47 protein-coding genes and 3 pseudogenes (2 of these 50 cut by a window edge) are annotated in these 57,671 nt (G+C 40.0%); 19 read left to right on the top strand and 31 right to left on the bottom strand.

The genetic code is table 11. From position 1 onward, the window contains the following. Positions 1–410, bottom strand: the 5' portion of a protein-coding gene (locus QM450_RS05975; protein WP_000136981.1) for a deoxycytidylate deaminase. It extends 58 nt beyond the left edge of the window; the window shows 410 of its 468 coding nt (coding positions 1–410); it begins with the start codon at positions 408–410; the stop codon falls past the left edge of the window. A gap of 18 nt (positions 411–428) precedes the next feature. Continuing rightward, entirely contained in the window at positions 429–986 is a 558-nt protein-coding gene (locus QM450_RS05980; protein ID WP_414319976.1) for a TetR/AcrR family transcriptional regulator, read from the bottom strand. Positions 987–1,110: 124 nt separating this feature from the next. On the opposite strand from QM450_RS05980, the gene QM450_RS05985 reads away from it, so the two are divergent. Genes QM450_RS05985 through QM450_RS06000 form a run of 4 tightly spaced genes read left to right on the top strand, consistent with a single transcriptional unit; the run spans position 1,111 to position 4,217 of the window. Further along, on the top strand, positions 1,111–1,956 hold the full coding sequence (locus tag QM450_RS05985) for a DegV family protein (protein WP_414319977.1): 846 nt from the start codon (positions 1,111–1,113) through the stop codon (positions 1,954–1,956). 56 nt (positions 1,957–2,012) lie between these two features. Beyond that, positions 2,013–3,179 (top strand): NAD(P)/FAD-dependent oxidoreductase, encoded by a 1,167-nt coding sequence (locus QM450_RS05990; RefSeq protein ID WP_414319978.1) that lies wholly within the window; start codon positions 2,013–2,015, stop codon positions 3,177–3,179. A gap of 50 nt (positions 3,180–3,229) precedes the next feature. Beyond that, the gene (locus QM450_RS05995; RefSeq protein WP_414319979.1) at positions 3,230–3,751 is read left to right on the top strand and encodes a DUF1697 domain-containing protein; all 522 of its coding nucleotides are present in this window, start codon (positions 3,230–3,232) and stop codon (positions 3,749–3,751) included. A gap of 10 nt (positions 3,752–3,761) precedes the next feature. After that, positions 3,762–4,217: an 8-oxo-dGTP diphosphatase gene (locus QM450_RS06000; RefSeq protein ID WP_414319980.1), complete on the top strand. Its 456-nt coding sequence runs from the start codon at positions 3,762–3,764 to the stop codon at positions 4,215–4,217. A gap of 119 nt (positions 4,218–4,336) precedes the next feature. Here QM450_RS06000 and QM450_RS06005 read toward each other — a convergent pair whose 3' ends face one another. Beyond that, on the bottom strand, positions 4,337–5,077 hold the full coding sequence (locus QM450_RS06005) for a MerR family transcriptional regulator (RefSeq protein WP_414319981.1): 741 nt from the start codon (positions 5,075–5,077) through the stop codon (positions 4,337–4,339). Between the two features lie 229 nt (positions 5,078–5,306). On the opposite strand from QM450_RS06005, the gene QM450_RS06010 reads away from it, so the two are divergent. Further along, positions 5,307–6,647, top strand: a complete 1,341-nt coding sequence (locus tag QM450_RS06010; protein WP_414319982.1) for a sodium-dependent transporter — start codon at positions 5,307–5,309, stop codon at positions 6,645–6,647. Positions 6,648–6,689: 42 nt separating this feature from the next. On the opposite strand, the gene manA is transcribed toward QM450_RS06010, so the two are convergent. The 10 genes and pseudogenes from manA to lctO form a co-directional block, all read right to left on the bottom strand. Next, complete coding sequence (manA, locus tag QM450_RS06015; RefSeq protein WP_414319983.1) at positions 6,690–7,634, bottom strand: mannose-6-phosphate isomerase, class I; 945 nt, start codon at positions 7,632–7,634, stop codon at positions 6,690–6,692. 120 nt (positions 7,635–7,754) lie between these two features. Next, positions 7,755–9,193 (bottom strand): annotated as a pseudogene (locus tag QM450_RS06020) (6-phospho-beta-glucosidase). Between the two features lie 166 nt (positions 9,194–9,359). Further along, the gene (locus QM450_RS06025) at positions 9,360–9,938 is read right to left on the bottom strand and encodes a DUF3592 domain-containing protein (protein ID WP_414319984.1); all 579 of its coding nucleotides are present in this window, start codon (positions 9,936–9,938) and stop codon (positions 9,360–9,362) included. A 154-nt stretch (positions 9,939–10,092) separates the two neighbouring features. After that, on the bottom strand, positions 10,093–10,440 hold the full coding sequence (locus QM450_RS06030; protein WP_414319985.1) for a VOC family protein: 348 nt from the start codon (positions 10,438–10,440) through the stop codon (positions 10,093–10,095). 42 nt (positions 10,441–10,482) lie between these two features. Beyond that, positions 10,483–10,650: a hypothetical protein gene (locus QM450_RS06035; protein ID WP_414319986.1), complete on the bottom strand. Its 168-nt coding sequence runs from the start codon at positions 10,648–10,650 to the stop codon at positions 10,483–10,485. Positions 10,651–11,165: 515 nt separating this feature from the next. Beyond that, positions 11,166–12,941 carry a pyruvate oxidase gene (spxB, locus tag QM450_RS06040; protein WP_414319987.1) on the bottom strand — a complete coding sequence of 592 codons (1,776 nt, stop codon included), beginning with the start codon at positions 12,939–12,941 and terminating at the stop codon, positions 11,166–11,168. A gap of 217 nt (positions 12,942–13,158) precedes the next feature. Beyond that, positions 13,159–15,381 (bottom strand): heavy metal translocating P-type ATPase, encoded by a 2,223-nt coding sequence (locus QM450_RS06045; RefSeq protein WP_414319988.1) that lies wholly within the window; start codon positions 15,379–15,381, stop codon positions 13,159–13,161. Between the two features lie 9 nt (positions 15,382–15,390). Further along, a complete protein-coding gene (locus tag QM450_RS06050) occupies positions 15,391–15,762 on the bottom strand; it encodes a cupredoxin domain-containing protein (protein ID WP_004252344.1) in 372 nt (123 codons plus the stop codon). Between the two features lie 10 nt (positions 15,763–15,772). Next, positions 15,773–16,168 (bottom strand): CopY/TcrY family copper transport repressor, encoded by a 396-nt coding sequence (locus QM450_RS06055; RefSeq protein WP_414319989.1) that lies wholly within the window; start codon positions 16,166–16,168, stop codon positions 15,773–15,775. Between the two features lie 168 nt (positions 16,169–16,336). Continuing rightward, positions 16,337–17,473 (bottom strand): L-lactate oxidase, encoded by a 1,137-nt coding sequence (lctO, locus tag QM450_RS06060; RefSeq protein WP_414319990.1) that lies wholly within the window; start codon positions 17,471–17,473, stop codon positions 16,337–16,339. 217 nt (positions 17,474–17,690) lie between these two features. Between lctO and QM450_RS06065 the strand changes: the two genes are divergently transcribed. The 4 genes from QM450_RS06065 to QM450_RS06080 are packed head-to-tail and all read left to right on the top strand — an operon-like array spanning position 17,691 to position 20,652. After that, entirely contained in the window at positions 17,691–18,371 is a 681-nt protein-coding gene (locus QM450_RS06065) for an amino acid ABC transporter permease (protein WP_414319991.1), read from the top strand. After that, positions 18,331–19,008 carry an amino acid ABC transporter permease gene (locus QM450_RS06070; RefSeq protein ID WP_414319992.1) on the top strand — a complete coding sequence of 226 codons (678 nt, stop codon included), beginning with the start codon at positions 18,331–18,333 and terminating at the stop codon, positions 19,006–19,008. Before QM450_RS06065 ends, QM450_RS06070 begins: the two co-directional genes overlap by 41 nt. Then, on the top strand, positions 19,009–19,767 hold the full coding sequence (locus tag QM450_RS06075; protein ID WP_414319993.1) for an amino acid ABC transporter ATP-binding protein: 759 nt from the start codon (positions 19,009–19,011) through the stop codon (positions 19,765–19,767). 18 nt (positions 19,768–19,785) lie between these two features. After that, positions 19,786–20,652, top strand: a complete 867-nt coding sequence (locus tag QM450_RS06080; protein WP_414319994.1) for a cysteine ABC transporter substrate-binding protein — start codon at positions 19,786–19,788, stop codon at positions 20,650–20,652. 67 nt (positions 20,653–20,719) lie between these two features. On the opposite strand, the gene QM450_RS06085 is transcribed toward QM450_RS06080, so the two are convergent. From QM450_RS06085 to QM450_RS06100, 4 genes are all read right to left on the bottom strand, one after another. Then, positions 20,720–21,757 carry a G5 domain-containing protein gene (locus tag QM450_RS06085; protein ID WP_414319995.1) on the bottom strand — a complete coding sequence of 346 codons (1,038 nt, stop codon included), beginning with the start codon at positions 21,755–21,757 and terminating at the stop codon, positions 20,720–20,722. Between the two features lie 90 nt (positions 21,758–21,847). Beyond that, positions 21,848–24,319: a G5 domain-containing protein gene (locus tag QM450_RS06090; protein WP_414319996.1), complete on the bottom strand. Its 2,472-nt coding sequence runs from the start codon at positions 24,317–24,319 to the stop codon at positions 21,848–21,850. Positions 24,320–24,365: 46 nt separating this feature from the next. Next, positions 24,366–24,797, bottom strand: coding sequence for a hypothetical protein (locus tag QM450_RS06095; protein WP_414319997.1), 432 nt, complete (start codon positions 24,795–24,797; stop codon positions 24,366–24,368). Between the two features lie 18 nt (positions 24,798–24,815). After that, the gene (locus QM450_RS06100) at positions 24,816–25,727 is read right to left on the bottom strand and encodes a hypothetical protein (RefSeq protein WP_414319998.1); all 912 of its coding nucleotides are present in this window, start codon (positions 25,725–25,727) and stop codon (positions 24,816–24,818) included. Positions 25,728–25,823: 96 nt separating this feature from the next. On the opposite strand from QM450_RS06100, the gene QM450_RS06105 reads away from it, so the two are divergent. After that, positions 25,824–26,066, top strand: coding sequence for a helix-turn-helix domain-containing protein (locus QM450_RS06105; protein WP_414319999.1), 243 nt, complete (start codon positions 25,824–25,826; stop codon positions 26,064–26,066). Positions 26,067–26,273: 207 nt separating this feature from the next. On the opposite strand, the gene pyrE is transcribed toward QM450_RS06105, so the two are convergent. The 14 genes and pseudogenes from pyrE to QM450_RS06175 form a co-directional block, all read right to left on the bottom strand. Next, positions 26,274–26,906, bottom strand: coding sequence for an orotate phosphoribosyltransferase (gene pyrE, locus QM450_RS06110; protein WP_414320000.1), 633 nt, complete (start codon positions 26,904–26,906; stop codon positions 26,274–26,276). Between the two features lie 38 nt (positions 26,907–26,944). Next, positions 26,945–27,646: an orotidine-5'-phosphate decarboxylase gene (gene pyrF / locus QM450_RS06115; protein ID WP_414320001.1), complete on the bottom strand. Its 702-nt coding sequence runs from the start codon at positions 27,644–27,646 to the stop codon at positions 26,945–26,947. A gap of 256 nt (positions 27,647–27,902) precedes the next feature. Next, a complete protein-coding gene (locus QM450_RS06120; RefSeq protein ID WP_414320002.1) occupies positions 27,903–29,192 on the bottom strand; it encodes an FtsQ-type POTRA domain-containing protein in 1,290 nt (429 codons plus the stop codon). Between the two features lie 9 nt (positions 29,193–29,201). Next, the gene (locus QM450_RS06125; RefSeq protein WP_049549387.1) at positions 29,202–30,260 is read right to left on the bottom strand and encodes a UDP-N-acetylglucosamine--N-acetylmuramyl-(pentapeptide) pyrophosphoryl-undecaprenol N-acetylglucosamine transferase; all 1,059 of its coding nucleotides are present in this window, start codon (positions 30,258–30,260) and stop codon (positions 29,202–29,204) included. A 1-nt stretch (position 30,261) separates the two neighbouring features. Continuing rightward, positions 30,262–31,614: a UDP-N-acetylmuramoyl-L-alanine--D-glutamate ligase gene (gene murD / locus QM450_RS06130; RefSeq protein WP_049549388.1), complete on the bottom strand. Its 1,353-nt coding sequence runs from the start codon at positions 31,612–31,614 to the stop codon at positions 30,262–30,264. Between the two features lie 95 nt (positions 31,615–31,709). Beyond that, positions 31,710–34,415 (bottom strand): FtsX-like permease family protein, encoded by a 2,706-nt coding sequence (locus QM450_RS06135; protein WP_414320003.1) that lies wholly within the window; start codon positions 34,413–34,415, stop codon positions 31,710–31,712. Position 34,416: 1 nt separating this feature from the next. Then, positions 34,417–35,118 (bottom strand): ABC transporter ATP-binding protein, encoded by a 702-nt coding sequence (locus QM450_RS06140; protein WP_000323392.1) that lies wholly within the window; start codon positions 35,116–35,118, stop codon positions 34,417–34,419. A 350-nt stretch (positions 35,119–35,468) separates the two neighbouring features. Then, complete coding sequence (locus tag QM450_RS06145) at positions 35,469–36,320, bottom strand: SIALI-17 repeat-containing surface protein (protein ID WP_414320016.1); 852 nt, start codon at positions 36,318–36,320, stop codon at positions 35,469–35,471. After that, a pseudogene (gene bgaA / locus QM450_RS06150) lies at positions 36,296–42,401 on the bottom strand (LPXTG-anchored adhesin/beta-galactosidase BgaA); the annotation flags it as partial. The pseudogene bgaA and the gene QM450_RS06145, both read right to left, overlap by 25 nt. Positions 42,402–42,620: 219 nt before the next feature. Further along, a pseudogene (locus QM450_RS06155) lies at positions 42,621–42,788 on the bottom strand (YSIRK-type signal peptide-containing protein); the annotation flags it as partial. Positions 42,789–43,349: 561 nt separating this feature from the next. Next, positions 43,350–43,907, bottom strand: coding sequence for an SMI1/KNR4 family protein (locus tag QM450_RS06160; protein WP_414320004.1), 558 nt, complete (start codon positions 43,905–43,907; stop codon positions 43,350–43,352). A 15-nt stretch (positions 43,908–43,922) separates the two neighbouring features. Further along, a complete protein-coding gene (locus QM450_RS06165; RefSeq protein ID WP_414320017.1) occupies positions 43,923–45,671 on the bottom strand; it encodes a glycoside hydrolase family 13 protein in 1,749 nt (582 codons plus the stop codon). A 233-nt stretch (positions 45,672–45,904) separates the two neighbouring features. After that, positions 45,905–46,099 carry a helix-turn-helix transcriptional regulator gene (locus QM450_RS06170; RefSeq protein ID WP_006150191.1) on the bottom strand — a complete coding sequence of 65 codons (195 nt, stop codon included), beginning with the start codon at positions 46,097–46,099 and terminating at the stop codon, positions 45,905–45,907. 6 nt (positions 46,100–46,105) lie between these two features. Beyond that, complete coding sequence (locus QM450_RS06175) at positions 46,106–46,435, bottom strand: hypothetical protein (RefSeq protein ID WP_315639707.1); 330 nt, start codon at positions 46,433–46,435, stop codon at positions 46,106–46,108. Between the two features lie 265 nt (positions 46,436–46,700). Between QM450_RS06175 and QM450_RS06180 the strand changes: the two genes are divergently transcribed. The 9 genes from QM450_RS06180 to QM450_RS06220 form a co-directional block, all read left to right on the top strand. Continuing rightward, a protein-coding gene (locus QM450_RS06180) for an IS630 family transposase (RefSeq protein ID WP_414320005.1) occupies positions 46,701–47,548 on the top strand; the annotation gives its coding sequence in 2 pieces (ribosomal slippage) (positions 46,701–47,019 and positions 47,019–47,548; 849 coding nt in all). A gap of 426 nt (positions 47,549–47,974) precedes the next feature. Further along, entirely contained in the window at positions 47,975–49,324 is a 1,350-nt protein-coding gene (trkA, locus tag QM450_RS06185; RefSeq protein WP_414313444.1) for a Trk system potassium transporter TrkA, read from the top strand. A gap of 3 nt (positions 49,325–49,327) precedes the next feature. Then, entirely contained in the window at positions 49,328–50,767 is a 1,440-nt protein-coding gene (locus QM450_RS06190; RefSeq protein ID WP_248034659.1) for a TrkH family potassium uptake protein, read from the top strand. A 163-nt stretch (positions 50,768–50,930) separates the two neighbouring features. Continuing rightward, the gene (locus QM450_RS06195; RefSeq protein WP_414320006.1) at positions 50,931–51,563 is read left to right on the top strand and encodes a hypothetical protein; all 633 of its coding nucleotides are present in this window, start codon (positions 50,931–50,933) and stop codon (positions 51,561–51,563) included. A 60-nt stretch (positions 51,564–51,623) separates the two neighbouring features. Next, the gene (locus tag QM450_RS06200; protein ID WP_153225068.1) at positions 51,624–52,316 is read left to right on the top strand and encodes a CPBP family intramembrane glutamic endopeptidase; all 693 of its coding nucleotides are present in this window, start codon (positions 51,624–51,626) and stop codon (positions 52,314–52,316) included. 357 nt (positions 52,317–52,673) lie between these two features. Beyond that, complete coding sequence (arcA, locus tag QM450_RS06205; protein WP_371559028.1) at positions 52,674–53,903, top strand: arginine deiminase; 1,230 nt, start codon at positions 52,674–52,676, stop codon at positions 53,901–53,903. A gap of 67 nt (positions 53,904–53,970) precedes the next feature. Beyond that, a complete protein-coding gene (gene argF, locus QM450_RS06210) occupies positions 53,971–54,984 on the top strand; it encodes an ornithine carbamoyltransferase (RefSeq protein WP_315640906.1) in 1,014 nt (337 codons plus the stop codon). 258 nt (positions 54,985–55,242) lie between these two features. Beyond that, a complete protein-coding gene (arcC, locus tag QM450_RS06215; RefSeq protein WP_414320007.1) occupies positions 55,243–56,190 on the top strand; it encodes a carbamate kinase in 948 nt (315 codons plus the stop codon). A 93-nt stretch (positions 56,191–56,283) separates the two neighbouring features. Next, a protein-coding gene (locus tag QM450_RS06220) for a YfcC family protein (RefSeq protein ID WP_414320008.1) crosses the window boundary here: on the top strand, positions 56,284–57,671 show its 5' portion. 121 nt of this gene lie beyond the right edge of the window; 1,388 of the gene's 1,509 nt are visible here — the first part of the coding sequence; the start codon lies at positions 56,284–56,286; its stop codon lies off the right edge, out of view.

Genomic DNA, 57,671 nt, shown 5'->3' on the forward strand with positions numbered 1-57,671 from the left:
AACTCGGTCCCTTTTTCACGATAGAGATACTGGGCGTAGTCGTCCATACGGTACTGGTTAATATAAACGACACGCTCACATCCTACCTGAAGCAATTGCTTGGTGCAGTTGAGACAAGGAAAATGAGTAACGTAAGCTGTAAATCCTTTTGGAACGCCACGTTCGGCTCCTTGTAAAATAGCATTCACCTCTGCATGAAGGGTACGGACACAGTGACCTTCAATCACCAAACAGTCATGGTCAATACAATGCTCTGTTCCTGATACAGAGCCATTATAACCTGTTGAAATAACCTTATTATCCTTGACTAAAACAGCTCCTACCTTGGCGCGTTTACAGGTTGAACGATTGGCAATCAATAGGGCTTGAGCAGCAAAATACTCATCCCAAGCCAGTCTTTTTTCTGTCATAACTTCTCTCCTCCTGATCTATTTTTTGAAAAATGGTAGGCGTAAATCTGCAATTTTTTCAGCAGGAACCTTCATTCCATCCTTGATCCATTTAAGCAAAACTGATACGATGGCAGAACTCCAAAAAGAATGCAGGTAAGAGCTGACTCCTTTTGATTTTCCATAGTATTTTTCTAAAAACTCTTGCATGGCTTGCACAAAGATTTTTTCCAAGTGGTAGTCCAAGGCAAGCTGAATAACCTTGGCTTCTTTTCTGGCTTCACGAAAGAGATGAACCCAAACCAGATAGAGATCCGTTTTGACATCATAATGACTCAGCTGCTCCATGATATTATGGACACTGCGTTTAAAGACGCTTTCTAAAATCTCTTCTTTGGAGTCATAGTTTCGATAAAAGGCTGCACGGGAGACCCCAGCTCGTTTTACTAATTCGGAAATGCTAATCTTTGTCAACTCCTTTTTCTCCAAAAGTTGCAAAAGAGCTGTTTCGATAGCTTCTCTGGTCAGTAAATTGGATTCTTTGTTTGTTTTTCTGAGATTTTCAAGTGAATTTTCAGAAATTCTTCGTTCGGCCATAACACTTCCTTTCTACTTGTGACAACAGAGTGACGAGACTTTTGTTTTAAGATTTTTCATGATATAATTGTAAAAAAAGACAGAACCTTTGTCAATGTATAAGTGATAAAGATGGAGAATTTCTATGACTTGGAAGATTGTAGCTGACTCTGGTTGTGATTATCGTCAACTGGCAAATCCAGCAATTGATACTGAATTCATCAGTGTTCCCTTAACCATTCAAGTGGCTGATCAAGTCTTTATTGACGATGCTAGTCTTGATATTGACAAAATGATGGAAACCATGTATGCAACTTCTGAAGCTTCAAAATCAGCTTGTCCTAGCCCTGATGATTACTTGCGAGCATTTGAAGGGGCAAAACATATTTTTGTAGTGACCATTACCGGAACTCTTTCTGGTAGTTATAATAGTGCACGTCTGGCAAAAAACATTTACCTAGAAGAACATCCTGATACTCAGATTCATGTTATTGACAGCTTGTCTGCTGGTGGGGAAGTTGATCTAATCGTTGAGAAAATCAATGATTTGATTGACCAAGGACTTTCTTTTGAAGAAGTGGTTAATGCTATTACTGCTTACCAAGAAAAAACTAAGTTATTGTTCGTTCTCGCTAAGGTTGATAATCTGGTTAAGAATGGTCGCTTGAGTAAACTGATTGGTACAGTTGTTGGGCTCCTCAATATTCGTATGGTTGGGGAAGCAAGTGAAACTGGAACCTTGGAACTCCTCCAAAAGGCTCGTGGTGCTAAGAAGTCCCTCCAAGCTGCTTATGAAGAGTTAATCAAGGCTGGCTATGCTGGTGGACGTATCGTCATGGCTCACCGCAGTAATGATAAATTCTGCCAACAACTCTCTGAACTCTTACGCGAGAAATTCCCACAAGCTGAAATTAAGATTATCCCAACCTCTGGACTCTGCAGTTTTTATGCAGAAGAAGGTGGACTCCTCATGGGATATGAAATTGACTAATAAATCAAACAAGAGATGACTTATCATCTCTTGTTTTTTTATGGTACAATACTTTTATGAAACATTTTGACACTATTGTAATCGGGGGAGGCCCTGCTGGTATGATGGCTACCATTTCAAGTAGTTTTTATGGGCAGAAAACCCTTCTCATCGAAAAAAATCGAAAACTCGGAAAAAAATTAGCTGGTACTGGTGGTGGTCGCTGCAACGTGACCAACAATGGAACTCTAGATGACCTATTAGCTGGCATCCCTGGGAATGGTCGCTTTCTATACAGTGTCTTTTCCCAGTTTGATAACCATGATATCATCAACTTTTTTACTGAAAATGGCGTAAAACTCAAAGTCGAAGACCATGGTCGCGTCTTTCCAGCCAGCGACAAATCTCGAACCATTATCGAAGCACTGGAAAAGAAAATCATGGAGCTAGGTGGGCAAGTTGCCACTCAAACAGAGATTGTTTCTGTTAAAAAGATTGACGACCAGTTTGTCCTCAAGTCAGCAGACCAAGCCTTTACTTGTGATAAACTCATTGTCACAACTGGTGGAAAATCCTATCCTTCTACTGGCTCTACTGGTTTTGGTCACGAAATCGCCCGCCATTTCAAACACACTATTACCGAACTCGAAGCTGCTGAAAGCCCATTGTTGACTGATTTCCCGCATAAGGCCTTGCAGGGAATTTCCCTAGACGATGTAACCCTAAGCTATGGTAAGCACGTCATCACTCATGATTTGCTCTTTACCCACTTTGGTTTGTCAGGACCTGCTGCACTACGCATGTCTAGCTTTGTCAAGGGTGGGGAAGTCCTTTCACTAGATGTCTTGCCACAACTTTCAGAAGGTGACTTAGTAGACTTTCTAGAAGAAAACCGTGAGAAATCCTTGAAAAATGCCTTAAAAGCCTTGCTCCCTGAACGCTTGGCAGAATTTTTTGTCCAAGGATATCCTGAAAAAGTCAAACAGCTAACTGAAAAGGAACGCGACCAACTTGTCCAGTCCATCAAGGCTCTTAAAATTCCTGTAACTGGCAAAATGTCATTGGCCAAATCCTTTGTAACTAAAGGTGGTGTTAGTCTCAAGGAAATCAATCCCAAAACACTGGAAAGTAAGATAGTACCTGGACTCCACTTTGCTGGCGAAGTACTAGATATCAATGCCCATACGGGGGGCTTTAACATTACTTCTGCCCTCTGTACTGGCTGGGTGGCAGGCTCAAACTAGAACTATAAATGATATTGTATCTAAAGATATTGGATAAGAAAGGAGCTATTTTGGAACATATTATTTTACTGAGAGGTGTTACACCGAATGGACAAAATGCTATCCCTAAAATGTCTTATCTGGTAGATATCTTGGCAGAGTCTGGTTTCCAACACGTTCGAACTTATATTCAAAGTGGAAATATTATTCTTGAAAGCGACTTAGCCATAGAAGAAATACGAGAACAAGTCCATACTCTAATAAAAGAAAAAATCGGAGCCGACTTGAAAATGGTCATTAAAAATAAGAGTGATTTTACAAAAATTGTCCAAGAAAATCCGTTTGGAGAACACTATCTTTATGACCGTATACATATAATTCTTTTCCAGAATGCTATCCAAAGTCTACCATTAGAAAAATTGAATATTGACTATGGTGAAGAAGAAATTTGTATCGGCAACCATTGTCTTTACCTCTATCTCCCTAGAACTGCAAAACGAAAAAAGCTTAATACCAACTATCTCGAAAAGCTGTTCGGCGTTGATCTGACCATGCGAAAGTTAAACGTGGTAGAAAAATTACTAACAAAATAGGAAAAATAAGATGAACAGAAGAGAATCAGTCGAATTTGTCAATATGTGCTTGATTAAAAATGAGGACAAGGTTTTGGTTCAAGATCGAGTTAGTCCTAACTGGCCTGGCATTACTTTTCCTGGCGGCCATGTTGAACGTGGCGAATCCTTTGTCGATGCCGTCATTCGTGAAGTGAAAGAAGAAACTGGTCTGACCATTTCTAAACCCCAACTCTGTGGTATCAAAGATTGGTATGATGATGCAGATTATCGCTATGTTGTCCTCTTTTACAAAACTGAACACTTTACTGGTGAGCTCCAATCTTCAGACGAAGGAAAAGTCTGGTGGGAGGATTTTGAAAATCTATCTCATCTAAAATTAGCTACTGAGGATATGTCTGACATGCTTCGTGTTTTTCTCGAAGAGGACCTAAGTGAATTCTTTTACTACAAGGATGGAGAAGACTGGTCTTACCAACTCAAATAACAGTAAATCGGCAGAGGTCACTCCGCCGATTTTATCTTATCTAATCTTCAAGCTAGGTCTGTGTCCTCCAATTAAAATTCTGTTACTGGCTTTGTCAGTCCTAGCTTAGTCTTTGAGTTTTATCGAGTTTGTGTGCTTACATAGTGGGTAATGACATCTGATGTGTACTGGGCTGTTCCAGATCCAAATTTGTCAATGTTTTCCTTAAACTCTGGATTATAGACATAGCCTTTTCCGATATGACCAAAGACCTCGATAGAACAGTCAAATCCATACCTACGAATGGCTTGTAAGAGCTTGGAGGCTTCTTCTTGGTTTTCAGATGCTGTTATCGGCAGACCAGATTGTAGATTTTGTGCCAAGGCTTGAAAGACTTGATTAAAGGCTGTTGTAGCTTCATCCTCTCGTCCTTTTTGGCGTTCGAGAGCTTGGTCCATCACCTCTTGTCCATATTTCTCTACCGCCTCTTGCTGGTATTTTTGATGGTCTTGATAGCTAAATCCAGTGAATTTTTCCTCAATAGTCATTTTTCTTTCTCCTTTTTGTTCTTGAATGGTTTTTTGTAAAGTTGAAATTAAGGTATCCAGATGTTGCCTCTCCTGGGTTAAATAGTCCAATTGTCTAGTTAAATGTGACAATATATCTGTCGTATCTTCCTTCAATAGCTCTGCTATTTTTTCTAAAGAAAAGCCTAGATACTTGTAATAAAGGATAACCTGAAGTCGTTCTAAATCTTCTTGACTGTAGGTTCGATAGCCATTTTCTGACTTTAATGGAACCAAGAGTCCAATCTTATCATAATGGTAAAGTGTTTTGATAGAAACGCCTGAAAGCTGCGCAGCTTCTTTGATATGGTACATGATTTCCTCCTCACATAATTAGTATATACCCTCCCCTTTGGGGAGAGTCAAGTATTTTTTTAAGAATTATGAAAACGTAAAATTGATTTTCTTGACAGACTTCAAAAATCATGATAGGATAATCAAGTCTATCAATCAAATAAAAAGCTCATAAAGAGCCATTGAGAGAAGGCTATTTGACAACTCAAGTAGCCTTTTCTTATTTTAAAAAATAGATCGGAGTTTAACAATGTCTGAAAAATCGCAATGGGGATCTAAGCTGGGCTTTATCCTTGCATCTGCTGGTTCTGCTATTGGTCTTGGTGCCGTTTGGAAATTCCCTTATATGACCGCTGCCAATGGTGGAGGAGGATTTTTACTGGTCTTTCTCATCTCAACGATTTTAATTGGTTTCCCGCTTTTGCTCGCTGAATTTGCCCTTGGTCGAAGTGCTGGCGTGTCAGCAATCAAAACATTTGGAAAATTGGGCGATAACAAGAACTACAATTTTATTGGTTGGATCGGTGCCTTTGCCCTTTTCATCCTCCTATCTTTTTATAGTGTTATTGGTGGATGGGTTTTAGTCTATCTAGGTATCGCTATTGCTAAAGCCTTCCAAGTTGGGATTAGCAGTGATTATGCCCAGCTCTTCACAGACATTATTTCAAATCCATGGATTGCTCTCGGTTCCCAAGCCCTCTTCATCTTCCTCAACATCTTTATCGTGTCTAAAGGGGTTCAAAAAGGGATTGAAAGAGCTTCTAAGGTCATGATGCCCCTGCTCTTTATCATCTTTGTCATTATCATTGGGCGCTCTCTCAGCTTGCCTAATGCCATGGAAGGTGTGGTTTACTTCCTCAAACCTGACTTTTCAAAACTGACAAGCGCCGGACTCCTCTATGCTCTGGGGCAATCTTTCTTTGCATTATCGCTCGGTGTTACTGCTATGTTGACCTATGCTTCTTACTTAGATAAGAAAACCAATCTGGTCCAATCAGGTATGTCCATCGTTGCCATGAACATCTCTGTATCCATCATGGCAGGATTAGCTATTTTCCCAGCTATGTCAGCCTTTAACATCCAGTCTGAAGGTGGTCCAAGTCTCCTCTTTATTGTCTTGCCTCAGCTCTTTGACAAGATGCCTTTTGGAAGTATTTTCTACATCCTCTTCCTCTTGCTTTTCCTCTTTGCGACAGTCACTTCTTCTGTCGTAATGCTGGAAATCAATGTAGGAAACATCACCAACCAAGACAATCGTAAACGTGCTAAGTGGAGTATGATTTTAGGTGTTTTAACTTTTGTATTTGGTATCCCCTCAGCCCTATCCTACGGTGTCATGGCAGATGTTCAAATCTTTGGGAAGACCTTCTTTGATGCCATGGACTTCTTGGTTTCTAATCTCCTCATGCCCTTTGGTGCCCTCTGCTTGTCTCTCTTCACAGGCTATATCTTCAAAAAAGCATTGGCTATGGAGGAACTCCATATTGATGAAACACCGTGGAAACAAGGACTTTCCCAAGTCTGGCTCTTCCTTCTTCGTTTTATCATCCCAATTATCATCATCGTGGTCTTTATCGCCCAGTTTATGTAACTATAAAAAAGGACTTGAGTAATGAACTCAGGTCCTTTCTTTTTACGGATGACTAACAATTAATTCCAAAGCTTGTCCTTCAAGTGCCCAAGATTCAACATCGCTTGGAAGGATAAAGTGGCTCCCTTTTTGAATTGGATAATCTTTACTGTCCACAGTTAGCTTCCCTTGACCATCTAAGACACTCAACAAGCTGTAGTCAGCTGTCTTTTCGAAGTCAACTTTTCCAGTAATTTCCCACTTGTAGACTGCGAAGAATTCATTGGATACAAGGAGAGTTGAACGCAAATCATCTGCTTTGACGGTTACAGGACGGCTGTTAGCAGGCTCACCAATATTTAGAACATCGATGGATTTTTCAAGATGAAGCTCGCGCAAGTTACCATTATCATCCTTGCGGTCAAAGTCATAGACACGGTAGGTTGTATCACTAGACTGTTGCGTTTCAAGGATCAAGATTCCTGCACCGATAGCGTGCATGGTCCCACTTGGGACATAGAAGAAATCTCCAGCCTTAACAGGCACTTTTGTCAGCAAGGCATCCCAGTTCTTATCTTCGATTTGCTGGCGGAGTTCTTCTTTTGACTTAGCATTGTGGCCATAGATAATCTCTGAACCCTCATCTGCAGCGATGATATACCAGCACTCTGTCTTACCAAGTTCTCCTTCATGCTCTAGTCCATAAGCATCATCTGGGTGAACTTGAACACTGAGCCAGTCATTGGCATCGAGGATTTTAGTCAAGAGTGGAAATACTGGCTCTGGACGATTGCCAAATAACTCACGGTGTTCCGCATACAAAGTAGCTAGGTCTGTTCCCTCAAAACGGCCATTAGCTATCTTAGAAACACCATTTGGGTGAGCTGAAATTGCCCAATATTCTCCGATTTTTTCGCTTGGAATGTCGTATCCAAACTCATCACGTAGCTTAGTCCCACCCCAGATTTTTTCTTGCATTACAGAATTTAAAAATAATGGTTCTGACATCTTGATCTCCTGTCTGATTTTTCTCCCCTCATTATAGCAAAAAGCTAGATCTAATTGAACTCTTTTTTCTATCTTATAAAGAAGGGAGAAGATTTTATAAAAATAGTGAATAAATGTGTTCTACTCAATGCTTGCACCATTGCTGGCAATGACATCCTTGTACCAGTAGAAGGACTTCTTCTTGCTACGTTTGAAACTTCCATGACCTCCATTATCACGATCCACATAAATAAAGCCATAGCGCTTGTTCATTTCGCCTGTTCCAGCTGAAACCAGATCGATACAACCCCAAGTTGTATAACCAAGCAAGTCTACTCCATCTTGGTATATGGCATCTCGCATAGCCTTGATATGAGCCTCTAAGTAATCAATCCGATAGTCATCTGCTACATAACCATTCTCATCCGGTGTATCAATATCACCGAGTCCATTTTCTACGATGAACATGGGCTTTTGATAACGATCCCAGATGGCATTGAGGGTAATACGAAGCCCAAGTGGATCAATCTGCCATCCCCATTCTGAAGATTCAAGATAAGGATTTTTGAGAGAGGCAAAAACATTTCCAGCTGTTAATTCTTTAACTTCTGGATCACCTGAGGCCACTCGACTTGCATAGTAAGAGAAGGAAACAAAGTCAACAGTGTAATTCTTCAACAAGTCTAGATCCTCTGCCGTCATTTCAATCTCAATTCCTTCACGCTCCCACTGCTTCTTGGCGTAGCTTGGGTATTCCCCACGCGCCTGAACATCAATGAAAAAGTAACTCTTTCGGTCTTCTTCCATGGCTGCCCAGTAGTCTCTCGGATGGGCAGTGTTGGGATAATACTGTCCTGCTGCCAACATACATCCCACCTTGTTTTCTGGGTCAATTTCGTGGGCAAGCTTAGTCGCTAGAGCTGAAGCCACCAACTCATGGTGAGCTGCTTGGTATTTGACTTGTTCTTGATTTTCACCTTCTTCGAAACAGAGACCAGCTCCCATAAAGGGTGCATGAAGAATCATATTAATTTCGTTAAATGTTAGCCAGTATTTGACCAAACCCTTGTAACGAGTAAAGAGTGTACGACAGAGATTCTCATAGAAGTCCAACATACAACGATTTCGCCAAGCGCCGTATTTTTCAATCAAGTGCATAGGACAGTCGAAATGCGTGATAGTTACCAGAGGTTGGATTCCATACTTCTGGCATTCCTTAAACAAATCCTCATAAAAAGCTAAACCAGCTTCATTTGGCTCTGCTTCATCTCCTTTGGGAATATTCTTGTCCAAGCAATGGAAAGCCGATAAGTTTTAAAGCCCATTTCTGCGAAAAGCGCAATATCTTCCTTGTAATGATGGTACATATCAATAGCTTGCTTGGCTGGGTAAAAATAGCCCTCCTCAAAAGAAAACATCTTTTTCTGACCTGTGATAATGGCTTCACGGTCCTTACCGATTGGAACAACATCAACATTCGCCAACCCACGACCGTCTAAATTATAAGCACCCTCACATTGATTAGCTGCCGTAGCACCACCCCAGAGGAAACCCTCTGGAAATTGTAATATTTCTGTCATCACTTTACCTCACATGATTTAGTACTACTATTATACTATCAAACATTTAAATAAAGCTGAAATAGCCCCAAAAAATGTTTTAAGAAAAGCATTTTCTTTACAAAAAAGCTTCTACGATGAACATAGAAGCCAAATAAGGTAGTTGAAGTTTGTATACAAAACTGCTTTATTTCATAAGATTTGGAAGAATGAACATGATAAAGAAAGCTAGAGCAACCATAATAAAAACATTGAGATAGATAAAACATTTTGCCAACCATGCATATCGCCCAGGTCTTAGTGGTCTTTCTACATAGGAATGTTTTGGTTTTTTAGGATCATAATAAACAGCAACTTTTCCACCAATTGGAAAGCGTTCCTTAAGTGGAGATTTTGTATAAGACAAAAAACTATTACCCTTAACTTTGTATCTTAAAACTTGTGGAATTTCACCATTTTCAAAATTATCCGTTTTTACATCAGATACGATTGAACCTAAGGGAGTACTGATTGTATTTGAAATCGCAGATAGAAATTTAGGCCCTACGACCCTGTATTGGTTTCCATCAACAGTGTATTCAACAACTGGGAGACTAATCCCATTATAAAGAGCATAGGAATATCGAATAATAACTCCTTCCGTTCTTTCGGTACACCTCTTGGCATTGCTATAATTACTAAATATAAAATAGGAAAACATAAAATAGGTGAAGGCAGCAAAGCCTAACATCATTAAGCCAATTAATAGAAAGAAAGTTGTTGGCATATTTTTCTCCTTAGAACATTGTTATGAAGCTATTTTAACAAATTTAACAGAAAAGACAAGAAAAAAAGACCGGATGGCTCCGATCTTTCAATAGTTCATATTCTCACATTCTTTTTTAAGAATCATTATGGTTAACTTCAAATGACTAAGTGTCCTACTTCATTCGATAAAAATCAATCACTAGACCAGCAGGACCTTTAACTAATAAGGACTCTGTTCCCCAATCGGTTACAGCTGGACCGTTTAAAACCTGGATACCAAGCTCTTTCAACCTTTGGTAGTTCTGGTCTACATTCTCAACCTCAATGTGAAGAATGATTCCTGACTGAAAATCTTCCAAAGGAATCAAATGATTTTGGGACAACATCAGACAGTGACTGCCAATCGTAAACTGAGCAAAACTGTCATCAACATAATCGGACTTTTTATCCAAAATACGCTCCAAGTCAGCACAGACTTGGGGAACATCTGAAACGATAATATCTAATTGATTTAAATTCATTTACTCTCCTCTATAAAAATATTAGAAAACGAATACTCCTTATCAATGAATCGATTGATTGATAGATTGATTGATTATCATCAAGCCGTAGTTAATTATGTCAGCAACAACTTCAAGACCATGAAAAATAAAACTTCCGATAATCAATCCTAGAATAATTGAACAGATAATCATGGTAATACAGATTAGATAAATATCCTTTTTTTCCATATCTTTCCTCCTAATATCTACTCATTGAGATAGTTTTAATCTCAAGTTTCATTGACCATTATGTGACTATTATGAGGTTTCTCAGAGCTATAAAGAAGAGTAATGAACTGAATGTTATAATCATCCTTTATTTTTAATGAAATAAGAAAGCCCACTTACTACAACTATTTAAAAAATAATTCTCCTTTCCGTATCTGTCACACTTTCTATCATTACATTTTTATTATAAGATTTTCAGAAAACGCTGTCAAATATTTATATGCAACTTTTAAAACAAAAAGACCTGATTACTCCGATCTTTTCAAGTTTCTCTCTATGAAAATCAAAGAATAAACTAGGTGAAACCAAGTTTGATGGCAAATCTTTGCTCATCAAACTACGAAAAATCCTTTGGGACTTTTTCTAGGCTCCACACTAGATTCCATCATTGAAATTTATGGTTTCAATGATGGAATCGTCGGCAGTATGCTAATAAAGAAGTCTATAAATTTATCTTTGATTTTCGACGAGAGGAATTATTTAATTGCGCGTGATTGCAATCCTTCTTCTTCCAAGAAGAGGCGGAATGGTACGAGTTCTTCTGCTTCGTATTTTTCCTTGAAGGCTTTGATTGCTTCTTCTGAGTGAAGTTTTGGATCCAATTCAAGTACTTCTACTGGAAGTGGACGGTGTTGTGTGATGCGAGCATCGATAACAATTGTTTTACCTTCTTTGTTGAGCTTAACAGCTTCAGCAACAACTGAGTCGATATCTTCGATACGGTTTACTGTAAATCCAACTGCACCTTGTGCTTCAGCGATTTTCGCGTAGTCAGCATTTGTGAAGTCTACACCAAACAAGTGTTTGTTTGTGTCTTCGTATTTGTTTTTGATGAAGGCATATTCATCATTTGAGAAGACAACGTTGATTACTGGAAGGTTGTATTGAACGTTAGTGATCACGTCTGGGTAGCACATGTTGAATGCACCATCACCCATGATGTTCCATACTTGGCGATCTGGATTGTCCTTCTTCACAGCGATACCACCAGGAAGGGCGATACCCATTGTTGCAAAGAGTGGAGATGTACGCCACATGTTCTTAGGTGTCATGTGAAGGTGACGAGTTGATGTTTGAGTAGAGTTACCGACATCAATTGAGTAGATAGCGTCTTGATCAGCATATTTGTTGATAGCATTGTAGACTTGGTACAATTGCAATTCACCCTCAGTTTTACCTTCGAGTTTGTTCATGTAATCGCGCCAGTTTTGGTTGTTCTTCACGTTTGCACGCCACCATGGAGTAGACTCAACTGGGTTTACTTTATCAAGGATAGCTCTAGCTGCTTGACCTGCATCACCAAGGATAGAGGCGTCAAGGGCGTGACGTTTACCAAGTTTGTAAGGGTCGATATCCACTTGGATGAATTTTTCAGTGTTTTTGAATGCTTCGTATACTTCAGCAAATGGGAAGTTTGAACCAAGGAAAAGAACTGTGTCTGCTTCAAAGACCACTTCGTTTGCTGGTTTCCAACCAACACGGTAAGCAGAACCTGTCAAACCTTCGTAGTTCCATTCGAAAGCTTCGAAGTTTTTACCAGTTGTGATGATTGGTGCTTTGATTTTACGTGACAATTCAGTGATTACTTCACCAGCTTTAACACCACCGTAACCAGCGTAGATAACTGGACGTTCAGCATTGTTCAAAATTTCAACAGCTTTGTCGATTTCAACTTCGTTCAAAGCAGGAGCGATGAATGAACGCTCGTAAGAACCTGAACCGTAGTATGAGTTTTCGTCGATTTCTTGGAAACCAAAGTTTACTGGAATTTCAACAACGGCTGGACCTTTTTTAGAAACGGCAGCACGGCAAGCTTCGTCGATAACTTTTGGTAATTGCTCTGCGTAAGCAACACGTTTGTTGTAAACAGCGATACCGTTGTACATTGGGTTTTGGTTCAATTCTTGGAAGGCATCCATGTTGAGTTCATTAACAGGACGTGATCCAAGGATAGCGAGGAATGGAGTGTTATCCATAGCTGCATCGTAAACACCGTTGATCAAGTGAGTCGCACCTGGACCACCTGAACCAACTGCAACACCGATAGAACCGCCGAATTTAGCTTGCATAACCGCTGCAAGAGCACCTGTTTCTTCGTGGCGAACTTGCAAGAAACGGATATCTTTGTCTTCAGCCAAAGCGTCCATAAGTGAGCTGAGTGTTCCTGATGGGATACCGTAGATAGTGTCTACGCCCCATGTTTTCAATACGTTAAGCATTGCTGCTGATGCAGTAATTTTCCCTTGAGTCATAATGATAACTCTCCTTAAATGTTAATTTGATGAATAATAAAAGCGCTTTTATATGTTTTTTGAAAACGATTCAGTAAATTTACACTCCTAATTTATCACATTTACTTATAGTTTCATAAGAATGTGCTCAGAAACTTTCATTCTCTATTACAGAACAGATTGAAAACGTTTTGAAAATCTGTTTTAGAATAGCAAAAAAGCGGTTAAGACCGCCTTTTTAATCGACTTTAGTAAAATTAAGCATGAGAGAGCTAATCAGAACAGAGACTGAACTAAAGGCCATGGCCAATCCTGCAAGTTCTGGATTGAGTACCAAACCAAGACTTGAAAAGACTCCTGCTGCAATCGGAATACCAATGAGGTTATAGATAGAAGCCCAGAAAAGATTGAGTAGAATACGATTAAAGGTCTTCTTACTCATATCAAAAGCACGTGCCAATCCTAGTAGATTGTTGGTTGTAAGGACAAGATCTGCTGATTCGATAGCAATATCTGTCCCAGAGCCCATGGCAATTCCGACATTGGCTACACTGAGGGCCGGTGCATCATTGATACCATCTCCAACAAAGGCCAATTTGCCATTCTTTTGAAGCTTGTGAATTTCATGTGCCTTTTCCTCTGGCAAGACATTTGCGATCACTTCTTCGATTCCAATTTGCTCTGCAATCGCATGGGCTACTCCAGCATTATCTCCGGTAAGCATGACCGTTCTAAGACCACGTTTTTTCAATTTAGCAATAGCTTCTTTGGCATTTTCCTTAGGGACATCCTGCAAGGCAATTAAGCCTTTTAACTGACCATCCACGGATAGGAAGACAACTGTTTTTGCTTCTTTCTCAAGCAAATCAAATCGTTCTTGATAATCATGTGGAATAGCAAGATCATCTAAGAGTTTGGCATTCCCAAGCAAGACTTGTTTACTATTAATAATCCCAGTCACACCTTTTCCATGCAAGGCTTGGAAGTTTTCCACTGGGTAAAGGCTAATTCCTAGTTCAGATGCACGATTAACAATAGCTTGAGCTAGCGGGTGTTGAGATACATCTTCCAGTGAAGCAGCCAAACTTAGCACTTCTCCTTTATCTCCGATAACATCTGTCACTACTGGCTTCCCTTCGGTCAAGGTTCCTGTCTTATCAAAAACAATGGTTTGGACTTTTTGGATTTCCTGTAAAACTGTACCATTTTTGAGAAGAATCCCCATCTTGGCACTTCGTCCTGTTCCAACCATGAGTGCTGTCGGTGTCGCGAGTCCTAGTGCACAAGGACAGGCAATAATCAAAACAGCAACTCCGTAGAGAAGTGAAGTCACAAAGCTATCTCCAAGTAAAACAAACCAGACCCAAAAAGTAAGAAGTCCTAAAATGACAACTGCTGGTACAAAAATCCCAGAAATCTTGTCTGTCAAATCTTGAATAGGAGCACGACTGGTTTGAGCTTTTTTCACAAAGTCCACAATCTGAGCCAACATAGTCTCAGAACCCACTTTTTCAGCTCTAAAGATGATCGTACCACTATTATTGATGGTTGAACCAATGACAGCATCTCCAACTGATTTATCGACTGGAATACTTTCCCCAGTCACCATTGATTCATCAATACTCGTTTCACCTTCTAACACAGTCCCATCAACGGCAATTTTTTCACCTGGTCGAACGCGAATGAGATCCCCAACTTTGACTTGCTCTAGAGGTATTTGAACATAAACATCATCACGCAAAACCTCTGCTGTTTTTGCTTGTAGGTCTAATAATTTTTCGACTGCCTGCGAAGTATTTTTTCGCATTTTTTCCTCAAAAACTGCTCCCAAAAGAATGAAGAAGAGGATAAATGCAGCACTTTCAAAGTAAACGGGGAGACCAGCGAAGAGGGCAACTAAGCTATAGAAATAGGCCACTAAGGTGCCCAGAGCAACCAAGGTATCCATGTTGGAATTGTGTTTTTTAAAACTAGCCCAGGCGCTTCTGATATATGGAACTCCAGCTACCAGCATAATGGGTGTTGTGGCTAAAAAGGTGCCCCAACGCATGACTTGGTGACTAATTCCTCCTGTAGACATCCCAATCATGAGAATCACAAGAGGTACAGTAAAGATACTAGTAATCCAAAAACGCTGAAAAAGACTGAGAGACTTTTTAGTTTTTTCAACAACGGTGTAGGTCCCCTTTTGCATCTTCATGCCGCATGAAAATTCATGCTCGCCCAAGTCTTGAGGCGTAAAGCGAATGACTTTTTCCTCGTCTTGAGCGATTGGTTCTAGGATTCCTTCTTCTTCGAAGAGAATCTCTTTATAACAGTTTGAAGGTGTCACACGATGAAAGGTAATCTCAGCAGGAATCCCTTTTTGCAGTTGAATGTGGGCTGGATGGTAGCCTTTGTCTGCCGTGATACGGATTTTTTGAACACCATTTTCAAGACTTGCTTTTACAATTTCAGTCATATCATTCTCCTATTCTACAATCATCTTACCGTGCATCATATTCATGCCACAAGAGAAACCATACTCACCTGCTTCTTCAGGAGTGATTTCAACTACATATTGGTCTCCCATAGGCAGATCTGCATGCACTCCAAAGTCTGGAAAAACGATTTGATCCAAGCAAGGTGAAGGATCTTTTCGATCAAAAATAATACGAGCTGGTTGCGATTTTTTGAGGATAATAGTTCCTGGAGTGTATCCCCCCATGACTTCCACTCGAATTTCTTGATAGCCATTTTTTTGCTGGGCTCTCTTAGCATCTTCTTGCGGTTTTTTGAAAAACCAAAAGAGGATAAAAGCAATCATTCCTAAAACAACAATAGATACAAATAGATTTAACATAGCGTCTCCTTTACATACAATTACATTTTACTTCTGTTACAGCACTTGCTTTTTTCTTTGAAATCACTTCTTCCAAGTCTTCCAAGTCAGCTAGGGTAAAGTCACATTCTTCAATCAAATCAGCTAGCAAGAGCTTCATCCTGCGAGAACAAAGCTTGTCTTTGATATCCTGAACCATTAAACCTCTACTGTCGTCTAGAGTTAAAAGGGCCGAATAGACAAAGGACTTGCCCTGCTTTTCCCGAGTCAAACATTCTTTCTCCACCAAACGAACCAAGAGTGTCTGGATCGTGGATTTGGACCAGCTAAACCTTTTCTCTAATACTTTTATGAGATCAGTACTAGTCTGTTCTCCCTGCATCCAGATAATCTTCATGACCTGCCATTCTGCATCCGAAATCTGCATTGCTATCCCTCCAAAATCTACATTTGTAAATTACAATTATCAGTGTACTCTTAAAATCTACATTTGTCAACTATAAAAAATCAAATCTTTCTCTTTTTTTAATCTTCATGACAAAAGTGTTTAAAACACAAGTAAAAACCTCCACGTCAAGTGGAGGCAATCTTTTTATCAATACAATTTTAAGTCACGAGGATCAACTGGGAAAGTTGGATTGTATGGATTGTGACGAAGTTTGAAGTGTTTCACATCTTCAATAGTTTGTGTTCCAGATAACTGCATGACTGTCTTCAATTCTGCATTCAAGTGTTCAAAGACTTGACGTACACCGACACTACCACCAAGAGCCAAACCATAAATAACAGGGCGACCAATAGCTACCAAGTCTGCTCCTGAAGCCAAGGCTTTAAAGACGTGTTGACCACGACGAATACCTGAGTCAAAGACAATTGGCACACGTTTATCAACTGCTTCTGCTACTTCTTGAAGTGAGTCAAAGGCGGCTGGTCCACCGTCGATTTGACGGCCACCGTGGTTGGTTACCCAGATACCAGAGGCACCCGCAGCAAGTGAACGTTCAACGTCCTCACGGCATTGTGGTCCTTTAACGTAAACTGGTAATCCTGAGTATTCAGCTATAAATTCTACATCTCGTGGAGATAGGCGTTGTTTAGCTGATTTGTATACAAAGTCCATTGATTTTCCAGCACCTTCTGGCAGGTATTCTTCAACAATCGGCATGCCAACTGGGAAGACAAAACCATTACGCTTATCAACCTCACGGTTGCCCCCTACAGTTGCATCTGCCGTCAAGACAATCGCTTTATAACCCTCAGCCTTCACACGGTCCATGATGTGGCGGTTAATGCCATCATCCTTACTAAAGTAAAATTGGAACCAATGAGGTGTCCCTTGAAGGGCCTCCGTAATTTCTGGAAGGTCTACAGTAGAGTAAGAGCTGGTTGTATAAAGAGAACCAAACTCATGCACACCACGCGCAGTCGCCACTTCACCCTGTTCATTTGCTAATTTATGAGCCGCAACAGGCGCCATAATGATTGGTGAAGACAATTTTTCACCTGCAAATTCAATCTCTGTACTTGGATTTTCAACATCACAAAGCGTATGTGGAACGATGAGTTTGTGGTTAAAGGCACGGATGTTCTCGCGTAAAGTGAAAGTATCTTCTGCTCCACTAGCGATATAACCAAAGGCAGCTTTAGGAATGACTTGTTGCGCCATTGGCTCCAAATCATAGGTATTGATGAAATCTACATGACCTTCTGCATTACTTGTTTTAAATGACATAAAATTTCCTCCTTAATAAGTAAGCGCTTACTTTTTATGTTACAAAAATATCTTAACTCTTTTTTCAAAACTTTTCAAATATTTTGTTTGGAAATTTCAGAAATTTTATGTCTATGATAAAAAATCCTTATAACGGCAATAAAAAATACATATTATCCAAAGCTCCCTTTTAATGCTACAATAACTGTATTATTTTCCTAGATGGGAGGTTCTACTTTTGGATTGGTCCATTGTTGAACAATATCTACCACTCTATCAAAAGGCATTCTTTCTGACCTTGCATATCGCAGTTTGGGGGATTTTAGGTTCTTTTTTGCTGGGGCTAATCGTCAGCGTCATCCGGCATTACCGAGTTCCTGTTCTCTCACAATTGGCAACAGCCTATATTGAATTGTCACGAAATACACCCCTTTTGATACAACTTTTCTTTCTCTACTTCGGTCTACCTCGAATAGGGATTGTTCTTTCTTCAGAAGTCTGTGCAACAGTCGGGCTCATCTTTTTAGGTGGTTCCTACATGGCAGAATCCTTCCGAAGCGGGCTAGAAGCAGTTAGCCAAACCCAGCACGAGATTGGTTTAGCCATTGGCCTTACTCCTTTTCAGGTCTTTCGCTACGTGGTTCTGCCACAAGCGACTGCGGTGGCTCTACCATCTTTTAGTGCCAATGTTATTTTCCTCATCAAGGAAACATCTGTTTTCTCAGCAGTTGCCCTTGCTGACCTTATGTACGTTGCTAAGGATTTGATTGGACTCTATTATGAGACAGATATTGCGCTGGCTATGTTGGTGGTTGCTTACCTCATCATGCTTCTACCTATTTCACTAGTCTTTAGCTGGATAGAAAGGAGGCTCCGTCATGCAGGATTCGGGAATGCAAGTACTCTTTCAGGGAAATAATCTCCTGAGAATCTTACAAGGATTGGGAGTCACGATTGGGATTTCTATCCTGTCTGTCCTCTTATCCATGATTTTCGGAACGGTGATGGGAATTATCATGACTTCTCATTCTAGAGTGATTCGTTTCTTGACTCGTTTTTATCTAGAATTTATCCGGATCATGCCCCAGCTGGTGCTCCTTTTCATCGTTTACTTTGGTTTAGCTCGAAACTTTAATATCAATATTTCTGGTGAGACTTCTGCTATTATCGTTTTCACCCTCTGGGGAACAGCTGAGATGGGTGACTTAGTTCGTGGAGCTATCACTTCCCTGCCTAAACATCAATTTGAGAGTGGACAAGCACTTGGCTTAACTAAATTTCAACTCTACTACTACATCATCATCCCTCAGGTCTTAAGAAGATTGCTCCCACAAGCCATCAACCTTGTCACTCGGATGATTAAAACGACTTCCTTGGTTGTTTTGATTGGGGTTGTTGAAGTTACCAAAATTGGACAACAAATTATAGATAGCAATCGTTTGACTATCCCAACCGCTTCCTTTTGGATTTATGGAACCATCCTAGTCTTGTATTTCGCGGTTTGCTTCCCTATTTCCAAACTATCTACTCACTTAGAAAAACATTGGAGGAACTAAATGTCTGAAACTATTTTAGAAATCAAGGAACTAAAAAAATCCTTCGGAGACAATCCTATCCTCCAAGGACTTTCCCTAGATATTAAAAAGGGGGAAGTGGTCGTCATCCTAGGGCCGTCTGGTTGTGGGAAAAGTACCCTTCTTCGCTGTCTCAATGGTTTAGAAAGTATTCAAGGCGGAGATATCCTACTGGATGGTCAGTCCATCGTTGAAAATAAAAAAGATTTTCACCTGGTTCGCCAAAAAATCGGTATGGTCTTTCAAAGTTATGAACTCTTTCCTCACTTGGATGTCCTTCAAAACCTCATCCTAGGCCCTATCAAGGCTCAAGGACGCGACAAGAAAGAAGTAATACAAGAAGCCTTACAGTTACTAGAACGTGTAGGATTGTTGGATAAACAACATAGCTTCGCTCGTCAATTATCTGGTGGACAGAAACAACGAGTGGCGATTGTCCGTGCCCTTCTCATGCATCCAGAAATTATCCTCTTTGACGAGGTAACGGCTTCACTGGATCCAGAAATGGTGCGTGAGGTCCTCGAACTTATCAATGACTTGGCACAAGAAGGGCGTACCATGATTCTGGTCACCCATGAAATGCAGTTTGCCCAAGCCATTGCGGACCGCATTATCTTCCTTGACCAAGGGAAGATTGCTGAAGAAGGAACTGCTCAAGAATTCTTCACAAATCCACAAACGAAACGAGCACAAGAATTTTTAAACGTCTTTGACTTTAGCCAGTTTGGCTCATATCTATAATCAATAAAGGAGATTATTATGAAACTACTTAAACCAATTCTAACTGTTTTTGCGCTAGCATTTGCGCTTATCTTCGTCACAGCTTGTAGTTCAGGCGGAAGCTCTGATGCTTCATCTACTAAGGCAACTGCCAAAGCTCGTACCATTGATGAAATTAAGAAAAGTGGCGAACTTCGAATCGCGGTATTCGGAGATAAAAAACCATTTGGTTATGTTGACAACGATGGTTCTTACCAAGGTTACGATATCGAACTTGGTAACCAATTAGCACAAGACCTTGGTGTCAAACCGAAATATGTATCAGTGGATGCAGCTAACCGTGCTGAATACTTGATTTCAAACAAGGTTGATATCACCCTTGCCAACTTCACAGTTACTGACGAACGTAAGAAACAAGTTGACTTTGCCCTTCCTTACATGAAAGTTTCTCTCGGTGTTGTGTCACCTAAGACTGGTCTAATTACAGATGTTAAGCAACTTGAAGGCAAAACCTTGATCGTTACAAAAGGAACGACTGCTGAAACTTACTTTGAGAAAAATCACCCAGAAGTGAAACTTCAAAAATACGACCAATATAGCGATGCATACCAAGCCCTTCTTGACGGTCGTGGAGATGCCTTCTCTACTGACAATACTGAAGTTCTAGCTTGGGCGCTTGAAAATAAAGGATATGAGGTAGGAATTACTTCTCTTGGTAATCCAGATACGATTGCACCAGCAGTTCAAAAAGGTAACCAAGAACTACTTGACTACATCAACCAAGAAATCGAAAAATTAGGTAAGGAAAACTTCTTCCACAAAGCCTATGAAAAAACACTCCACCCAACTTACGGTGACGCTGCTAAAGCAGATGACCTTGTTGTTGAAGGCGGAAAAGTTGACTAAGTTTTAAAAAGAAAAACGAACAAGGCTAGAATTCTGGTAATCAGAATCTTATCTTGTTCGTTTTTATCTAGTCCATCATAGATGCAATTTCCATCATAGCAACAACATTAATTGCTTTACCAGAGGTTAGTGAATGATTAGCAAATCCAAGAGCCACACGGAATTGTACGTTCTTGTTTGCTGGGCTATAACCATCCCCCATCATCATAGCTGCACAGTGACCTTTAGAGTGTTTCCATCTAGTATAGAAATTATGAGCTAATGCCTTTTCATTTGTAAGACTCACAATATCCCAAACATCAGTTGCTTCTGCTGCGTTTTCTGTCATTGCATTTGTTTGTTTGTAGAACTCTGGATCATAAGCAGTTGACCAACGAGAACCATCAGGACGTTTATGCTTACCTTCCTTCTTACCTTGATAACGTAAAGATCCATAATCTGCCATCTCATTAGCACGAATATTAGCAACTCGAGTTAATTCGCTATCATCTGCTGCGATTGTTGCAGGTGTCAAGCCTTTACGAATGCGTTCTTCATTAAGAAGTTCCATGAAGTGTTCATTAAGTTTACGATTATCTACAATCTGTTCAAGCTTGTCAAGTTCTGCTTGAGAAAGGCGAGAAGCTTTCCAAACTGAGATAAGTCCACTGTCTCGAGGAAGATCATCTCCGTCATCTGTTTCATCAACAGCCACACGATCTTTATCAGCTTGAGAAAGATTATCATGTAGGTACTTGGCGCTACGGTGATCTTCATTGTTTGGATCCAAACCATTTTCACCTAAGCTCTTAATATCTTTCCATGTACCATCAATGTCGTAGTTATCATCATTAGTTGGAACCACAACATCTGTTGGATCAGCGACACGTTTTTTCTTGGTACCATTAAAGGTAATTGTGTCAACTGCATCTTGACTTTCAACTAGTTCACGACTTTTAACCGTTCGTTCACCCGTTTTGTTGTTTACTAAAATAACTTTGCGGTAACGTTTAAATCCGTCACGACCATTTTCTGTACGAGATTCCCCTTCAAAAAGGTTGGAATCATTTTCAGTTCGAGCACCGTGTGAAATTGTTTCAGTTTCTTCTTCAGTAACTTCAGACATCAATTTCTTAGTTCCATAATGAACAACTTTTTGTTTTGCAGGAACAGTTTTGATAAGTTCTCGACTTATCTCTGTACGGTTTTGATTTTCCTAATTGCTGTACTTAACTTTGTAAGTTTCCTTACCATTTACCGCATCTTCAACTCTTTCATCGCCTTCAAAAAGTTCAGGGGCAGCAACTCGTTTTTCACCTTCAGCGGTAATAACTTTGTCTTCGTTAGCATAAGTATAACGCTCTTTAGTGCCAACTTCAACTACTTCATCAACTGCTGGAACAGTTTCAGTATTGATTAGCTCACTCTTAACAAGTTTGCCATCTTCGTAGTAGTCTTTGTAGTTTTCAACGATTTCACCTTTTCGGCCTGGAGTTTTTACAACTCGTTGGTCATTGAAAAGTTTATCGCTTGTTTTTTCAACAGTATTGAAGTTAGCACCCTCTTTGCGCTCAACACGAGTTTTAGTTTCAGTAACTACTTTATGAGTTCCCACACGAACAATTTCTTTGACCGGTTTTACTTCATCACTTTTAACAACTGATGAACGACCATTCCCATAAACAATTGTAGTTTCAGTATAAGAACCTTTTTGACCCTTAGTCTCAACTACACGTTTACCTTCGTTTAGAGTTTTATCTTTAACTTCTTCAGTTTCGTAATTTACTTCAACTTTTTGAGAAGTTCGACTTGTTTCAATGTTTTCGCCAGTTCCAACTTCTACGATTTCATCTACTGGAGAAACTTCATTTTCTCTTACTTGAGTTCGAGAAACTTCTGTTCCATCTGGTCTAGTTACAACTGTAGTAACAAGTTCATAAGAACCATCCTTACCAGCTTGAATAACCTTTTTCTCACCTTTAGGAAGATCTGGATTTGTGTTGCTTGTAACTTTATGTTCAACTTTGTGAACTTCACGAGCTACAGTTTCAATATTTTTCTTAGCAACTTTAGTTCCAACATGAATAACTTTATCCTTGGATTCTTTTTGAGTTGATGAAACCAATTCACGACCGGTTTCAACACCATCTTCAAGTATTACAGTATAGACTTCAAGTTTTTCACCATCTTGACCGGCTTCAACCTCTTTTTCTACACCAGCATCCAAGTTTTCATCTGAAACATATTGTGTCCCTCGGAGAATAGGAGTGCGAACAACCTCTTCTTTTGTAGTACGAACAACTTCTTTAGTAGTTTTAGTACCAACATGAACTACTTTATCAACTGCAGGAGTTGTTTGAGTTCCTGTTGCAACTCGACTTACAACAACACCGTCTTCAAGTGTTACAGTATAAGTGATTTCTGTTTTACCAGCAACTCCCTCTTTAATAACTTGAGTCTCACCAATTTTAAGATTGGCATCTGGAACATATTGTACCCCAGGCTCAATCACTGATGTCTCGACTTCTGTACGAGTAGTAATTGTTTTCTTAACTTCAGGTTTCGCAGGAGTAGCTGGTTTTACAACTTCTTCTTTTGTTGTTTCACCAACTACTTTATCAGAAGTACCACCTTGAGTTTTCTCTTTATCTGCTGAAACAGTTTCAGTTGCTTTAACATCAACTTTTTCTGTTTTCTCATCTAAAGTTTTTTCTTCTTTAGTCGAAGTACCAGTTGTTTGATCTTTGTTTTCTGGAACAGTTGGAGTTGTCGGTTTCACGTCAACTTCTTTCTTCTCTTCCTTTTTATCTAAGACCTTATCTTTTTCTGGTTTAGCTTCAGGTAATGCTGACTGGACTTCGGGTGCTCCTTTTTCACTAACTACCAACTCAGGCAATACAGGTTGAACTTCGGGTGTTCCCTTTTCAGCAATTACCAATTCTGGTAATGCTGGCTGAACTTCGGGTGTTCCCTTTTCAGTAACTACCAATTCTGGCAATGCTGACTGAACTTCTGGTGTACCTTTTTCACTAACTACCAACTCAGGCAATACAGGTTGAACTTCGGGTGTTCCCTTTTCAGTAACTACCAATTCTGGTAGCTCTGGTTGAACAGCTGAAATACCTTTGTCATCTGTAACTACAAGTGATGGCGGTTCTGGTTGAACAACCAGTTTCCCTTTTTCTGATGTTGATTTTTCTACTTCACCTTTTTTAGTTAAGTTATCAGATTTTTCCAATATTTTATTATCTTTGTTAGCTACTTCTGATCTAGAAACTTGCTCAACTGCGTCTTCCCCCTCAGTTCTTACCTGTGACTTAAGCTTTTCCTCTACCTTCGTTATTTCTGATAATTTTTCATATGATTTATCGAGAGATTTAATCGAATCTTCAGCACCAACTTTTTTAGTAGCTACAAATGCTTTAGCCAATTCCTCTTTGGCATCTACTTTAGGTAGGAAACTCTTCTCTGTTTCTTTAATAGTATCAGTTGTTGAGTATTCTTTTTCTTTTGAAGAAGAGTATGGAACGGTAACACTTTCACATTGTCCTTGGTTTTGACTCGATTGATTTTGCAACACAACAGTTCCAGCTGAAATTCCTAAAAGCGCGACAATTGCAGCTGAGATTACCCAACCTCTTCTACCTTTTTTCAAAGTCTTTTTTTCATTAGTATTTTGTCTATCCATCTTTATTTTCCTGACTTTTCAATGATTATATTTTTACATACTGACACTATCTAATATATTTTTTAGAAAAACAATAATTTCTAACAGTACCTATAATGCCTCCTAGACTACAAGTAAATAAAATCAAAATAAAAATGGAAAAGCTATCGCCAATTACTTTAATACTATATAGATAATTAAAAATTAAAAATAAAGGTAGAGAGATCGGCAATATAGTACAGCTCACAGCAGCTCGTCTCATTTCCTTTGTCTCTCCACTCATAAACCAAGTCAAAGGCAAAAATCGCATCCAGTTTAAATATTCTTTCTGTTGGATTTTTTCTTCAAACAAATGAGTAAATAAAGTATAAAACGGCAATGCAACATAGTAAGTTGCTTTCACTAAAAAGTACATTACAGTTATAAAAATAGCAAAACCCCACCACATATCTCTAACTGTTTGATCAATATCACTCTCATATTCAGGTTTTCCAAACATCTTATTTCTCCTAGTCTATTATTTCATTAAATTTGTAAATGTATTAATTGTTGTCATTTTGTTATTGTAATCAACTTTTCTTTTTAATTCTTGAAACTGATGATTTAATTGCTCTGTTCTTATCAAATCTTCATACATATTTTGCGCTTGTCCTAGGTCATAGGCTCTACCTTGATCAATTACATTAACCATATAAGCAAAAGCATCAAAATGAATATCTAATCCTGCTTGTTGCCTTGCATAAACAAATGGGATACTATTCAATTTCTCTATACAATAGTTTCTAGCTTGAGCAACTTCATCCTTATGTTCTTTTACTTGATCTGCTATTGGTTTTTCATGCTTCACTCGTTGATAAGCAAAATAAATTGGAGACCATAGAAGAATCCATGCTATCACCCAAAGGGAGTATTCAAAAGGTTTACTTAAGATTCCTAAACCAGAACTAGAAAATTCACCAAGTCTATCTATATATGCAACTAAAAACAATGAACCTAAAATTCTGAAAATCCATCCCAAAACACTCAATTTAGGATTAATAAGAGAAACATGTTTTCCATCTACTATATAAAAATACTTAGTTAGGTCTTCTACTCTTTTAGACCAAATAGCAGCTTCAACTATTAAGTTTCTACTACGTTTAGGCTCTTCTATTGTCGAAAGATATTCTTGTAAAACAGTCTGGTATGATTGCGGATTAGCGATAGGATAATATTCATATTTTTTGCCTTCGGCAGTAATGACATCAAGTGAATGGTATACCCCATTATCAAAAATTTCAGACCAATGTTTATTTGGTAACCGCCCTTTTACATAGGCTTCCCAAATAGTCCATTCATCAAACAAATTTGACTTATATTCATCCGGAATAATTCCTAAAAAATAATTTAACTCATTCTCCTCTTGAGAAATAATATCATTCTTATTCATCTATAACTCTCCTTTCCTTGTTATTTTATCACATTGTGGATATATACACAATATGAAGTCAGATACTTTTTTCTTATAATTAAATAAAAGGAGTTGATGACGATAATCAGTTTTAACCCACTCTGGGCTACAATGAAGAAAAAAGAAGTTTCTCAATATAAGTTATTAAAATCCGGAGTTGATAACAAAACTCTTGACAGCCTAAAGAAAAATAAAAACATAACTTTACTAACTTTAGAGAAGCTATGTCGGATTTTAGATTGTCTTCCAAATGATATCGTTGAATTTATCGAAGAAACTCCCGATTCTAATATTCGTAACACATTTATCAAATTTTAATATTCATTCTTGTATTGGAACATTTACTTAATCTACCTTCTATGACATTGTTTACAGTATAAATCAAATAATCAGAACAAAAACTCAATTTGACTAGAAACTTCGGAAAACATTTCCACAATAAAACGCATCACATCAAGCTTTCTATACCTGATATGATGCGTTTTTATATTATGAAAGTCTCTTTCTCAAAACTCTTTGATTTTTCTACACTTCTTGCCAATTTTCCTGGTCTTCTTTAAATCGTTTTAAAAGGTCAAGTCCTTCTGGTGTGATGTAGCCTTCTTCTTGGGCTAGGTGGATGAGCTCACTATAGTTTGAAAGGGTCACCAGTTTGACACCAGCATCCGCAAAGTTCTTATCTGCTTTTGCTAATTGATAGCTGAAGATAGCCACGACACCAAGAACATCCGCTCCTTCACGTTTGGCAGCTGCAACAGCTTCAAGCACAGAACCACCAGTTGAAATAAGGTCTTCAACAACAACCATCTTTTGTCCTTGAGCTACACGGCCTTCGATTTGGTTGCCTGCTCCGTGGTCTTTTGGTTTGCTACGAATATAAGCAAATGGCAGATTCATCTTATCAGCGATGATGGCTCCGTGTGGAATCCCTGCTGTCGCAGTTCCTGCAATCACTTCTACTTCAGGAAAGGCTTCTTTGATAGCTTCCACAAAACCATTTTCGATCAAGTTGCGTGTCTCTGGGTAGGCAAGTGTTACACGATTATCCGTATAAATCGGTGACTTGATACCTGATGCCCATGTGAAGGGATCTTCTGGTTTGAGGTAAACGGCCTGAATTTTCAATAGATGGCTGGCAATATCTTTAGCAAGTGTCATGGTGTGCTCCTTTTTATAGTGTTAAATGAATCTTCTTTTTAAACCCAATCTTGTATCCATTCTTCTTTGATGGCATGGTAGACTGCGACTGGATCAGCTGCTTGCGTAATCGGACGGCCAACTACGATGTAGTCACTGCCAATCTGGTAAGCTTGTCCTGGGGTTACTACCCGTTTCTGATCTCCTGCTTCTGTCCCTCTTGGGCGAATACCTGGTGTCAGACAGATAAAGTCTTCATGAGTTGCTTGTTTGATAAGCTTGGCTTCTTGAGCCGAGCAAACGACTCCATCTAGACCAGCTTCAGCTGTTTTCTGGGCATAGTGGATAACCGACTCTTGGAGGCTGGTTTGGATATTTTGACACTCTTGCATTTGTTCCTCCGAGGTTGAGGTTAATTGGGTCACAGCTATGAGAATCCCCTTGTCTCCCAATCCTTCACGCGCTGCTTGCATCATCTCAACCCCACCTGCTGCCTGAACATTGGTCATATCAACTCCCAGGTTCGATAAAATTTTCATGGTTGATTTAACTGTATTGGGAATATCATGCAGTTTGAGATCCAAAAAGACACTATGTCCTAATGACTTCAAATAACGGACAACTTCAGGTCCTACAGCATAGTAGATTTCCATTCCTACTTTGACATAGAGCTTTTCCTCTGCTGGAAATAGGGCTAAGAACTCCTTGGCTTCTTCAAAACTTGGAAAATCCAGAGCTATGACTGGGCGACTTTCACGCATGCGTTTCTCCTCTTATCTTTCTTATCAGCCCAGCTTCCGTCAAAGAGACTACAAAAAAGGAACCTGCCAACAGCAAGGTTCCACGAAAAATGGGTAGAATCCACCCTTTCACCGTCTAACCTTAGCTGCCTCTCTGGACTGCTTTAAAGGTTTTTTTCTATTCTATTATTTAAAGCGGGACTTGTCAAGTAAAAACTAGTATCCGAAGAACTTTAAAGCCAAGACTCACAATCAAGCAGATAGAATGTTCTCAAGTTTATCGACTCTGTGATTGTTGAGTGGTTTGGTTTTGATTACCCTGTTCCTCTTGTTTTTTCTTTTCTTCCTCCTGCTTTTTCTTCTCCTCTTCTTTGGCCTTGATTTTTTCTTCCTCAAGCGCCTTATCCGCCAAACTATAACTATAGATCCCAACTTCCATATCAATACCACTTGGTACTGTCAACTGAGGTTTAATCTTACTATAGTAAGGCAATTTTTTACCTAGTTCTGATAGAGGAACCAAAACTTCATCCGTATCATACATGGTAATCTTGAGCAGATCACTGGTTACACTAGTTGGAGCCAATTCAATCGTTTTGATCGCCTGCTTAATCTCTGGGCTGATTTCAGCCAGTTGTTCAATCAAGGTTTTGACTTGCTGCTCATCGTTAAAGAGTACGGACATATAGGTTTCAGGAAGACTGACTAGACTAACTGGACTAGTTTCCACCGTCCCACTAGAAAGAATCGGATAATGATCCTCTCCAGAAACATAATAGGCTACAATCCCGTATTCCTTGACCTGGATGGTAAAATTGGTCGGGAATTGATAGTGAATGCTAGCAGATTCAATCCAGTGATTGGACTTAATCATCTCAGCATGCTTGTCTTTATTGAGGAGCAGATCAAAGGTATAGTCACTATCACGAATCCCTGAAGCCTCTTTGATTTGGTCTGCATTGGTCTCTACAGTCCCAGTGACTTCTATGTTTTTCAGAGTTGAAAAGGGGGTCAAGAGATAGATCGAAAAGAACAAGACAAGCAAACTCGGGATTAGAATCGTAATAGCACGCCAGATATGAACTCTAGGAATAGAAGGCTTGGTAGGCTTTTTCTTGGTTTTAACCTTCTTTTCTTCTACCTTTTCTACTTTTGTTGCTTTTGCTACTTCTGAATTTTCAGCCTCGTCTTGCTCTTGTTCTGCTTCAGCTGCTTCCTCTTCAAGTTCAGGCGAGGACTCATCTGCTATAAGCTCCTTCTGCTCTTCGCTATTAGGATCTACTTCCGTTGCTTCCTCTGTATTTTCGGATATATCTGACTCTTGCTCTTCTTTGGTTTCTTCAGCCTTTTTGCGCAGATACTCTCGGTTTTTCTTCTGCCACTCTGATAAGTTAGTTTCTGCATCAGAAGTTATTGAAACTTCCTTTTTGCCTGAATCTCCCTTGGCTTCTTCTTTGGCTAGTTGAGCCTCTTCTTCAGCCTTTTTTTGAAGATACTCTTGATTTCGTTTTTGCCACTCTGACAATTCCTTGCCTTGAGTTGGCTCTTGTTTCTTATCCTTTGACATCAATTTTCCTTATGATAAATCTTTTTTTAATAGCTCATAAAAATCTGCCACAGATTTTAATTCCTGAGAATTCTTCATCGTGTTCTGGTAGTCTTCTTTGTGGGTCAAAAGCTTGCTTACTTTTTCTTCTAAAGTTGACAAGGTCAAGTCGCTTTCTTGCAACTCCTCAGCATAGCCTTTTTTCACAAAGTAAGCCGCATTTTCAATCTGATCTCCACGGCTGGCTTCTCGACCTAGTGGCACAATGACATGCAATTTAGCCATGGCAAGGAGCTCAAAAATAGTATTGGCACCACCACGAGTGATGACAACATCAGCCATATTCATGAGCGGTTGATAGAGGTTAGTCACATAGTCAACACGATAGAGGTTTGAACTTAGTTCATTTAAACTAGCATCACCTGTCAGGTTGATGATATTGTAGCGACTAGTCAACTCTTCCTTGTGGTCTGTAACTAATTGGTTAAAGACACGCGCACCAGCAGAACCACCTACAAAGAGAAGGGTTGGTAACTTACTATCAAAGTAAGTTCGGATATCCACCATTTCTTCGGGTTCTTCCATAATTGGACCAGAAACCTTAGTCACAGCTCCAACGTGCTCTACCTTAGTGAGACTAGACGCTTGTTCAAAAGTAGAGTACATCTTAGTCGCAAACTTATAAGCGATTTTATTGGCCAAGCCCATAGAGAGGTCAGACTCGTGGATAAAGACAGGTACTCTACATACTCGCGCTGCAATGACAGGTGGAACAGATACAAATCCTCCCTTAGAAAAGAGGGCCTGTGGACGAAGACGGAGCATGATAAAGAGCGATTGAAGGATTCCAAATGTAACCTTAAAGACGTCAACCATATTTTGCCATGAGAAATATCGGCGCAATTTCCCAGTTGCAATAGAATGGAAAGTGACATCTAAACCTGACTTGAGGATTTCATGATGCTCAATTCCGTTTTTGTCACCAATATAGTGGACTTCCCAGCCATCTTCGATGAACTTAGGCATTAACAAAAGGTTGAGGGTAACGTGTCCAACCGTTCCCCCACCTGTAAATACTATTTTTTTCATATTATCCCTTTAACTCCGCTACAGTGTCGATGAAAAGATCTCCACGTACTTCAAAGTTAGCATACATATCCCAGCTAGCATTAGCAGGACTGAGGAGAACCACATCTCCTTCTTCTGCAAGTTCATAAGCCTTGCGGGTTGCATCTGCAATATCTGTTGCATCCACATAAGCCACACCTGCCTTATCGGCTGCACGTTTGACACGTTCTGCAGACTGACCGAGAATGACCATTTTCTTAAGTCCAGTAATATCTGGTACCAATTCGTCAAACTCATTACCACGGTCTAAACCACCAGCAATCAAGATAACCTTGCTATTGTCAAATCCAGACAAGGCTTTTTGAGTTGCCAAGATATTGGTTGATTTACTATCGTTATAGAATTTAACCCCATTGATTTGGTCTACAAATTGGAGACGGTGCTTGACACCACCAAAGGCTGACAAGGTTTCCTTGATGGTTTGGTTATCCACACCACGAAGCTTGGCCACAGCAACCGTCGCAAGAGCATTTTCTACATTGTGGCTACCTGGAACTCCGATTTCATTCGCTGCCATGACTACTTCCCCACGGAAGTAGAGTTGACCATCTTCTAGATAAGCTCCATCAACCTTTTCCTGTGTTGAAAATGGTACAACGGTAGCTTGTGTTTTGCTAGCCAATTCTTTTGCCAAGTCTTGGTTGAAGTTCAATACTAAGTAATCAGTCGCTGTCATATTGCTTTGAATATTCCACTTAGCTTCGACATAGGCTTCAAAAGAACCGTGATAGTCAATATGTGTTGGCATCAGGTTGGTAATAACAGCAATTTCAGGATGAAATTCTTGGATTCCCATTAGTTGGAAAGAGGATAGCTCCATGACAAGGGTATCCTTATCTGTTGCTGTCTGAGCTACCTGGCTTGCAGGGTAACCGATATTCCCAGAAAGAAGACCATTTTGTCCTGCAGCAGTCAGAACTTCACCAATCATGGTTGTGGTCGTTGTCTTACCATTTGAACCAGTAATACCGACGATTGGTGCATCAGAAATCAAATAGGCCAACTCAACCTCTGTCAAGACTGGAATGCCTTTTTCTAGAGCTTTTTCAATCATCGGATTGCTATAAGGAATTCCTGGATTTTTTACCATGAGAGCAAAATCTTCATCCAATAATTCCAAAGGATGGCCGCCAGTGACAACCTTGATGCCCTCTTCCAAGAGACTTTGCGCAGCTGGATTTTCCTCAAAAGGCTTGCCATCATTCACTGTCACAATGGCACCTAGCTTGTCCAAAAGACGAGCTGCAGATTCACCAGATTTTGCCAATCCTAGGACTAATACTTTCTTATTTTCAAATTGATCAATTCGTTTCATATCTAGAACTCCATTTCTACTCTTACTATTTTACCATTTTTATGAAAATAAAAAAGCCACAAAGGGCTTTCTTATTTGTTTTTGTCCTCGACCAACTATTCTACAGACTTGAGGGCTTCAAGCATATCTACCTTTCGGAGATAATGATTGACAAAAACTCCTAGGATGGCCAAAATGACACTGACGGCTAGAACTGGGATGAGATAAACTTCCCAGCCGACCTTCGGTTGAAAACGGAAGGTACCGGGTGCGATCATCTGAATGAGAAATTGATGGAGATAAAAGCCTGATACCAATCCTACAGTCATTCCAATTAGTGACAATATGATGGTCTCCCGATAGATGTAAAGGGTCACTTCTTTGTTATAAAAACCAAGAACCTTGATGGTTGAGAGTTCCCGAATCCGTTCAGCAACATTGATATTGGTCAAATTATAGAGAATCACAATAGCTAGTAGCACCGATACCAGCACCAAAATCGCCATGGTATGATTCAGAGAATTGGCAAAACTTTCAAAGAGCTGAATGGTTGAAGCATTTTGAACGAGGCCACTGACAGCCGCCTGGTCCATAAATTCTCCTGCGACTCTTTCGGTATTGACTTCACTTTTATCCTTGAGTTGGACCAGATAGGTGTTCATCTTGGGTGCTTGACCGTATATCTCCTCATAGGTTGCCTGATTCATATAGACAAAATGGCCCACATAGTGCTCGGTAATAGCACCTACTTTAAAGGTTTTCCCATCGATTGTAAAGTTGTCACCAACAGAAACACCAGCTAACTGGGCTAATTTTTCTGTCAAGACAACTCCGTTAGACAAGCCCAGTTTTTCCCGATTTTTTTCTAGGAGGACAAAGGGAGCTAGGTCATCTTGATCCGTTACCATCATGGTCACGGTCTGAACACCTGCCTTGCCAGCATACTTTTCCTCAATCTGTTTGGAAGAAATTAAACGATAGTTTTCAACTTCATCACTCTGCAATTTTTCTTCTAGCTTTGCCTTATCAGAATCAGAAGCTCGAGAATTGACAGAGAGAACCATCTGGTATTGTTGCAGGTCCTTAAACTGCCTGTCAGCTACTCCTACAACAGAGGATTGAATCCCAAGTCCTGCAAAGAGGAGGGCTACTGAACCTGCAACCCCAAAAATGGTCATCAGCATGCGTTGTTTGTAACGGAAAATGTTGCGGGCTGTTACTTTCTGAGTAAAACTCAAGCGTGACCAGATAAATGTTATGCGCTCCAAGAGAATTTTAGAACCCTTGACTGGTGGCTTGGGTAGTAATAATTGCGCTGCTTCTTCATGCAATTCTCTGCGAGATACAAGGTAGGCAGGTAGGACACTAGCCACTAAGCTTAGACCCAGAGCTAAGCAACTATAGGTCCAGTAGAAATACTGCTGACTCTCTCCAACAATCATTCGCTCAGTAATGATATGCGAAATAGTAGGTGCTAGGATGTAGTGACCAAGCAAAATTCCTAGAAGGGTTCCAAGAGTACCAGCAACCAGACCGTAAATCACAAACTTAGCAATGATATCCTTGCTATGGTAGCCTAGAGCTTTGAATATCCCTGCATTGGTTCTTTCCTCGTCTACAAATCGTGTCATGGTAGTAAAGGTAACCATGGCTGCAACGGCATAGAGAACAACTGGAAAGATATTCCCAACGGCACGAATACTCATAGCCGAGTTACTATACATGAGGTAACCTTGACCAGTAGGAGAACTCTTGCGATTGTAGACATGATAGGTTGGCTCTGTTAGAGCATTGACCTCATCCTGACTAGCCTGCCATTTATCCTTTTCGCTCGCCAGATTCGTTTCAGCTTGGCTTAGCTTTTCCTTTTCTTGCTTTAGTTGTTCTTTTGCTTCTCCTAACTGACTAGATGCTTGACTTTTTTGTGGTTCTGGTAGTTGGCTTACTTGGTTTTCTTGAGCTTGTAGACGCGTTTCGATTTCCTGTAGGCGTTTCTTGCCAGCTGTCAAGTTGGTCTCTGCCTCGTCTAGTTGTTTCTTGCCCTCATCAAGGGACTCTTGGGCGTCCTTTTTCATTTTCTCTAGTCGCGCTTGTCCATTATCAGCAACTAAGTTCTTTAGAGTTGCTTCTTCTTCCTCTAGCTTCTTTTCGTAATCACTAGAGAAAGGATTGACATCTGTTAGACTAGCAAAACGCAGACGGGCAATCGTGTAAACAGAGCTCTTAAAATTTTCTTCAGTTACGACACCATAGGCTGCTAAGTTCCCATTACCACTGGCTGAACTCCCCATATCCGTTTTTGAGAAAATATCTGGAGAGTGGACGAAGCCTGTAATGGTATAACTATCCCGCTTCAACTGAGAATTACTGCCCTTCTTTTGACTCAACTGAATGACTTGCCCAATCTGATAACGATCTTTCCAAAAGTCCGCCAAGGCTAGTTCATCTTCTTTCTCAGGCAAACGCCCTTCCGTTACTTGAAATTTTGAAATCTTTTCAGTATTTGAAAAGATCCGTATGGCATCTTCACTGTTTGCCAGAGTCAAATCTGTCATATAACCAAACTCAACGGCTGCTCCCGATAGAGTTTGCAATTCTTCCTGGTCTGCCTGATCTAGACCATAATCTGCTATGACGGTCATATCTGCCGCATTAGTTTCTTTCAGATAGGCCCAAGCTGTTCGCTCCATGTTAGGACTAGCAACCTTGAGACCAACCACGGCTAAAGAACCTAACATCATTAGAGTTAGGATGGATAAAAACCGTCCCTTTGAACCTGTGAAAGACTGGAGCAGGTCTTTCCAATATGTCTTTCTTTTCATCTCAATACTCCAAATCATCAATATCCTGTGGTTGAGGATTGAGGACAACACTCTTGACACTGGCATCATGCATCTGAATCACCCGATCAGCTATTGGAGCTAGGGAGGCATTATGGGTCACGATGATAACGGTGGCCCCCTTCTTACGTGACATATCTTGAAGAATCTTTAGAACCTGCTTACCAGTCTGGTAGTCCAAAGCTCCCGTTGGTTCATCACAAAGGAGAATTTTAGGATTTTTAGCCACGGCTCGAGCAATGGATACCCGTTGTTGCTCACCACCTGACAACTGAGCTGGAAAGTTATTCAGACGGTGCCCTAAGCCTACATCCTTGAGAACCTGCTCAGGATCCAAGGCATCAGCAACAATTTCTGAAGCTAGCTCAACATTTTCCTTGGCAGTCAAGTTAGAAACCAAGTTATAAAATTGAAAGACAAAGCCAACGTCATCTCTACGATAGTTAGTTCTCTGATGAGAAGTGAAATTCGAGATATTGGTCCCATCAATCCAGACTTGCCCTTCATCGTTTGTATCCATACCACCTAGAATATTTAGAACGGTTGACTTCCCTGCACCAGATGACCCAAGGATAATGACTAGTTCTCCCTTTTCAATCTCGAAGTTGACATCCCGATTGGCTACGATTTCTGTATCACCAGTATGATACCTCTTATAGCTGTTTTTCATTTCAATATAAGCCATCCTATTTCCTCCTCTTCTATCCCTATTTTCACCTTTATTATAACTCTTTTGAAGAGAGAAAGAAAGCTTATCCCTGTAGACTATAGAGAGATTTTCAAAGTCCTCAGATACGCTGAATCCAATTCAGTATATCCATTCCTTACTCACCATGCTTCTGAGACAAGTCTACTTAGCTTGCTCTCTATTTTTAATCGAATATCATCTCTGATTTTCTTTTAGCAATTGATGTGTGAGCAAAAATAGCGAACAAGACCAGATTCTGTTTATCAGAAAACTAGTTTTGTCCGCTTTTTATTGTCGAGATTAGTCTCTTGAACCAATCTCTATGACTTAGATGTTTTTACATCATCTTATTCGTCTTCTTTTTTCTTTCCCATTGCAAACATGCCAAGAAGTGCTCCTACAACACCTACAGCTGCAAGGCCAGCATTTTCTTTAGTGCCTGTCTCTGGGAGTTTGTATTGATGACTTGCAGGTGCTTGGTAGATCTTATCTTGTGACATAGCAAGAGCTATTTGTGACTGCTCATCTTTGAATTCTGGAACCTCATGGATAGCTCCTTCTGATCCATTGACACCACCTGTGTATGCTGGAACTTGGTGAGTAGTCCCTTCTCCACCAGGAACGCCACCAGTGAACTCAGGTACTTCATGAACAGTTGCTTCTGCTCCATTCACACCATCTGTGTATTCTGGGATTGCCACTACTGGTGCTGCTTCATCGCCTACTGTACCAATGGCTCCTGTGTATTCTGGAACTTCATGAACAGCTGCTTCGACTGCGTTAACGCCACCCTTGAATTCTGGGACTTCTACTACTGGTGCTGCTTCATCACCTGCTGTACCAATAGCTTCAGTGTATTCTGGAACTTCATGAACAGCTGCTTCGACTGCGTTAACGCCACCCTTGAATTCTGGGACTTCTACTACTGGTGCTGCTTCATCACCTGCTGTACCAATAGCTTCAGTGTATTCTGGAGCTTCATGAACAGCTGCTTCGACTGCGTTAACGCCACTAGTGAACTCAGGTACTTCTACTACTGGTGCTGCTTCATCGCCTGCTGTGCCAATAGCTCCTGTGTATTCTGGAACTTCATGAACAGCTGCTTCGACACCATTTACTCCACCAGTAAATTCTGGAACCTCATGGATAGCTGGATCTGTTTTACCAGATACTTCTTTCTTAGTTCCGACTAAGACAATCTCATCTTGCGGTGCTTCAATAGTTTCGCGAAGTTTTTCAGTACGGCTTCCATCTACTGCTACTTCAGTCAGGATACGTTCTTTACCTTCACGACCTGCTTGATTCACACGAGTTTCACCTTCTGCTAGAGTTGGAGCTTCTTTCTTCACTGTCTTGAAGCTGAGAGCTTCTTCAACAACTTCAAGGCTAGGAAGTTCTTCCTGAACTGCTGGGGCAACTTTTCCAGTTTCAACCTTTTCTTTGGTCAATTGGATACGGTATTCCTTAACGTGTTTACCACTTTCTGAAACGAGACGTACCAATACTGGAAGTTTATCGTCACCACTATCGACAAATGTTGCCGCTACGTTTTCACCAGCTTCAACAGTCACTTTAGGACGGTTTCCACTATAGGTTACTTGGTAATCTACACGAGTTTCAGAGAAGTCAGCAAGCTCTTTACCATCTACTAGAAGTTTAGAAGCTGTATTGTCTTTAGGTGCTTCACTTGGTGCGATAAAGGCCATTTCAGTGATAGCCACACCCTTCTTGTCTACTTTTCTGTCCATGCGCCATCTCATAGCTTTAGCTTTGACCGGTGCAAAAGTTACATGGATGTCAGTTCCTGCTTGAACTTCTTGATCCGCACGGTATTCAACCTTCTCCCAGTTAGAAGGAGTGTTGAATGGATGTTCTGGATCGTATGGTTGGTAGTTAGAGTAATATTCTGGTGAATCAAATTCTGGTCCCACATAGCGTTCTAGGACGAGTTTAGAAGGTGCATCTGTTCCACCATCTGCAAAGAAGCGAATGCTTCCTTCAGCTACTGTACGTTCAACAATCTTACCATTTTCTCTGAAGATAACCCCTACTGAAACTTCTGGATTTTCAGATGGAGTTGGAGACCAGTTGGTCCAACGACGGGTTTCATCATCTGAACCATCGTTAACATAGTCTACACGGTCATGAGAGTTTGGATCAATATCGTTAGTTGCTGAGGCAAATGAACGGTTGCTATCGTCATCGAAGTCTGGGTTGTCTGAAAGATTTTCTCCGAGTTTGTCTGTTACACGAACAGCTACTTCAGCAGTTAGATCAGTACCCAAAACGCGACCATGAACTGTAAATTCACCTGCTTTTGTTAGATTCTCTGCTGGGACTGCTTCCCAGTCAACAGCCAAGTCCTTGACTTCATAGTCAGATTTTCCTGTGAAGTAAACAGGAACTTTTGCTGGTAGCTCAAGAGTTTGTCCTTTAGCAACCAAGCGAGATGATTTGGCAACAGCAACAGGTTTACTTGCGAGCAACTCTTTATCATTTGTGAAGTGTAGGCGGTATTCACCTAGGATATCTCCGTTTTCAGCCTTGACAACAACACGAACTGGATCTCCTTCACCTACGCTTGGTACAACTGTTGCAATACCATTTTCAGTGACACTTGCTGTAACAACTGGAGCTTTTCCTTGGCTTGCTTCTAGATAGTAGTCAGTCAAGCCTGGGTTAAAGTTTGGCAAATCTTTTCCATCTACTTGGATTTGTGCTTGAGCATTCTTAGCTGCAGCTACTTGTTTAGAGAAGATTTGCATTTCTGTAATAGAAGTACCCCATTTACCATCTGGTCGAACCATGCGGATACGAACTGCGTAAGTGTTGACTTTATCAAAGCTAAAGTGGGTCATTTCTCCAGCTCTGATTTGATCTGGAGCCTTGAGATTTGTTACTTCTTTCCAGTTTTTATCGTCATTAAAGACATGGTCTTCGCGTGCTACGAAGCTTGGATTCTTAGGAACTGTTGGAGTTGCTGAACCGACATAGTATTCGATGACATAGGATTTAGGTGCACCAACACCGTGGTCTTCGTGGAAGGCTACATTGAGGTTATCAACTGATCGTTTAGACATGATACCAGAGTCACCAAAGAGAATTCCTACGGATGCTTCACTTGTACGGTTCCAGTTTGTCCAGCGGTTCGCTGGTTGATTGTTATAAGAAATCAATTTGTCATTGACATTGGCTACTGAGTCACTTGGGTTTGAGTCTGATGCAAAGGCAAGTGGCAATTCTGAACCAGTCCACTGGTCAGAAATATTAGCACCAGTTTCTGTCTGAGCAGATACACGAACATGAAGTTTAGTTGGTAGTTGAGTACCTTCGACATGTCCTGTCACAGTAAACTTGCCTTCTTGTGCGTATTGGCTTGGTTCAATTGCGTCCCAAGTTACTTTAGCTGAAGAAACTTGGCCATTTGAGTGGTAAGTACGAACGCTCTCTGGTAGTTGAGGAGCTTCTGCAACTGGAGTAGTTACGCTCACTTCTTCGACAGCAATGATACCTTCGACAGATACCTTAGCATGTGCTTCTTTCTCAATTCCTTCAACTTTACCAAGAACATCAAAGCTATGGTATTTAGCAAGGTCTTCCTTAGCAACTGCTTGCCAAGTCACCTTGTGAACCTTCGGAAATCCTTTGTCATACTCTACAGTTACAGTAGCAGGTAGACTTGGTTCTTGGTTCAAACCTGTCACGACACTAACTGGACGGATGGCTTGGACAACTTTACTTTCAGTATTTGCTTGAATGTTCAAGTCAATCTGACCTTCTGCTCCTTCAAATTGAGCTTTCAGAGTTACTTGACCTGGTTTATGCAATTCAAGCATACCTTTACGAACGGCTACATCTCCTTCACCTGTAGTTGAGAAGCTAACCTTATCAGCTTTCAAGACTGCTTGTGTACCGTCTTGATAGTGAGCCAAGACCTTGATACCGACAGTTTGGTCTTCTTTCAAAGTAGCTGCATTTTCAACTTCTAGGCTCAAACGTTCAATTTGTGGAGCTTCTTGTAGGAATTGGATAGCATAGGTTTGTAGTGGGCCACCATCGTTGGGTTGAACATGGATGCTTGCACGCATACCATTTGCTTCATTAGCTTGAATAACTGTCACTTGAGCATTTTCAGCCGTAGCTTTAACCTCTGGCAAAGCTACGCCATAAGCAAGCTTGTGGTATTTTACAGGTTGGTCAGTTGAAAGACCTTCAACCGCTTGATCTGCCACAGTTACACTTGGAACTACTGGATTAGCAGCTTCCCCTTCTGCAACTACTAAGGTCGCAGTGATTTCTTCATCTTCTAAAATACCTTTTGCTGGGATGCGAGAACCTGGGATCGCTAGTTTAGCTTGATCTTCAGCTGCAATTTCCCACTTATCAACTTCGTAGCTCGCTACAGTACCATCTGACAATACGTAAGAAACAGATTTGTCAACTGAACTTAGGTCTGTATTTGGAGTGATTCTCTTGACTACAGGTAATTCTGCTTCGAGAGCCAAGACTTCAACACGCGCTTCAACATCACGTCCATCTGCTACACCCTTAACAGTCACAATTCCTGGTTCATTGACATCAACTGCTGACCATTCTACTGGAAGTTTTGTCCGGCTACCATCACTGTAGATAAAGGCTACTTTCTTAGGCATTTTCGGTGCTTGACCGATAACAGTACGAACTCTAGCAACTTCTGTACCCAAAACTGTTTTTTCAGCTTGCTCTTTCTTACCTGTAAAGATTGTAGTTTGATCAGATTTCAAGAGATCAGAGTGAGCAGTCAAGGTAAATTTACCAGCTTGCTCAGTTGATTTGACAATGACAACACCCTTACCATTGAAGGCCTTACGAACCCATGAACCGTCAGCTTGCTCTTTGTAACGCTCACGGCTTGCTTGCTCCCCGTTATCCACACCGACAATTTGACCTTGTCCATGCAACTGGAAGCGAACAAGGTTATTGGCAGTTGGAACTACATTATCAGCACTGTCAACGATTTCGTAGTAAATATAAGTGAGATCTTTTCCGTCTGCTGCGATAGCATTTTCTTCTTTAACTAAGCGAACACCCGCAGGCTCACCAGCAGTCGTAACCTTATCACGAGCGATTTCATTACCAGCCTCATCACGAGCTACTGCTTCTAGGGTTCCAGGTTGATAAGCAACCTTCCACTCAAGGTAAAGTTCCTTGGCATTGGCACCTTCTTGGTAAGTACGGCCATCACTAGTTTGTTTCTTGTTAAAGGTTTTCTTACCTAGGGACTCACCATTCAAGAATAGTTCCACACTGGCAGCATTTGAAAATGCACGAACAGGAATCTTACCATCTGCGTCAGCTACATTTGCTTTCAGAGTAGGATCTTCCCAGTTCCAGTGAGGAAGGAGGTGAACCATTGGTTTCTTCTGAGCAGAAACCCATTGGCTTTGGTACAAGTAGTAGTCATTCTTAGGAATGCCAGCTGTATCTACGATACCAAAGTAAGAACTCTTAACTGGTGTGTTGTTTTGGTTATGCCATGGAGTAGGCTCACCGATATAGTCGGTACCTGTCCAGATAAACTGACCAGCATAACCAGCATTGTCTCGGTCAAAAGTCCACGATGCAGTGGCTGTTTTACCCCAACCAACACGGTCATTACCATAGTCTGATTGCTCATAATGACGGTAAGCTTGGTTGCTATGAACTAGCTCACTTTCTGGGCGGAAATAGCTACCACGAGTACGAGTTGCTGAAGAAGTTTCTGAACCGTAAATCAACCAATTTGGATGCTTAGCACGAAGCTTCTTGTAGTTGTCTTCTGAATAGTTAAATCCAACCGCATCAAGTTCGTTGGCAATCTTTTCATGATCACCACTACCATCACCAAAGCGGAACTTGTCTGCTCCCATAGTAACATAGCGTGTCTTATCAACAGCCTTGATCACTTGCACCAAGCGTTTAACAGTCGCTAGAGAACGAGCTTTACCGTCTGCTTCACCGATTTCATTACCGATAGACCACATGACGATAGCAGGGTTGTTCTTGCCTCTTTCGACCATTGTACGTAGGTCAAAGTCAGACCATTTTTCACCTTTTTTAGCATCTGGGTGAGTGGCGTCTTTGTCAAAGAAACGTCCGTAGTCATACTGTTTCTTCCCACCGTACCAAGTATCGAAGGCTTCTTCTTGCACCAATAAACCTAGTTCTGCAGCGATCTGCAAGGTTTGCTCACTAGCTGGGTTGTGGGTTGTACGGATAGAGTTCACACCCATATCCTTCATCTGTTTCAGACGACGGTATTCTGCCTTATAGTTTTCTTCAGCCCCTAGAGCTCCGTGGTCATGGTGAAGAGAAACCCCATGGAATTTAATGCGTTCACCATTCAAATAGAAACCTTCATTTGGTGTCCAGTTATAGTAACGGTAACCAAACAAGTCCTTCTTAGCATCGACCAATTGGCCGTCACGATAAACGCGAGTCACTAATTCATAAAGAGCTGGTTTATCGTTAAGAACTGTCCAGAGTTTTGGTTTCTCAACTTGCAAAATAGCATTCAAGCTAGTTGGTTGATGAGCTTTCAAGACTTGGCTATCTGTACGAACCACGTCCGTTACAGCCTGACCATTTCTTTCAATAATTTGGTATTCAGCAACAATTTCATGATCTTTGTCATCTGTATTGACAATCTTACTTGTTACATGAGTATCAACCTTACCATTTTGTTGTTTTTCAAGGTCTGGTGTTAAGATAGTTGTTCCATTTTTCTCAGCATGAACCTTATCTGTGACTTGAAGGGTAACATCACGGTAAATACCACTTCCTGAGTACCAACGGCTACTTGGTTGTTTATTGACCGCATGTACAGCTACGACATTCTCACGACCGTCTTTATTGAGATAGTCAGTAATGTCGTAAGAGAATTGGTTGTAACCATTTGGATAGTGACCAACTAGCTGACCGTTTACATAGACTTGCGAATCCATATAAACTCCATCAAAGACCATGCGAACATTCTTATTAAGGTCTTTTTCATCTAGTTTAAAGGTCTTGCGATACCAAGCATCACCACCATTCAGTTGTCCACCTTCGTTTTGGGCAGGAGAATCATGATCGAAGTCATTGTAAATACTCCAGTCATGAGGAAGGTCTAATTTCTTCCAGCTTGATACATCTGCATCTGGTTTGATAGCGTCTTTGGCATTAGCATTGAGTTTAAAATGCCAGTTTTGGTTAAATTCTACTTTACGGTCCTCAACCAATTGATTTACCTCCTCGCTGGTAGCCGGTTTTAGGTCCAGTTTTTCCGTTTGAGCAGATTGATCTTGAGTAATTGCTTGAGGTTTCTTATCTAAGATGGAATCCACTTTTTTATCAGAATCTGATTGTACAGTTTGGTCGTCCTGTGCCTTTTCAACCGCATGAGCTGGTGTAGCAACTTCACTTGCAGCTGATTCAGTTGATGCTGGCTGTTCTGGACTTCTTGTTTCACCAAGTTCCTCTTTATGAGAATCATCCGCTACTTTTTCTGCAGCAACTGCAATTGGAGTTTCATCAGCTGAAACTGGGTTTGCACCAGCTACACTTGCTCCAAATAAGACTGAGCAAGTGCCGATAACTACAGAGCAAGTTCCAACGGTAAATTTTCGGATACTGTACACTCTTTTTCGATTCCAATGATCTTTTCCCATAAGATCCTTCTTATATTCGTAACCGCTTTCAATTTCATGTAAGCGCTCTACTTATTCAGTAGTATTTTGCTTCTAATTTTATAAAATAATATAAGAAACTTCAATACTGGCAGCATAAAAATCATACTTTTAATTCTTTTTTCTATAATTAGTAGAAAACTTTAAAAATCTGAATGTACATTTAGTGAACGATTTTACTAAAAAAGGGGGTGGGACAGAAATCGATAGACAAAGTCTCGATTTCGTAGTCCCAGCCCCGCGAGGATGATTAGGAGCTTTTTGGAGTCTAATACTCAATGAAAATCAAAGAGCAAACTAGGAAGCTAGCCGCAGGTTGCTCAAAGCACTGCTTTGAGGTTGTAGATAGAACTGACGAAGTCAGTAACATATATACGGCAAGGCGACGCTGACGTGGTTTGAAGAGATTTTCGAAGAGTATAAAAGACGAACAAAAAGTTCAATCAACTACCGCATCAAAGTTTGATTGCTAATAAAAAGTGAGGTCGGGATCTTTTGTCCCAACCTCTTTTACGGACTATCAAACTAACATTTCCTATTAGATTATTGACTAGATTTTCCCTTTTCCAAAAGCTTGACCATCTCATTTTTACGTTCTTCAAGCTCGGCAATTTGCTGCAGCAAAAGCTCTGAAAAATCACATTCAAGCTCTTCAGTTTCGCCACTATTATACCAATCTAGAGCTACTATATGATTGTCCTTATCAAAGCAGAAAATCACATCTCCATCCCCGATGATAGACAGAAATGGAATATAGTCAACAAATCCTAAATCATGTAATTCCTTGGTTCTTATTCGAATGTCTAAGAAGTCTGGGATGCCATTTGCGATCTCAAAGACCTTGATACCTCGGCAGAAGGTCCAAAAAGGGGCTACATCGTAAGCCTTGGTTCTTGGCCATAGCTCTTCCCTGACTTCCATAAAGAGACCTCCAAGAGCTGACATGGTGAATTCTCTGAAATCTTCTGGCAGACGAATGCCATATTGATTTTCAAAATCCTGAACATCTTCTTCCGATGGTTCATTGCCCATGCAGGCGACAACTTGATAAGTTTCCTTATCATAGTGACGAAAATAATCATAAACTTCCTTGAGTGCCATTATTTTAATCCTTTTTTACTCAGAAATATAGACCACAAATCCAGCTGGCAAGATGACTTGCTGACCATCTTCAAACTGGCAATGACTCGCTAAATCAACTGAATCTCTATCTAAAACAAAATTCTCAGGAGACTGGTTGAAGATGGCTTGAGCTTCTTTTCCTTCGTAGGTCCATTCCAAAACAATAACATCTGATTTTACTTCTTGCAAGCTATATGAACCATGCTGAATAATGCTTGCAACTTCCTTACGGACTTGGATTAATTTCTTCATGAAATTCAGCATATCATTGTCCTCAGAGACACGATCCCATGGCATGACACGACGGCAATCGGGATCTGGTCCACCTTTTAGTGCCAGCTCTGTTCCATAATAGATACAAGGAGTCCCTTTTTGAAGGTAGAGGAAGGTTAAAGCAGCCTTAACATGCTGCACATTTCCTTTGGCAGTCGTGAGGATACGCTCTGTATCATGAGAATCTAAAAGGTTAAACATGACCTCTGAGATTTGTTGCTTGTAGTACATAGACTGGCTGTTGATTTCTGAAATAAACTGCTCTGTCTTTTTATGCTGACGCAAGAAATAATCCTTGATACTTTCAGAAAGTGGGTAGTTCATGACCGCATGGAACTCGTCCCCTTGTAGCCAAGGCTGTGAGGTATGCCAGATTTCACCTAAGATATACAAATCAGGCTTTTTAGCGAGAACTGCCTTTCTGAAATCTCTCCAGAACTGGTGGTCAATTTCATTGGCAACGTCCAAACGCCAAGCATCGATATCAAAATTTTCAATCCAGTAGGTTGCAACCCTCAAAAGATAGTCTTTGACTTCAGGGTTAGCTGTATTTAACTTAGGCATATAGCTGGCAAAAGCAAAGGTATGGTATGGCAATTCTCTTGGATTCTTAAGTTTATCCTCAGTAACTGGAAATTCTTGAATATGGAACCAATCTTTATAAGGGGAATTTTCTCCATTCCTTAGAACATCCTGCCATTGGGCTGACTGATCTCCGATATGGTTAAACACTGCATCTAACATGATTTTGATGCCCCGTTTATGGGCTTCCTCTACTAGATTACGAAAGACTTCCTTGTCTCCAAAGTGACGGTCAATTTCAAAATAATCCGTTGTATCATACTTGTGATTGGTCGTCGCTTCAAAAATCGGACAGAGATAAAGTCCAGTGATTCCCAAGTCTTTTAAATAGTCCAGATAGTCGATAATTCCTTGTAAATCTCCACCAAAAAAGTCATCCCTGTCAGGCGCAATTTCAGTATCCCACTCGCGAGCTCCACTTGGAGTTAGTTTTGGGTTTCCATTAGCGAAGCGTTCCGGGAAAATCTGATACCAAACAGTTTCTGAAACCCAGCTAGGAACTTGGCAACCGTCGATTTCGTGAATGTAAGGAAGCTTGAAACCATTACCTTCAGCATCCAAGTTTTCTTGAGTATGTTCCACACAACCCTTATCACCATAGTAGACACTCTTGCCTTCCTTATCAAGGAGTTCAAAGAGATACTGAATCCGTGCAAAATTAACCGACACTGTAACCTGCCAATAGTCAAATAGGGCATCTGAGGTTACTTTGGTCATTTCTTTCTTAGCTTCATACTTATCCTCAATGAAAATAAAGGGATCCCCATAGTGTAAGATAACCTTCTGGACATCATTTTTCTTCGTTCTAATTCGGATATGTAGCTGACCTTCTTTGTAGAGATAAGCATATTCTGATTCTGGTCTATGATAAATAGCTGTTAATTCCATCATTTGTCTCCTAAAATTAATAAAACGCAAACGTTTTCATGAACAATAGAACTAGTATACTATTTTAGCTGTTTATTTGCAAATTTTATACCAGTTTTACGATAGATATATAAGAGGGACAAGGGTAAAATTGAGTAGACTCTTTTTGAGCTTTAAAAAGAGAGTTTCCATGAACTGGAAAACTCTCTCATCATTACGAATCAGATGATTAAAATAAAAGCTATCTGATATCTTTAATCTTCTAAAATGAAAATTTCTTCAACATGTAGTCGTAGCAACCTTGCAATTTTCATTGCTAGTTCAAGTGTAGGATTGTACTTGTCATTCTCTATAGCAATTATGGTTTGTCGACTAACGCCTAATATTCTTGCCATATCTTCCTGACGTAGTCCTTCAGACTTTCTTAACTGTTTGATATTATTTTTCATACAGCATTAGTCTTTCTGAAAACAATAAATGCCAATTGCCAAAACTACGATAAGGATAACAACCATCAAAATTACTCCTTGAACAAGTTTATTTGGTTCTTTAAAATCTTCATCACCGTCAATCATTTTATGTTTTATTGCATGTTGAGTAAATCCTTGAATAGAAATAGATAAACATAAAATCAGACATGGTAACATTTCAAGTTTAATGCCTTTTGTAATAGATTGATAGATATTAAATACTGTCCATCCACATAAACCAAATAGAGCCGTTTTATAACCCCATTCCTCAGAACGTAGCTGAATCGCTCTGTCCATTTCATCCATTTTTCTCATAGTCCTGTTCCTCCAATCCGTCAAAAAAATGTTAAGAGATCTTTATATTTTTTATTATACTCTAAATCGATAAAATGTCAAGATGTTTTAACATTCTTAGGCTTTTTTTATTTTCTTCATCTATTCTAAAAATATTCCTAACTCCGATTTACAGTCTAGTCAATCCGACAAAGGGCAAGTTCTTTTAAACATATTTTATCTTGACTTCATAATCTTCTATAGTCAATTGAACCTAAAACAGTACACAATGTGGTATAATCTTTTTATGGCATATTCAATAGATTTTCGTAAAAAAGTTCTCGCTTATTGTGAGAGAACAGGTAGTATAACAGAAGCATCACACATTTTCCAAATCTCACGTAATACCATTTATTGCTGGTTAAAGCTAAAAGAGAAAACAGGGAACCTAAACCATCAAGTAAAAGGAACAAAACCAAGAAAGGTTGATAGAGATAGACTTAAAAACTATCTTACTAACAATCCGGACGCTTATTTGACTGAAATAGCTTCTGAATTTGGCTGTCATCCAACTACTATCCACTATGCTCTCAAAGCTATGGGGTACACTCGAAAAAAAAGAATCACACCTACTATGAACAAGACCCAGAAAAAGTAGCTGTATTTCTTAAAAAATTTAATAGTTTAAAGCACTTAGCACCTGTTTATATTGATGAAACAGGATTCGATACTTATTTTTATCGAGAATATGGTCGCTCATTAAAAGGTCAGTTAATAAGAGGTAAAGTATCTGGAAGAAGATATCAGAGGATTTCTTTGGTTGCAGGGCTAACAAATGGTGAGTTAATCGCTCCAATGACTTACGAAGAGACGATGACGAGCGACTTTTTTGAAGCTTGGTTTCAGAAGTTTCTCTTACCAACATTAAACACACCATCAGTTATTATTATGGATAATGCAAGATTCCATAGAATGGGTAAACTAGAGCTCTTATGTGAAGAATTTGGGCATAAACTTTTACCACTTCCTCCCTACTCACCTGAGTACAATCCTATTGAGAAAACATGGGCTCATATTAAAAAGCATCTCAAAAAGGTATTGCCAAGTTGCAATACTTTTTTCGAGGCTCTTTTGTCTTGTTCTTGTTTCAACTGACTATAAAAACTAACCAAAAACCCCATTCAAACGTTTCAGATGTGGGGATTTTGTGCGCTCTTTTTTTCGATTCTTTTCGGCTACAAAAACGATGAAATCAAGCATTAGTAAAACCAGTGGAACTTACCCTGACACGGATTTCCACTGGTTTTTAGGATTTTTATCAGATTAACTTCCACTTGGATTAGCAGTGGAACTTAGTTTGGGAATTTAGCTTTTTTTACAAACATATTTACATTAGTTAAAAATGTTTCTGTATTCATTAGATTTACACGAAAATAGCTGATTTATATCTTAAATTTTTAATAAGTAAGATTATCAATAGGACAATTTCCCACCCTAATAATGAAAAGAGTCGGTTGCCGAGTGCATTTTATTCTAAAAAAGAGTATGATAGATACATATTGAAAAAGTAGGTTATATAACATGAAGATTATTCTTGTCGGAGGGGGGAAAGTTGGTTCTGCCCTTTGTCGTTCACTTGTCGCTGACAATCATGATGTTGTCTTAATTGAACAGAACGAAACAGTTCTTAATTACATGACAAGCCGTTTTGATATTATTGGAATTGCAGGTAATGGGGCTGACTTTGCCATGCTAGAAGCTGCCAATGTTCAAGACTGCGATATTTTCATTGCTATGACTCAATATGACGAGGTCAATATGGTCTCTGCTGTCTTAGCTAAAAAGATGGGGGCTAAAGAAACCATCGTCCGTGTCCGCAATCCTGAGTATTCCAACCCCTATTTCAAAGAAAAAAATATTCTCGGATTTTCTCTCATTGTCAATCCAGAACTCCTTGCAGCTCGTGCCATTGCTAACATCATCGACTTCCCAAATGCTCTTTCTGTTGAGCGTTTTGCAGGTGGTTTGGTTAGTTTAATGGAATTTGTTGTCCGTAAGGATAGCAATATCTGTCAGATGTCTATCGCAGACTTCCGGAAAAAGTTTGGTAATGTAATCGTCTGTGCTATTGAGAGAGATCATAAACTCATGATTCCAAGTGGAGACATGGTCCTCCAAGACAAGGATCGGATTTTTGTTACTGGCGATCGTGTAGATATGATGCTTTTTCATAACTATGTCAAATCTCGTGTCGTTAAGAGTTTACTCATTATTGGTGCTGGCAAAATCGCTTACTACCTTGTTGGTATTTTGAAAGATAGCCGTATTGATACCAAGGTCATTGAACTCAATCCAGATCGCGCAGCATTTTTCAGTCAAAAATATCCGAAACTCTATATTGTACAGGGGGACGGAACTGCAAAAGATATTCTCCTAGAAGAAAGTGCCCAACACTACGATGCTGTCGCAACCCTTACTGGAGTTGACGAAGAAAACATTATTACATCTATGTTCTTGGATAGTGTGGGTGTTCAGAAAAACATCACTAAGGTCAATCGAACCAGTCTCCTAGAGATTATCCATGCACCTGAGTTTTCTAGTATCATCACACCAAAAACCATCGCTGTTGATACGATTATGCACTTTATCCATGGTCGTGCCAATGCCCAATATTCAGACCTTCAAGCCATGCACCACCTAGCAAATGGACAAGTTGAGACTCTTCAATTCCTTATCAAGGAAGCGAACAAGATGACTGGTAAACCTTTGTCTCAATTGAAACTCAAAAAAGATATTTTAATTGCTGCTATTATCCGCAACGGAAAAACAATCTTCCCAACTGGTGAAGATAGCCTTCAAGTCGGTGATAAGTTAGTTGTCATCACACTACTATCAAATATCACCAAGATCTATGATCTGTTAGAGAGGTAAGCTATGAATAGAAGTATGGTACGATTTCTTCTTGCAAAGCTACTCTTGATCGAGGCTGGTCTACTCTTAGTTCCAGTTAGCATTGCTATTTATTATCGAGAATCGAGTCAAGTTTTTACAGCTCTTTTCTCTACCATCGGAATCCTTGTTGTTCTAGGTCTTCTGGGAATCATCAGCAAGCCTAAAAAACAACGAATCTATGCAAAAGAAGGGGTCTTAATTGTAGCTCTCTGTTGGATTCTCTGGTCATTCTTTGGTGCCCTTCCCTTTGTCTTTTCAGGACAAATTCCCAATATGATAGACGCCTTCTTTGAGATTAGTTCTGGCTTCACAACAACGGGAGCAACCATTCTAAATGATGTTTCTGTCTTAAGCCGTTCTCTTCTATTTTGGAGGAGTTTTACTCACCTTATCGGAGGGATGGGGGTGCTGGTTTTTGCCCTAGCTATCATGGACAATGCAAAAAACAGTCACTTAGAGGTTATGAAGGCAGAGGTTCCTGGACCAGTATTTGGTAAGGTTGTATCTAAGCTAAAAAATACAGCTCAAATCCTTTATATCCTCTACCTGGCTATGTTTGCCCTCTTTGTGGTTATTTATTACCTTGCTGGGATGCCACTCTACGATAGTTTTGTTATCGCTATGGGTACTGCTGGTACTGGTGGCTTTACTGTTTATAATGATGGAATTGCCCACTATCACAGTTCTCTCATTACCTATCTGACAAGTATCGGGGTTTTGATGTTTGGTGTCAATTTCAACCTCTACTACTACCTCATGCTCCGTCGTATCAAGGAATTCTTTTTTGATGAAGAACTCCGAGCCTATCTCTTGATTGTAGCCATATCAACTGGCTTAATCACGCTTAACACACTCCACCTCTATAGCGGAGTTTCACAAAGCTTTGAGATGGCCTTCTTCCAAGTATCTAACATCATTACCACTACCGGTTTTGGATATGGAGATATCACGAACTGGCCTTTGTTCTCTCAATACATCTTGCTAATGCTGATGGCAATTGGTGGTTCTGCCGGCTCCACTGCAGGTGGTCTCAAGGTTATTCGCGGAGTCATCCTATCTAAAATTGCTAAAAATCAAGTCTTGTCTACCATATCACCTCACCGTGTTTTAACCCTTCAGGTTAATCAAACGGTTATTGATAAGGATACCCAGCACAAGATTCTGAAGTACTTTGTGGTTTATATCATGATTTTACTCAGTTTGATTTTCATCGTCAGTTTAGATACCAATAATTTAATGGTTGTCACGAGTGCTGTTTTCAGTTGCTTTAACAATATCGGTCCTATTTTAGGAACAACTGCAAGTTTCTCAATTTTTAGTCCATTTTCAAAACTTCTACTATCCTTTGCAATGATTGCAGGACGTCTTGAAATTTATCCAATCATACTACTCTTTATGAAGCGAACCTGGTCTAAACGTTAGAACAATCAACTGTACACCCTATCTCCCCTTTTCAAGGAACCCTTGAAGGGGGATTTTTTAGTTTCAAAAGGCAAGACAGCCCTAAAAATCGACAATTGGGAATTTAAGGACTTTTCCCTCCTATCTTTTAGCTATAATAAGAAAAAAATATAGGGGATACTTCATGGAAAAAGTCATAAAATCAATTCGACTACTCTTGTTCTTTGCCTTAATCCAACTGGCACTTTGTAGCTGTATCTTTTGGTCTGGAACCTCTATAGCCCTCAAACAATCCTGTTTTTATTTTCTACTGGCTTTATTGGGCTTATCTGGGTCTTGTGCCTTTATGCATTATTTATCTAGTCACAACCTGAAAAGAGATAGACTGATTGATAGGAGTCGCTTTATCTTTTTATTTTATAGTATGATGATTGTGGTCAACCTCTGTGGTGTTGGACTGGTTCTGTCAGAGAGTATCGTCACTGTTAACTTACTTCAAAAAGAAGCTGTAGAACTCATCCTTCCCTCCTTCTTTTTTCTCTTTGGAGTTGATCTCGTTACCTTTCTCCCCTTGAAAAAATGGAGAAGGTTACAAAAAAATTCCAGTAGCAAGGAAGTGAGATTTTCCATCATCATCATTTCTATTTTAATCTTCCTACGTAATCCAATCACCATTTTATCGATTGCTTTTTATATTGGCCTTGGCGCTCTATTTCTCAGTTTTTTATTCCCAAAAAATTTGAGACAGGAGGTATCATTCTACGGTCATTTGATTCGGGATATTCTATTTGTCGTCTGTACTTTCCTCTTATGGTAACAAATAGAATCCTCTCAGCAATTGTGTTATAATTAGATAAAAATTTTAGGAGACCTATCAATGAACTTTTTTAAAGATTTTCGTAAACGACTCGCGTGGTTTGGGATTTTGTTAGTAGCTATCTTTCTCTCTCAAATCCCAATGCAAACTCTAGCTCTGCTAGCAATAAGTCAGATTGATCCTATATGGTCATCACTTATCGTAGCTCTTATTTCGATTCTTGTGATCGCTATCTTTTTATACGGAGCCCATAAGAGCAAGTTACTAGTATTTAAGCCTAAACTCTTAACGATTAATGATCTTCCTCGTATTGTTTTGAGTTATTTGACAATCTTTGTTGGAAATCTTGTAGGTGGCATCTGGTTACAACTCATAAAACAAACAACAACTTCTAATCAGCAAGTAATTAACAACCTTATTTCCGAAAGCTCTCTGATTAGCAGTTTCTTCCTCATCGTTTTAATCGCACCTATTTGTGAAGAAATCATCTGTCGCGGGATTATTCCTACCAAACTCTTCCAAGGCTACGAAAAGTTTGGCTATGTTATTGGTTGGTTGATCTTCCTCCTTGCGCACAGACCTTCTAATCTCCCTTCCTTCTTGATTTATGGCTGGATGTCAGCCGTCCTCACTTGGACTGCTTATCGTACTAGACGTTTGGAAATGTCTATCTCGGTCCATATGCTACTTAATAGTATCAGTTTCATCTTACTGGCACTCTTTACAATTTTTATGAAAAATTTCGGTATCTAATACCAAACTGTCTATGCCCTTAGACTAGAATGTTTCGTTCCAGTCTAAGGGATTTTTTTGTTTCAACAAACTTTTCACCTCAAAAAATCCACCTTTTTCTACTATCTCAAAAATTTTTTTAAAAAAATTTTAAAAATATTTTATGCATAAATTTTATAGAATATAAAAATAAGTTAACTTAACATGTATATTTGTGAATATTCTTATAAAAAAATGTAAGAAATCCTTTAAAATAGCCATTTTAAAGCCTTTTAGTCCTTATCATATCCCTTGTAATGCATATTAATTTGTGATACTATTAACTTGTAAGCGATACCAATATTATTTGGTACACACGAGAAAAAAAGGAGGATACACATGTCTTCACATCCAATTCATGTTTTCTCAGAAATTGGGAAACTGAAAAAAGTTATGTTGCACCGTCCGGGTCAAGAATTAGAAAACTTGATGCCAGATCACCTTGAGAGGTTGCTCTTTGATGACATCCCATTTTTAGCAGATGCCCAAAGTGAACACGATGCCTTTGCTCAAGCACTCCGTGACGAAGGAATCGAAGTGCTCTATCTTGAACAATTGGCTGCTGAATCATTAACTTCTCCAGAAATACGCGACCAGTTCATCGAAGAATATCTCAACGAAGCAAATATTCGTGGTCGACAAACTAAAAATGCCATCCGAAAACTGCTTCATGATATTGACGACAACCTTGAACTGATTAAGAAAACAATGGCAGGTGTTCAAAAAGTTGAATTGCCTGACATCCCTGAAGAAGGTAAAGGATTAACAGACTTGGTTGAATCTGACTATCCGTTTGCCATCGACCCAATGCCAAACCTTTACTTCACTCGCGACCCATTTGCGACTATCGGGAATGCAGTATCACTTAATCACATGTACGCCGATACACGCAATCGTGAAACACTTTATGGTAAGTACATCTTTAAGTATCATCCAATCTATGGTGGTAAGGTAGAGCTCATCTATAACCGTGAAGAAACTACTCGGATTGAAGGTGGAGATGAACTTGTTCTTTCAAAAGATGTCCTAGCAGTTGGGATCTCTCAACGGACTGATGCCGCTTCTATCGAAAAACTTTTGGTTAATATCTTCAAAAAGAATGTTGGCTTCAAGAAAGTTTTGGCTTTTGAATTTTCAAACAGCCGTAAGTTCATGCACCTGGATACTGTCTTCACCATGGTAGACTATGACAAATTTACAATCCACCCAGAAATCCAAGGCAATCTTCGCGTCTATTCCGTCACTTACGAAAATGAAGAACTCAAGATTGTTGAAGAAAAAGGAGATTTGGCAGAACTTCTTGCTCAAAACCTTGGTTTAGAAAAAGTTACACTCATTCCTTGTGGTGATGGGAATATTGTTGCAGCTGCTCGTGAACAATGGAATGATGGCTCTAACACACTCGCTATCGCACCAGGTGTCGTAGTCGTTTATGAACGCAACACTGTGACCAATAAGAAACTTGAAGAATATGGACTTCGTCTCATTAAGATTCGCGGCAGGGAGTTGGTACGCGGTCGTGGTGGACCTCGTTGTATGTCAATGCCGTTTGAACGCGAAGACATTTAGATTCTTCCTATTTCTGCCTAGCATCTGCTAGCAGAATCATGCTTGTTAGAAAAGGATATATAGAATGATACATTCAGTATTTCAAGGAAGAAGTTTTCTAGCTGAAAAAGATTTTACCCGTGCAGAGCTCGAATATTTGATTGGACTTTCAGCTCACTTGAAGGATCTTAAAAAACGAAACATCGAACACCGCTATCTAGCTGGTAAAAATATTGCTCTTTTATTTGAAAAAACTTCTACCCGTACACGCGCAGCCTTCACAACTGCTGCAATCGATCTTGGTGCACATCCAGAATACCTGGGGGCAAACGATATTCAACTAGGTAAAAAAGAAACTACGGAAGATACCGCAAAAGTTTTGGGACGTATGTTTGATGGTATTGAATTCCGTGGTTTTAGTCAAGATATGGTTGAAGAATTAGCTAAATTCTCTGGTGTTCCTGTTTGGAATGGCTTGACGGATAAATGGCACCCAACTCAAATGCTTGCAGACTACTTGACAGTACTAGAAAATTTCGGACACCTTGAAGGTTTGACATTGGTTTACTGTGGTGACGGTCGTAACAATGTTGCCAATAGCCTTCTAGTAACAGGAGCGATCCTTGGTGTGAACGTTCATGTCTTTTCACCAAAAGAACTCTTCCCAGATCAAGCAGTTGTTGCACTGGCTGAGGGATATGCCAAAGAAAGTGGGGCTCACATCCTCATCACAGAAGATGCTGATCAAGCTGTAAAAGGGGCTGATGTCCTTTACACTGATGTTTGGGTATCTATGGGCGAAGAAGATAAGTTTGCAGAACGCGTCGCTTTGCTAAAACCTTATCAAGTCAATATGGATCTTGTTAAGAAAGCAGGCAATGAAAACTTAATCTTCCTCCACTGCTTACCAGCCTTTCATGATACGAACACAATCTACGGCAGACAAGTAGCTGAGAAATTTGGTGTAAAAGAAATGGAAGTAACTGACGAGGTCTTCCATAGCAAATATGCTCGTCAGTTTGATCAAGCAGAAAATCGTATGCACACCATCAAAGCCGTTATGGCTGCTACACTAGGAAATCTCTACATTCCTAAAGTGTGATACAAACTATAAGAAACAGCTTAGGGGCTGAGACTAGTGTTTTAGTCCAGTCCCTTTTTGTAATAGTTACGAGCTCTGAATTGGAATTCACCACTAGTCACCATTCAAGCAAAAACCTCATAACAAGTAACTGCCTTCCAGTTATTCGCATTTCGAAATTCCAATTCAACTCGTCCCTACAAAGTATTTCTTCTCAACTTCCAAATCCAAGCCTTTAACCAAAATTGGCTTTTGTTCATCCAAAAGAAAGGAGCGCTCATGTCTCATCGTAAAATCGTTGTCGCTCTTGGAGGAAATGCCATTCTTTCCACAGATCCATCTGCTCAAGCTCAAGAAGCTGCTCTGGCAGAAACAGCACGCCATCTGGTAAAACTCATCCAAAATGGTGATGAATTGATTATCACCCATGGCAATGGACCGCAAGTTGGTAACCTTCTCCTCCAACACCTAGCAGCGAATTCCGAAAAAAATCCTGCCTTTCCTCTCGATTCACTTGTTGCTATGACAGAGGGTAGCATCGGTTTTTGGCTCCAGAATGCTCTGGAAAATGCTTTACAAGATATTCATCTTGATAAAACTGTCGTTTCTGTTGTCACACAAGTTGTCGTGGACAAGAATGATCCTGCCTTTCTCAATCCAAGTAAACCCATTGGTCCATTCTACTCAGAAGAAGAGGCTAAAGCAGAAAGCGAAAAAACTGGGGCTAACTTTAAAGAAGATGCAGGACGTGGCTGGCGTAAGGTAGTGGCTTCTCCAAAACCTGTTTATATCAAAGAAATCGATAGTATACGCGCACTCTTAGATAAGGGACAAATTGTCATCGCAGCAGGCGGTGGAGGTATTCCTGTAACCAAAAATGAAAACGGTTACTTATCAGGAGTAGAAGCTGTCATTGATAAGGATTTTGCATCGCAATGCTTGGCAGAGCTAGTCGAAGCAGATCTCTTCATCATTTTAACTGGCGTCGATTATGCCTATATCAACTATAACAAACCAAATCAAGAAAAATTGGAGCAGGTAACTGTTAACCAACTTCAAGAATACATCAAAGAGGAGCAATTTGCTCCTGGTAGTATGCTACCAAAAATCCAAGCTGCCATTGATTTTGTGACCAATCGTCCAGCAGGAAAAGCCGTCATCACTTCCCTCAGCAATTTGGGAGCCTTGATTGAATCTGATAGCGGAACAATCATCGTGAAAGAATAATAGTTTAGTCATACCTTTCAAGAAAGTTTAGTCAGCACTCTTGCCACATCATTCGTTTTTATACTGTGTGACATAGTTTAGGAGGAAAAACAAATGAGTGAAAATAAAAAAAGGTTTCAAATGCCCTCATCATACACTGTTTTGATTATCATCATTACCATCATGGCATTTTTAACCTGGATCATTCCAGCAGGTAAGTATGATACCAATGAAGCAGGTAACCTCATCGCAGGTACCTATCAAACTGTTGACTCAAATCCTCAAGGGATTTACGATGTCCTCATGGCACCAATTCGTGCCATGCTCGGTCACGAACCAACTAGCGCAGCCATCGATGTTGCCTTCTTTATCCTTATGGTCGGAGGTTTCCTTGGTGTCGTAAACGCTACTGGTACACTCGATGTAGGGATTGCCTCCATCGTTAAAAAATACAAGGGCCGCGAAAAAATGTTGATTCTCATCCTCATGCCCCTCTTCGCACTTGGAGGAACTACCTATGGTATGGGAGAAGAAACCATGGCCTTCTACCCCCTTCTTATTCCTGTAATGATGGCAGTTGGTTTTGACAGCATCACTGCCGTCGCCATCATCTTACTAGGTTCTCAAGTTGGTTGTTTGGCATCTACATTGAATCCATTTGCTACTGTTATCGCTTCTGATACTGCGGGAATCTCTTCTATGGATGGGGTTATTCTCCGTGTTATCTTCTGGTTTGTAATGACAGGTATCAGCACTTACTTTGTCTATCGTTATGCAGAAAAGATTCAAAAAGATCCTACTAAATCACTCGTTTACGCTCAACGCGAAGAAGATATCAAACACTTCAATGTTTCAGAAAACGATGATGCACCATCTACCTTGAGCAAGAAACAAAAACATGTCCTCGCTTTATTTGTATTAACCTTTATCATTATGATTGCAAGTTTCATCCCTTGGGTTGATTTGCATGTTACTGTATTTGAAGACTTCAAGAATTGGTTAATCGGCCTTCCTGTAATTGGAGGAGTTATCGGTTCAGATGCTCAACCATTTGGTAGCTGGTACTTCCCAGAAGGCGCTATGCTCTTTGCCGTTATGGGGATTTTGATCGGTGTTGTCTATGGTCTCAAAGAAAGCAAGATTGTCTCAACCTTCCTAACTGGTGCTGCAGATTTGCTTTCAGTAGCCTTGATTTGTGCGGTTGCTCGTGGTATCCAAGTTATCATGAACGATGGTATGATTACTGCAACCATCCTACACTGGGGTGAAATCGGCCTTCAAGGTCTCTCTCCTCAAGTCTTCATCGTATTGACCTATATCTTCTACCTACCTATGTCCTTCCTCATTCCTTCTTCATCTGGCCTTGCTAGTGCAACCATGGGGATCATGGCTCCTCTTGGAGAGTTCGTCAATGTTAAAGCAAGCCTTATCGTCACTGCCTACCAATCTGCATCTGGTGTCCTTAACCTTGTGACTCCTACTTCAGGTATTGTTATGGGTGC

Source organism: Streptococcus infantis, from assembly GCF_047464615.1.
GTDB lineage: Bacteria > Bacillota > Bacilli > Lactobacillales > Streptococcaceae > Streptococcus > Streptococcus infantis_Y.

Excerpts from the sequence above, each read along its gene's own strand:
- QM450_RS06070 (WP_414319992.1), top strand. The coding sequence starts at position 18,331 with ATGCAGGATTCGGGAATGCAAGTACTCTTTCAGGGAAATAATCTCCTG.
- QM450_RS06045 (WP_414319988.1), bottom strand. The coding sequence starts at position 15,381 with ATGACTGAAATTGTAAAAGCAAGTCTTGAAAATGGTGTTCAAAAAATC.
- QM450_RS06160 (WP_414320004.1), bottom strand. The coding sequence starts at position 43,907 with ATGGCACTCAAGGAAGTTTATGATTATTTTCGTCACTATGATAAGGAA.
- QM450_RS06010 (WP_414319982.1), top strand. The coding sequence starts at position 5,307 with ATGTCTGAAAAATCGCAATGGGGATCTAAGCTGGGCTTTATCCTTGCA.
- QM450_RS06135 (WP_414320003.1), bottom strand. The coding sequence starts at position 34,415 with ATGAAAAGAAAGACATATTGGAAAGACCTGCTCCAGTCTTTCACAGGT.
- QM450_RS06125 (WP_049549387.1), bottom strand. The coding sequence starts at position 30,260 with ATGAAAAAAATAGTATTTACAGGTGGGGGAACGGTTGGACACGTTACC.
- QM450_RS06195 (WP_414320006.1), top strand. The coding sequence starts at position 50,931 with ATGGAAAAAGTCATAAAATCAATTCGACTACTCTTGTTCTTTGCCTTA.
- QM450_RS06075 (WP_414319993.1), top strand. The coding sequence starts at position 19,009 with ATGTCTGAAACTATTTTAGAAATCAAGGAACTAAAAAAATCCTTCGGA.
- QM450_RS05980 (WP_414319976.1), bottom strand. The coding sequence starts at position 986 with ATGGCCGAACGAAGAATTTCTGAAAATTCACTTGAAAATCTCAGAAAA.
- QM450_RS06055 (WP_414319989.1), bottom strand. The coding sequence starts at position 16,168 with ATGCAGATTTCGGATGCAGAATGGCAGGTCATGAAGATTATCTGGATG.
- QM450_RS05990 (WP_414319978.1), top strand. The coding sequence starts at position 2,013 with ATGAAACATTTTGACACTATTGTAATCGGGGGAGGCCCTGCTGGTATG.
- pyrE (WP_414320000.1), bottom strand. The coding sequence starts at position 26,906 with ATGACACTTGCTAAAGATATTGCCAGCCATCTATTGAAAATTCAGGCC.
- QM450_RS06025 (WP_414319984.1), bottom strand. The coding sequence starts at position 9,938 with ATGCCAACAACTTTCTTTCTATTAATTGGCTTAATGATGTTAGGCTTT.
- QM450_RS06080 (WP_414319994.1), top strand. The coding sequence starts at position 19,786 with ATGAAACTACTTAAACCAATTCTAACTGTTTTTGCGCTAGCATTTGCG.
- QM450_RS06165 (WP_414320017.1), bottom strand. The coding sequence starts at position 45,671 with ATGGAATTAACAGCTATTTATCATAGACCAGAATCAGAATATGCTTAT.
- QM450_RS06095 (WP_414319997.1), bottom strand. The coding sequence starts at position 24,797 with ATGTTTGGAAAACCTGAATATGAGAGTGATATTGATCAAACAGTTAGA.
- QM450_RS06085 (WP_414319995.1), bottom strand. The coding sequence starts at position 21,757 with ATGTCTGAAGTTACTGAAGAAGAAACTGAAACAATTTCACACGGTGCT.
- QM450_RS06170 (WP_006150191.1), bottom strand. The coding sequence starts at position 46,099 with ATGAAAAATAATATCAAACAGTTAAGAAAGTCTGAAGGACTACGTCAG.
- murD (WP_049549388.1), bottom strand. The coding sequence starts at position 31,614 with ATGAAACGAATTGATCAATTTGAAAATAAGAAAGTATTAGTCCTAGGA.
- QM450_RS06105 (WP_414319999.1), top strand. The coding sequence starts at position 25,824 with ATGACGATAATCAGTTTTAACCCACTCTGGGCTACAATGAAGAAAAAA.
- QM450_RS06035 (WP_414319986.1), bottom strand. The coding sequence starts at position 10,650 with ATGGAAAAAAAGGATATTTATCTAATCTGTATTACCATGATTATCTGT.
- QM450_RS06140 (WP_000323392.1), bottom strand. The coding sequence starts at position 35,118 with ATGGCTTATATTGAAATGAAAAACAGCTATAAGAGGTATCATACTGGT.
- arcC (WP_414320007.1), top strand. The coding sequence starts at position 55,243 with ATGTCTCATCGTAAAATCGTTGTCGCTCTTGGAGGAAATGCCATTCTT.
- trkA (WP_414313444.1), top strand. The coding sequence starts at position 47,975 with ATGAAGATTATTCTTGTCGGAGGGGGGAAAGTTGGTTCTGCCCTTTGT.
- QM450_RS06050 (WP_004252344.1), bottom strand. The coding sequence starts at position 15,762 with ATGTTAAATCTATTTGTATCTATTGTTGTTTTAGGAATGATTGCTTTT.
- QM450_RS06100 (WP_414319998.1), bottom strand. The coding sequence starts at position 25,727 with ATGAATAAGAATGATATTATTTCTCAAGAGGAGAATGAGTTAAATTAT.
- QM450_RS06175 (WP_315639707.1), bottom strand. The coding sequence starts at position 46,435 with ATGAGAAAAATGGATGAAATGGACAGAGCGATTCAGCTACGTTCTGAG.
- manA (WP_414319983.1), bottom strand. The coding sequence starts at position 7,634 with ATGTCAGAACCATTATTTTTAAATTCTGTAATGCAAGAAAAAATCTGG.
- QM450_RS06005 (WP_414319981.1), bottom strand. The coding sequence starts at position 5,077 with ATGTACCATATCAAAGAAGCTGCGCAGCTTTCAGGCGTTTCTATCAAA.
- QM450_RS06120 (WP_414320002.1), bottom strand. The coding sequence starts at position 29,192 with ATGTCAAAGGATAAGAAACAAGAGCCAACTCAAGGCAAGGAATTGTCA.
- lctO (WP_414319990.1), bottom strand. The coding sequence starts at position 17,473 with ATGTCATTTAAAACAAGTAATGCAGAAGGTCATGTAGATTTCATCAAT.
- QM450_RS06030 (WP_414319985.1), bottom strand. The coding sequence starts at position 10,440 with ATGAATTTAAATCAATTAGATATTATCGTTTCAGATGTTCCCCAAGTC.
- spxB (WP_414319987.1), bottom strand. The coding sequence starts at position 12,941 with ATGACTCAAGGGAAAATTACTGCATCAGCAGCAATGCTTAACGTATTG.
- QM450_RS05985 (WP_414319977.1), top strand. The coding sequence starts at position 1,111 with ATGACTTGGAAGATTGTAGCTGACTCTGGTTGTGATTATCGTCAACTG.
- QM450_RS06200 (WP_153225068.1), top strand. The coding sequence starts at position 51,624 with ATGAACTTTTTTAAAGATTTTCGTAAACGACTCGCGTGGTTTGGGATT.
- QM450_RS06000 (WP_414319980.1), top strand. The coding sequence starts at position 3,762 with ATGAACAGAAGAGAATCAGTCGAATTTGTCAATATGTGCTTGATTAAA.
- QM450_RS06090 (WP_414319996.1), bottom strand. The coding sequence starts at position 24,319 with ATGGATAGACAAAATACTAATGAAAAAAAGACTTTGAAAAAAGGTAGA.
- QM450_RS06190 (WP_248034659.1), top strand. The coding sequence starts at position 49,328 with ATGAATAGAAGTATGGTACGATTTCTTCTTGCAAAGCTACTCTTGATC.
- pyrF (WP_414320001.1), bottom strand. The coding sequence starts at position 27,646 with ATGCGTGAAAGTCGCCCAGTCATAGCTCTGGATTTTCCAAGTTTTGAA.
- arcA (WP_371559028.1), top strand. The coding sequence starts at position 52,674 with ATGTCTTCACATCCAATTCATGTTTTCTCAGAAATTGGGAAACTGAAA.